Raw genomic sequence first — 55015 nt, forward strand, 5'->3', positions numbered from 1 at the left:
GATCGAGGACGTCACCCCCGATCCCTTCATCGAGCTCATCATGAACTTCGGCGACCCCTACCACCTGGAGTCCGCGGGCGGCGCCGACCGCGAGATGCCCAAGGTGTTCGTGGTGGGGCTGCAGGAAAAGCCGCTGCGCTTTCGATGCGAAGGGACCGCCAGGATCATCGCAGCGCGATTCTTCGCGTGGGGGGCGCTCCCCTTCCTCGCCGAGCAGGCGCAGGGGCCGAGGCGTCTGCAGACGACGCTCGGCCGCGAGTGGACGGGGCTCGCGACGAAGGTGGCGTCCGCCGTTCGAAAGGATGACGACGAGGCCGCCGTCGCCCTCGTCGAGGACCATCTCATCGGGAAGCTCCTGACCCTGACGGTCGATCTGCCGACGATCCGGGCGGCGGCGAAGATGCTGCATCTCAGGAAGGGGCAGTTCCGCCTGGCGGAGCTGGCCGAGTGCTGCCATCTGTCCACCCGCCAGGTGCAGCGGCGGTTCAAGGAGGCGTTGGGGGTCTCGCCGAAGGCGCTCGCGCGCGCGATCCGCTTCGAGGAGATCCGGAAGCGGCTGATGTTCGATCCGGACCAGAGCCTGACCGACCTCGCCCACGAGTTCGGATTCACCGATCAGGCTCACTTCATCCGCGACTTCAAGGACTTCGCCGACCGGACGCCTGGTGCGTTCGCCTCCGAGATGCGGGCGATCCGGGACATCTTCCGCGACCACGACAACGTCGTTTTTCTACAAGTGCCAACCGCCGACGATCGGTAGATTATCCGCGTCGAACGTCACCCACAGGAGGGACGCGGTCATGAACACAATCAGGATTGTCACCGTGCTCGTGCTCGATCAGGACGCAGCCATCGAGTTCTACACGAAGAAGCTCGGCTTCCATCTTCTCGAGGACAAGGCCTTCGGCGACGGCCGCTGGGTCACGGTGGCGTGGCCGAATCAGAAGGACGTCACGCTGGCCCTCGAGCTGGCCGCGAATGCGTCGGACAGGGCCCTCGTGGGGAAGCAGGGGGGGCAGCCACGCCTTCCTGGCCTTCGACACGACCGACTGCCGGGCCGAGTACCAGCGGATGAAGCCGCTCGGCGTGAAGTTCCTCGGCGAGCCGCAGTCGGGGCCGTGGGGAACGGGCGTGCAGCTCGAGGACCTCTACGGCAACAAGCTCTTCCTGAGCCAGGAGGCGTGAGCTACGTCGACGAACATCTCCTGACCGCCGAGAAGGCGAACGCATTCAGTGAGTGCTTGACCGGCGCCGGGCGCGTACGTACACTGTAAGAATGGCTGGGCTTCGGTTCGTCTGGGACTCCGACAAGAACGTGGCCGATCGGCGCAAGCACGGAGTCTCGTTCGAGGAAGCGCAGACGGCGTTCCACGACGAGAACGCGGTGGTCTATTTCGATCCAGACCATTCAGAGGATGAGGAGCGCTTCATCCTGCTGGGGATGAGTCTTCAGCTTCATGTCCTGGTCGTCTGTCATTGCTACCGGCAGGGCGATTCCGTGGTCCGGATCATCTCAGCCCGAAAGGCGGACAAACGTGAGGAAGAAGGCTACTGGAGTTGATTCCATGAGAGCGCACTACGATTTCTCGAAGATGAAAGGGCGGCGGAACCCTTACGTCAAACTGCTCAAGCAGGCCGTGACGATCCGTCTGGACCGGGAGACGGTCGAGTACTTCCGGGCGCTCGCGGCCAAGACCGGGCTGCCGTATCAGAGCCTCATCAATCTCTACTTGCGTGACTGCGCGATGCGCCGGAAGGAACTGTCACTGAAGTGGGCGATCGCCGGCCGCCGAAACAGCGCCCAAACAAAGAGCCGGCCCTCGTCGTGACGGGCCGGCTCGTCCGGGGGGGGACCCGACTTACCTCTTGAGGCTCAAGGCCTCCTGGATGATCTGGTCCGTCGTCGTGATGACGCGGCTGTTCGCCTGGTAGCCGCGCTCCGCGACGATGAGATCGGTCAGCTCCTGCGTGATGTCGACGTTGCTGAGCTCGAGCGACCCCGAGACGATCGAGCCGCGGCCCCCCGAGTTCGCCGAGCCGATCGCCGCCGGCCCCGAGCTCAAGGTCTCGGCCAGGTTGTTGCGGCCGATGCTGATGAGCCCCGCGGTGCTGTTGAAGTTCGCGACGGCGAGCTGGGCGAGCTGGAGCGTCTTGCCGTTGGTGAAGGCGCCCGAGATCACGCCGTTCGAGTCCGCGGAGAGGAAACTGAGCTGGCCGACCGGGTACCCGTCCTGCTGAACGGCCGCGGTCGCCGACGGGCCGACGTAGCCGGTGAGGTTCGAGGCGCCCGTGGCGGGATCGAAGATGTTCCACGTCACCGCCTGCCCCGCGCCGCCGTTCGTCCACCCCGGGACGTTGATGCTCACGTTGCCGCCGGGGGCGGTGACCTGACCTTGCGCGTCGAAGACGATCGTGCCGGCCCCGAGGGAGAAGGGGGTTCCCGCGGTGCCGCCGTTCACCTGGCCGCCGTCCACGGTCACGTCGTAGTTCCACTGATCGAGGGCGCCGTTCGCGTTCGTGTCGGTCGGCGTGAAGGTGACGCTCACGTCGTGCCGGCCGCCCAGGGAGTCGAAGACGGGCACGGTGGTCGTGAAGGTCTGCGCCTCGTTGATGCCCACCGTCAGAGGATCGTCGACCTTCGCGAAGGCGTTGAGGTTCGTGACCGACGTGAAGGCGGTCGTCGGGTTCGGCGGCGCGGTGAGGCCGGTCGGGATCTGGATGTCGGTCGGCGTCCCGGTCGCGTTGATGGCGCCGGTGGGGGTCTTCTGCGTGAACCCCTGGACGATCTGCCCCGAGGGATTCACGAGGAAGCCGTCCTTGTCGAAGGAGAAGGTGCCCGCGCGCGAGTAGGCCGCCGCGGCGTTCGGGTCGCGGAGCACGAAGAAGCCGTTCCCCTGGAGCGCGAAGTCGGTGGCGACGCCCGTCGTCTGGAGGCTTCCCTGCGTGAAGCTCTTCTCGATGTTCGCGACCTGGACGCCCAGTCCCACCTGGAGCGAGCTCCCCAGAGTCTGCGCGTAGATGTCCTGGAAGGTCATGCGGGCGCTCTTGTAGCCGATCGTGTCGACGTTGGCGAGGTTGTTGCCGATGACGTCGAGCTTCTCGCCGTGCGCCTGCAGCCCGGAGAGACCGGAGTAGAATGAGCTGAATCCCATGGAAGAGTTCCTCCTCTTGTCAGGAAGCCGAAAGCTCGATGATGTCGTCGAGTGAGATGGCGCGCCCCATCGAGAGGGGCATCAAGGTCCCCCCGTCGGGACGCAGCGCGTCGATGCGGACCGAGACCATGCCGGCCGCCGCGACGTCTCCGCCCGAGGCGTCCTTCGCCGCGACGCGGAGCGTGTAGTCGCCGTCGGCGACGGTGTTCCCCTGGGCGTCCTTGCCGTCCCAGGCGAAGGAGAAGCGCCCCGCGGCGTGCGCGCCGAGGTCGAGCGTCCTCACGATCGCCCCCGATCCGTCGACGATGTCGACCTTCACCTTCGCCGCGTCGCCGCCGAGCTGCGCCGAGAGGGGCTCGCAGGCCCCGCCGGTGACGTGCGCGGGAACCCCGGTCACGAGCGCGCCGCGGCCGAGGAGATCGACGAGGCGCGCGCTCGACGCCGCCTGCTGCGACGCGACGAGCTGCGACAGGAGGTCCTTCGACTGGACCTGCTGCTCGAGGGTGCTGAACTGCGCGAGCTGCGCGACCAGCGCCTGGTCGTCGGCGGGCGAGAGGGGATCCTGGTTCTGCATCTTCGTGATGAAGAGCTGCAGGAAGTCGTTCTCGCCGAGGCCCGAGAAGCCGTGGGCCTTCGGCGTCGTCGTCTGGGAGTCTGAGGTCACGGGGGCTATCTGCATCGGGTCCTCCTCGCTCGCGCGCCCGGCCATTGGGAGCGCGATGCGATCTTCGTCATTGCGACGCGCGTGCCACCCGTGCCCGCCGCCGCGTTTCCACTTGAATGGCGCGTCCCGCTTGGACTTCTCAACTTCGCAACGGATCCATGCAGGCGCGCGACCCGGATCGGATCGGCCATGGGCGGCAATTCCTTCCGGTCAGGCGACGTAGTCGATCCGTGCGGGGTGCGCGCGGCGCGGCGCGCGAGATCCGGGCGAGGTCACCTCGGCGACGCGCGACTCGCCTGACTCGTCCGGCTCGCGGCTCTCGCGGCCGTCACGGCGCGCGGGGGTCCCGTCGGATCGCACCTCGAGGGAGGCGACCGCGACGCCCAGGGCGTCGAGGTGGCGGCGCATGCCGTCGAGATTCTGCGTGAGGGTCGCCTGCACGGTCGGATCCGCCGCGTGGATCTCCGCGCGGACGGAGCCGGCCTCGAGCCTCGCCCGGACGTCCACGTGCGCCCCTTCCGTGGAGGCGACGCGCATCTCGAGCGTGCGCCCCGTGGCGTGAGGCCAGTCGTGCGTCACGCTCTGCACGCGCTCGTTCCCCGCGGCCACGCGGGTCGGGAGCGGCGCCGTGTGCGGATCGGATTTCGGCGAGGGGTTCGTGTCGTGCTCGACGTGAAAGGGGGCGACCTTCGCCGGGAGCGGCTCGCCGGCGTCGTGGGGGACGACCTTGCGCTCCGAAGTCACCGGAGTCTCCGAGCGTACGGTGGTCTCGGGTCGGGGCTCGCGCGGATTCGATCCGGGCTTCCGATCACCCGATGGCGCCGGTGCGACGACGGGCTTCGAGATCTCGGGAGCCGGCTCCAGGCGCTCCGCTCTCGCGTGCGATCGAGCAACGATCCGGGGTGACACGGGCGGAGCAACGACGCGGAAGAGAGGATGCGCCGCGACCTCGGCGACACGAGCGGGCTCCGGATGCGCGGGGGCCACCGCGCGGTGGGCCGGTGCGGGAGCTGCGGGCGCCTGATCGGGAGTCCGGGCCGGAGCCGTGACGGGCGCCGCGACGACGACACTCGCCCGAGGTGCAAGCGATACGGCGGCCGCGCGCGGAGTTGGCTTCGACGCGACGGCGGCGGCGACGGCGGCGTGCACGACCGGCTCGCCCGGATGAGGTGACGCCTTCACCACGAGCGGCTGAGGCTGCGGCGCTGCGGGGATCACTCTGGCGGCAGGAAGCGCCGCCTCGGCGACGACGGCCTTCGCCTTCGCTCCCGGGCTCTTCAGCACCTGCACTCGAGGCGCCACGGCCTGCGGCACGACGTGCGCGGGCTTCGCGCTCGCGGTCGCGGCGGTGGTCGTCTTCGCGACGGGAAGCGGCGCGGCGACGGGCGAGGCCGGCACGACCGGATGGATCGGAAGCTGCGAGGCGGAAGAAGTGACGAGAGGCGCGGCCGTGCGCGTCCAGACGGCGATGATCGGGGCGGCGGGTTGCTTCGCGTCGCCGATGCTCGGGGCGATCGCCGTCACCGCCGGGGGCGCGGGGGCCTCGGCCTTGGGCGCCGCGGCGATCGGCGTCTTCCCCGTCGCGGTGCGCATCGCGGAGGCGAGGACGTGCCCGAAGAGGATGTCGGCGAGGGTGCCGCGCCCCTTCGGAGACGTCTTCGCCGCGTGCGCTCCCTGGATGATCTGGATCTTGTTCAGCATGGATCTCCCACGGCATTTGCGAGAGCACGCACCGTGCCACAGGTCCTCGTCGACGGCGTGAGGCATTTCCGGCGACGCGGGAGGGGCAGGCCCGGAAGGAATCGGTCGAGGCGGAAGATCTTGCCGGGGGGGCTCGCGAGATCCGGGTAGCGCGGGATCGGTTTCTAGCCGTACAATCGAAGCGGGGTGAACGGCTGAACTATCGTCGATTCTTGAGCGCTTCTGGACGTTGAACCGAGGGGACGCCATGCAATCCCTGGAGATGAGCCGGGACGAAATCGTGGCCATGTTGGAGGAAGGGGCGCGGAAACGTCTCGGAGTCTCCGCGCGTGAGTTCCTCAGGCTCTATCTGAGCAACGGCCTCGAGGACATCGGATCCGTCGCTGATCTGATCTCCCTCGCGAGCCTCCTGGAAGAGAACGATCCCATCCTTGCCCCTGAGTGAGAGCGCCGCCCTCCTCTACTTGCCGCCCTTCGGTGCGCCCGTCTTCCCGCGGAGCCACAGCTCGTGGCTGAGATCCGCGGTCATCGCCGGGTCGGTGGAGGCGAGGGCGTCGAGGACGCCGCCGGCCTTGCGCGCGGCCATCCCGCTCACCAGCTCGACCACCGCGTCGCGATCGATCGCGAAGAGGCGGCGCAGGGCCGACGCCGCGTTCTCGGGCTCCATGTTCTCGTAAGAGGCGAGGAGTCGCTTGAACATCTCGGATGCGGGGGGCAACGCGCTCCCGGCCGCACCGGTGGCGGCCGTCGGGCCGGGGGCTGCCGCCGCCTCGGCCTTCGCAGGCTCCGCGATGAAGTTCGGATCGACGCCGAGCCGCGCGGCGAGGCTCGTGAGGCGGCGCTCCTGATCGGCGGCCTTCTCCTCGCGCTCACCGAGCGCGGTCGCGCGCGACTTCAGATCGGTCGCCATCTGCTTGAGCGAGTCGGCGAGGAGATCGTCCGGGGACGAGGTCTCGGCCTTCGCGGCATCCTTCGCGGGCGGAGCCTCCCCCTCGGCGAACCCCGGGACGCCCAAGAGCCCCGCACCGAGCAGAAGCGCCCCGTTCACCGCGAAGGCGGAGATCGCCAGGTATCGAAGGGTCTTCATTCGCTCCTCCTCGTCGCCGCGGCCGCCGGCTTGCGGTCGTCGTTGTCGCGCTGCTCATGCCGCGCCGCCGTGCGCGCGTGCGCGCTCAGCCGGGATTCCTTCAGCCTCTCGAGCAGCCGCTCGTCGCGGCGCGCCTCGACGAGGGCCTCCCTCGCCTCGGCTTCGGCGCGGAGAGCCGCCGTCAGCGCGAGCGCGGCGTCCTGCCGGCGCGCCTGCAGGATCATCTCGACGGCGAAGGCGCGGCGCGACGAGACGAAGGCGTCGGCCCTCTCCATCCCGCGGAGCGCCTCGACCCTGACCCCCTCGATCTCGCGATCGATCGCGGCGACGGCCGCCGCGGCCTCGTGCCGCCGGGCCGCCGCGAGTCGGTAGATCCCCTCGCAGCCGAGGCGCCGGGCGGCGCGAACACGGAGCAATCCGGCGAGGCCGAACTTGAACTTCTTCATGAGCAGCTCCTCGAGATCGACATCAGCGATTCGACGCTGGACGGAAAGTCGGCGCGATCGCGCGCTCCCTGCTGGAGGAAGGCGCGCACGCCCCCCATCGCGCGGACGGCGACGTCGAGATCGCGATTGACCCCCTCCTTGTACGCGCCGATGTTGATCAGATCCTCGGAGTCGCGGTGGACGGCCATCGCGCGGCGCACGAGGAGGGCCGCGGCCAGGTGATCGGGGGAGGCGACGTGGGGCATGAGTCGGCTGACCGACTCGAGGACGTCGATCGAGGGGAAGTGGCCGCGCGACGTCAGCGCCCGCGACAGGACGATGTGGCCGTCGAGGAGCGCGCGGGCCGTATCGGCGACGGGGTCTGCGAGGTCGTCCCCTTCGACGAGGACGGTGTAGAAGCCGGTGACCGACCCTCCCGAGCGCCAGCGACCGGCGCGCTCGAAGAGCCCCGGCATGAAGGCGAAGACCGACGGCGGGTATCCCTTCGAGGCGGGAGGCTCCCCCGCCGACAGCGCGACCTCGCGAAGGGCCATGGCGACGCGCGTCACCGAGTCCATCATGAAGAGGACGTCCTTCCCCTGATCGCGGAAGTACTCCGCCGCGGCCGCCGCCGCGAGAGCCGCGCGGACGCGCATCATGGGGGGCTCGTCGGAGGTGGAGACGAAGACGACGCTGCGCGCCATCCCCTCCGGGCCGAGCGGGCCGTCGATGAAGTCGCCGACCTCGCGCCCGCGCTCGCCGACCAGCGCGATGACGTTGACGTCGGCGGCGGTGTGCCGGGCGATCATGCCGAGAAGGGTGCTCTTGCCGACGCCGCTCCCCGCGAAGATGCCGACCCTCTGCCCCTTGCCGCACGTCAGGAGCGCGTCGATCGTCCGGACGCCGGTCGGGAGGGGATCGGTGATCGCGCCGCGATCGAGGGCGCTCGAGGGGCGCGGGTGGAGCGGGTACGGCGTTCCCTCCGCGCGGCGGGGCGCGCCGCGGAGCGGGCGCCCCAGCCCGTCGAGAACCTGACCCACCATCGACGCGTCGACGCGAATCCCGGCGGGAAGAGGGCGCGAGACGACGTCGAAGCCGGGGGCGATCCCGCGCGTCTGCGTCAGGGGCATCGTGAAGATCCTGTTTCCTCGGAAGCCGACGATCTCGGCGAGGCCGACCACCTCCCCCTCGGGGGAGAGGATGTCGACCTCCTCGCCGATCGCGAGGCGGGGCCCCTTCGACTCCACGACGAGGCCGGTCACCCCCGTGACCACCCCTCGCCGGCCTCGCGTCTCGGCGCGATCGAGGAGCCTCCCGTAGGCCATGAGGTCGGTCACTCGCCGGGCTCCTGGTCGAAGAGGGCGGCGACGGATCGGAGTTGCTCGGGAACGCCGGCGCCGACGTCCCCCCATTCGGTCCGGAGGCGGCAGCCCCCCGCGGGGACGGCCGGGTCGAGGACGACCGTCACGCCGTCGAGCTTCGGCAGGGGGGCGCCGGCCGCTTCGGCGCGCGCGGCATCCCCCGGGTTGAGGCGTATCTCGACCGGCCCCGATCCCTTCACCGCGGCGAGCGCGGCGGAGACGATCGATGACAGGGCCGCCGGATCCATCTCGAGCTTCTGCGCGAGGATCTTCTCGGCGATCTTCACGGAGAGGCGGGCGAGATCCCCCGTCGACGCCGCCAGCATCGCGCGGCGCTCGCCGTGAAGGAGCGTGACCGCTTCGCCGAGGCCGTGGAGGAGCCCTTCGATCTCGCCGAGGGCTTCGAGCCTTCCGGCGCGGTGACCCTCCTCGAGCCCCTCCCCCTTCGCGGCGGCGAGGCGCTCGGCGAACGTGCGCCCCCCGGACCGGCGATCGGCGCGCGCGGGGTTGCGGCGCTCGGCGACGCTCGCCTCGAACACCCTAGGCGGCAGGGGCATGGTCGGTCTCCTCGAGGTTGAGCGTTCCCGCGGCTTCGAGCTGCAGCGCGACGTCGCGGACCTCCTTCTGGGCCTCCTCGATCTCCTCGACGCGCGCTCCGCCGAGGTATTCCATCTCCTCGCGGATCATCTGCGCGGCGCGCTCGCTGAGCGCGCCCAGGAACTTGTCGCGGATCGCCTCTTCGGTCCCCTTCAGCGCGAGCGCCAGCTTGCGCGCGTCGACGCCGCGCAGGACTTCTCCGAGGGAGCGCGCGGGCAGGTGCGAGAGGTCCTCGAAGAGGAAGAGGCGATCCTTGATGCGCGTCGCCGTCTCAGGGTCGTCCGCCTCGATGGTCGCGAGGATCTCGCGCCCCTTCGCGCGCCCCATGGCGCGCAGCATCTCGACGGCGTGGAGGAGTCCGGCGTCCTTGTCCTCCTCCTCGGCGGCGGCCGGGCCGCCCGCGTCGGGATCGGCGAGGTGCTTCCTGAGGACGAGCGAGATCCGGCGGACGAGGGCCGGCGGCGCGCACTCCGCCCCCGCGATCCCCTTGAGCGCGCCGGGGCGGCGATCCTCGGGGAGGGCGGCGAGCGTCTCCGCCGCGAGCTTCGCCGGGAGCTGCCGGAGCACGACGGCGATCGTGAGCGGGGCCTCCTTCGAGAGGAAGGCGGCGATCTTCGAGGCGGGGGCGCTCGCGAGCGACGCGCGCGCGGCCTCCTCCTGCTCGTCGCCGAGAAACCGATCGGCCTGATCCGCTCCGAGCGCGCGCGTGAGGATGCGGCGGGCGAGATCTCCGCCCCCGGCGTCGCGCCCCTTCGGGTCCCTCAGGATCCGGCGCGACTCGCCGAGAACGACTCGCTCCGACTCGGGATCGAGCTTCTCGATCTTCCGGAGCGCCGCGCCGAGCTTCGCGAGCTGCGCGACGGGGAGATTCTTCACAATGGACGCGGAGGCCTCCTCGCCCAGGGCCGCGAGGAAGAGCGCGGCCTTCTCCGCGCCGCGGAGGGACTCGGGGCCGGCCACCTAGGACTTCTCCTCGGCCATCCACTGGCTGATCATCTTCGCGGCGCGCGCGGGATCGCGCCCCGCGATCTCGCGCACCTCGTCGCGCAGGGCCGCGGGAAGCTCGCGACCGCCGGCGTTCACCGCGGCCAGCGTGGCGAGCGCTCCCTCGGACGGTCCGTCGGCCGCGAGGCTCGCGCCGAGGGCGCGGAGCGTGGCGCCGAACGACTTCATGAGCGGCCGCAGCAGGAGGAAGTAGGCCAGGAGGGCCGCGGCGAGCATCGCCGGGTAGCGCGCGGCGCGCAGGTAGAACTCGCGCTTGTCCGAGTCCTCGCGCGCCAGCTCGTCCGCGGGATTCGGCCCCGTGCCGAACGCCACGTTCTCGACCTTGACCGTGTCCCCGCGCGTCGCGTCGAAGCCGACCGCGGCCTTGACGAGATCGGCGAACTTCGCCATCTCCTCGGGGGTGCGCGGCACGCTCGGGGAGGGGGGGCCGCCCGCCTTCGCGGCCGGAGCCCCCGGCACGTTGTCGACGACGACCGCGACCGACAATCGCGTGATCGTGCCGACCGGCTCAACGAGGTGCTGCACGGTCTTGTTGATCTCGTAGTTGATCGTCGAGGACGACGTCTCGTCGGTCGGGCCCGGGGCGACCGCGGCCTGCTGTCCCTCCGGGAGGTTCGAGGCCGCGCCGGCCGTTCCCGCCGGGGCCGCGCTCCCCCGCTTCTCCTTCGACTTCTGCTCGCTCCTCACGACCGCGCCGGCCGGGTCGTACTGCTCGAGCGTCCTCTCGACCCGCGCCATGTTGAGCTGCGCGTCGGCTCGCGCGCGCACGCGCCCCTCGCCGACGAGGGGCTCGAGGATGTTGAGGAGCTTCGCGGTCAGGTACTTCTCGACCTGGTCCTTGATCTCGAGCTGCTTGAGCGTCATCGCCCCCGGCGAGCCGTCGTCCGAGGCGCCGTCCGACAGCATGCGGCCGTTGGTGTCGACGAGGCTGACGTTCTCGGGCTTCAGCCCCTTCACCGCGCTCGCGACGACGTGCGTGACGCTCGCGATCTCGCCCCCCTTCAGATCGCGGCCGGCCTTCATCCGGATGACGACGCTCGCCTTCGCGTCGTTCTTCTCGTTCGCGAAGATCGAGTCCTTCGGGAGGACGAGGTGGACGCGCGCCTTCGCGACCGAGTCGATCGACTCGATCGAGCGCTCCAGCTCGCGCTCCATCGCGCGCTGGTAGTTGACGTCCTGCATGAAGTCGGACATGCCGAAGGGGTTCTGATCGAAGACCTCGAAGCCGGCCCCTCCCCCGCGCGGCAGCCCCTGGGACGCGAGGTCCATGCGCACCTCGGCGACGCTCTCGACGGGGACGCTGATCGCGGTGCCGTCGCGCTCGAGCCGGTAGGGGACGCGCTTCTGCTTGAGCGCGGAGATCACCTGCGCGGCGTCGGCGGACTCGAGGTTGCCGTAGACGACCTCGTACTGCTCGCGGTTCACGAAGCCGACCACCGCCGCGATCGAGCCCGCCAGCGCGAGCGGGAGCGCGACGATCGAGATGCGCTGGAGGTAGTTGAGCCTCTCCCATGTCTGGAGGAGCTGGGAGAACACCTTCTTCGGATTCTGGGCCATGGGCGGCGGTCTCTCCTCGTCGGGGCTTTACGCCCGGTCAGACCTGCATGCGCGTCACTTCGTGGTAGGCCTCGATCAGCTTGTTCCTCACCTCGAGCATCAGCCGGAACGACAGCTCGGCCTTCTGCACGTCGAGCATGACGGTGTGGAGATCCACGTCCTCGCCCGCGGCGAACCGGCGGACGCTCTGGTCGGACTGGCTCTGGACCTTTTCGATCTCGGCGACGGCCTCCTTGAGGAGATCGCCGAACCCGCGACCGGCCGCGGCCGGCGCGGCGGCGCCGGCGACGGGCGTGGCGCCTCCGAGCCCTGGGACGTCGAGTCCTTCGATCTTCATCGCGTCACCTCAGGATGTTCAGCGCCGACGCGAGCATCGCGCGCACCGCGCGGACGACGGTCACGTTGGCCTCGTACGAGCGCGAGGCCTCCATGAGGTTCACCGTCTCGGCGACCTTGTTGATGTCCGGATACGAGACGTACCCGCGGGCGTCGGCGTCGGGGTGCCCCGGCTGGTACCTCAGGAGCGGCGGTCGATCCGGGATCTCGACGCGCACTTCGCGGACCCCTTCGATCGCGCGCCCGGCCTCGTCCCCGGGCTTCGCCTCGCCGACCGGCCCCGCGACGAAGAAGACCTCGCGCGGTCTGTAGGGGCCTCCCTCCGCGGTCCGCGTCGTCTCGCTGTTCGCGAGGTTCGCCGAGACCACCTCGAGCCGGGTCCTCTCCGCCGTCAGCGCCGAGGCGCTCACGTCCATCGCCCGCATCAATCCCACAGCGTCTCCTCTCTCCCGCGGCCGGCGCCGGCCCCTCGCCTCTACGACCGGCCGTCCGTGATCGCCGCGCGCATCATCGCGACGTACTTCTTGATCATCTCGACGCTCGCCGTATAGAAGCCCGCGGTGGCGCCGAGGTTCAGCATCTCGCGGTCGATGTCGACGGTGTTGCCGTCGCCGCGCAGGCGGCCCGTGGCCGCCTCGCGGAGCGTGGACCCCGCCCGCGCCGGCTCGATCGATGCGTCCGCCGCCCCGGCGGCGGCGCGGCGCAGCTCTCCCTTGAAGTCGATCTCCTTCGCGCGGTAGCCGGGGGTGTCGATGTTCGCGACGTTCGACGCGATGACCTGCTCGCGGTAGGCCGCGATGTCGAGCGCCTTCTGGAGCGCGGCCGGAGCCCCGGGCCCGAGGATGTCGCTCACGATCGCAGCTCGGAGCGATCGTGGGCCGACCCCGCGAGCGCCGGGACGGAGGGGGCGCGCGCCGCCTCCTCTCGGTAGGACCGCAACTTGTTCCGGAGCGTGCGCACGCTGATGCCGAGCAGCCTCGCGGCGCGCGTGCGATTGCCGCCCACGCTGTCGAGCGTGCGGCCGATCGCCTGGCGCTCGAGCTCCTCGAGGGGAATGCCGGGAGGGATCTCCGCGGGCGCGACGGCGGCCGGCCGGGCCAGCTCGAGGCCGAGATCGTCGGGGCCCAGCGTTCCGTCGTGGCCGAGCGCGACGGCCCGCTGGATCGTGTTCTCGAGCTCGCGCACGTTCCCGTACCACGGCAGGGCGGCGAGGAGGGCGCACGCGGCGTCGCTGAGGGTGATGGCACCACCGAACCCCCAGGCGCGCGCATACCGCGCGCAGAAGTGGCGCGCGAGCGCGGGGATCTCGTCCGCGCGCTCGCGCAGCGGGGGGATGCGGACCGGGATGACGTTGAGCCTGTAGTACAGATCCTCGCGGAAGCGGCCGGCGCGCACCTCGTCGGCGAGCCGCCGGTTCGTCGACGCGATGAAGCGGACGTCGACGCGCTCGGATCTCTCGGAGCCGACCTTGCGCACCTCGCGCTCCTGGAGGAGGCGGAGCAGCTTGGCCTGGAGGGGGATGCTCATCTCGGAGACCTCGTCGAGGAGGAAGGTGCCGCCGGCGGCGCTCGTCACCTGCCCCGCCCTCTCGCGGGCCGCGCCGGTGAAGGCCCCCTTCTCGTGGCCGAAGATCTCGGACTCGAGGAGCTCGGCCGGGATCGCGGCGCAGTTCAGCGCGACGAACGGCCCCTCGCGCCTCGGGCTGCGCTCGTGGATGTAGCGCGCGAGGAGCTCCTTCCCGGTTCCGCTCTCCGCCTCGATGAGGACGGTCGCGTCGCTGCGGGCGGCCTGCGCCGCGAACTCGAGGACGCGCTTCAGCGTCGGCCCCGCCGCGATGATCTCCGTCTCCCCCGGGGAACAGGGCCCCGAGATGGCGGCCTCGGCGCGGGCGACCGCGCTCTCGAGCACCTCGGGGGGGAAGGGCTTGAGGATGTAGTCGTAGGCGCCGCGCCTCAGGCACTCGACGGCGCTCTCCACCGTGCCGTACGCGGTCATGACGAGGAGCTGCGTGCGCGGCGACGATCGCCTCACCTCGCGGACGAGGTCCTTTCCGGAGAGGCCGGGCATGCGGAGATCGGTGATCACGAGATCGGCGGGGGAGGCCGCGAGGGCCCGGAGCGCGTCGTCGCCACTCGCGGCCGTGGCCGCGCTGTGGCCCGCGCGCACGAGGACGCGGCGGACCGCCTCGCGCATCGCCGCGTCGTCGTCAACGACCAGAATCGTCAGCGCCATCTCTCCTCCGTCTCCTGCCAGTCCGTCCCGTCGCGCGCCGCGCGAAGAGCTCGACGGTCACCGTCGTTCCGCGGCCGGGAGCGCTTCGCACGCCCACCCGCCATCCGTGCTCGTCGGCGGCCCGCTGGACCACCGCCAGGCCGAGCCCCGTCCCGTTCTTCTTCCGCGTGAAGAGGGGCTCGAAGATCCGCGGACGATCCTCGGGAGCAATTCCGATGCCGTCGTCGCGAATCGTCAGCACCGGCCCCGTCGCGCGCCGCGCGAGGCCGATCCTCACCGTCCCCCCCTGGCCTGCCGCCTCCAGCGCGTTCTGCACGAGATTGAGCGCGAGCTGGCGGAAGAGCTCTCGATCGGCGTCGATGAAGGCCGGGCCGTCGAGGGCCGACACGATGACGGCTTTCCGTGAGGCGGCGACGGGAAGCAGATAGGTCAGGACCTCGCGTGTGAGGGCGGCGGCGTCGAGCCTCTCCTTCGACGCGCGCACGGGGCGCGCGAGCGACAGGGAGCGGACGACGGCGGCGTTGAGCATCTGGACTCCGAGGAGGATGTGGTCGACCAGCTCGCGGTGGTCGGGCTGATCGGCGAGGGCGTCCCTGAGGAGCGAGGCGGTGAGATCGAGGCTTCCGAGCGGATTCCGGATCTCGTGGGCGATCTCGGCGGAGAGCCTTCCCATCGCCTCAAGCCGGCTCCTGCGCCGGGCCGACTCCTCGAGGCGCCGGATCGCCGTGACGTCGTAGACGAGCGCCACGTCGCCGAGAGGCCCGGCGTCCGAGGCGGCGAGGCGCGTCGCCGTCACCTCGATCCGCGTCCCGCGCACGTCCGCGTGGATGGGCGCGGCGGGAGAGCCCGCCTCGAGTGACGCGAGGGCGCCGGCGATCGGCTCGGGGAGCGTCGCCGGATCACGGCCCAGTAGCTCCCCGGCTGGAGCGCCGAGGAGCCGCACCGCCTCGCGGTTCACCTTCGAGATCCGCCGCGAGCCGTCGGCCGAGGGGCCCGCCACGATCACGCCGCACGCGAGCGCGTCGAGAACCCCCTCGAGATAGGCCGCGGCGCGGCGGCGCTCGGCGAGCTCGGATTCGAGCCGCGTGCGCGCGAGCGCCAGCTCCCCCTCGAGACGCTTCACGTTCGCAACGAGCACTCCGTGCGAGCGCTCGAGCGTGGCGGAGGCCGCCGCAAATTTCTCGAACGCGGAGGAGAGGGGGAGCGGCCCGGCCTCGCGCCTCATCGATCGTCCTTGTCAGACGGCGCGGGGATCGACGTGTCCGGCGCCCTCAGCTTCGCGACGAGAGCGCGGGCCTGCGCCGCGCGCTCTTCCTGCCACGATCCGCGCGAGAGCGATGTGGCGAGGGCGTACGCGCGATCGGCCCGGCCGATCTCCCCCGAGCCGTAGAAGCCGTCGCCCGCGAGAAGGGCGAGCCCGGCCAGGTTCTCGCGGGCCTCGGCGCCGATGAGCGGGATGCGCTTCACCTGCGCTTCGGCGAAGAGAATCGCGTTGGCGGCGGCCTCGAGCGGGCTTCCGAGATTCCACACCGCCTCGGCGCGCCACAGCTCGAGGCGGGCCTGCACCGCGACGTCGACCGATTCAGGTCCCGCGTCGACGCGCCTGCGGATCTCCTCCCACTTCCCCAGCGCGCGAAGGGCGCGGCACGTCTCGAGGACGACGGGGGCTCCGGCCCCATCGTCCAGGTAGCGGCCGCCGTCCGCGGCGGCCTCCTCGTATCTTGCGGCGGCGAGAAGCGCATGGATGTGCAGCCCGCGGATCTCGTCCGCCTCGGCGGGTGTCTCGGAATCCTCCGACACCCCGGAAAACCCGGCGGCCAGCTCGAACAGACCTTCGGCGAACGCCTGCTGCGCGGCCACCTTCGCAATCGCGTGAGGCAGCACCCCTTCCCCGAAGGCCGCGACGACGGCGCGCGCCGCGGCGAGCCAGCGAAGCCGCGCGGCGCTTCCGTCGCCGAAGCCTCTGGGGTCGATCGAGGAGAGGGCTCTCTGCACCGCGTCGCGCGAGAGGGGCATCGCCTGGCGGCTCCACTGGACGAGCGTCATGAGGGCGACCGGGAGCCCGTGCTTCGCCGACTCGATCCTGAGGTACTGCGCGACGGCGCGGCCGGCGAGGCGCGAGTCGAGCGCGCGTGTCGCGACGTCGTGCAGCGTCTCGATCACGACGAGGGGGTCGAGCGGCCCCTGGGACGGGAGATCGAGCAGCTCGAGCCTGGACTCGAGGGCGGCGTCGGTCTCCGGGGACTCGCGCAGGATCTCCTTGAAGAGGAAGCGCGCTCCGTCGGCCTGCCCGAGCCTCTTACGCGCCTTCGCGAGGTGCAAGAGCGCCTCGGGGCGCCGCGGATCGGCGGGGTAGACGTTGATCAGCCGCTCGAGCGGAACGGCCGCCTCCTCCCAGTGCTGCGTCTCCCCCGAGATCTCGCTGATCATCCAGAGATCGTCGGCGCCGGCGCGCTCCTTGAAGCTCCTGAGAGAGGGGTGGCCGAGGAGGGCGAAGGCGCGCTCGTCCTCTCCGAGCCGGTGGAGCGCGGCCACGATCTGCCGCCTCACTCCCGCGGCGTCGGGGGCGGGAACGAGGGCCGCGCCCGCCGCCGACTCGGCGCGCTCGACGTATCGGGTCAGGTAATTGATCGCGCGCTGATCCTCGTCGCGCGCGATCAGGATCTCGCCCGCGCGCTTCAGCGCGCCGAGCGCACCGGGGGGCGGGCAGATTGCGATCGCGTCGTCGAGCTCGTCGAGGGCGCCGTCACCGTCCTGAAGCCCCAGGCGCAGCTCGGCGACCATCCCGTGGAGGTCGCAAGTCGAGGCGCCGGCGCAGGATCTCGGAACGTCGAGCGGAAAGTCGCCCGCGCGGGCCTTCAGCTCGTCGAGCGTCCTCCCCGAGCGGAGGAGCTCGCCGAGCTCGCGCGAGGCGGCCCGCGCCGCGGAGTCCGACGGGCACGCCGCCTCGCGCGCCGCGGCCGGGGCCGTGACGAGGCAGAAGGTCGCGGCGGCGATCGTGAGAGGGTGAACGAACGATCGGGTCATCTTGTCTCTCCCGGACCGGAATCCGATCCGGACCCCTCAAAGGCAATCGCCGTGCCCGTGACGTCCCGAGGCGAGCCCCGGGCGCCGCGAGCGTCCGCCTCCCGCTCCCATCGCGCGGCCCGCAAGGCGTTTCGCGTGAACGTCGTTCTCCCGCGCCTCACGGCGCGACGGCCGGCGGGGGGGGGCGCGAGCGGGGACGGGCGTCGGAAAGGCGCGACCGCCCGCCGGCGATCCGACGGCGCGCCGCGGCGCGAGCCGGGCGGGGTCCCAAATCGCGCCACGGATGGACGGGGCGACCGCGGGAATTCGGGATTGTCCGGATCTTCCCGCCCGGCGCGGCTCGAGGATCGTCCCGATCCGGCGGCCGGACGGAATGTCCCACGATGGGACCAATGGAAGCTCCGCCGCGACCGTCTCGCGTCGCAATTCGCTGCACAAGTTCCCCCTCCCGAGCGCAAGACATGGCGCCCCACGGCCTCGCGACGGTTCGCGCGCGAGGCGATCGCCGCGCCGGGCGCGGGTTTACCTCGATTGGCATCGGGCGTGCTGGGAGACGGGCGCAATGACTTGAAGCCGCGCCCGCAGATCGGAGTTCAGTCACCGAGCGAACGCTGAGGAGACGCATCGATGCCGACGTCAACCGCCGAGACGTTGAAAGCCCCGACCGGACTTCATGGCGAGAGCGCCCCGATCGTCGAAGTGAAGGAGCGCTTGAATCGCGTCGCCTCCTCGGACGCGAGCGTCCTGCTGACCGGCGAGAGCGGGGTGGGGAAGGAAGTCGCCGCGCGCACGCTCCACCAGGGGCACCCCCGCCGGCGCACCGGCCCGTTCGTCGCCGTGCACTGCGGCGCCATCCCGCTGAACCTGATCGAGTCGGAGCTCTTCGGCCACGTGCGGGGCTCCTTCACCGGCGCGGAGAAGGACCGCGAGGGACGCTTCGAGCAGGCGCACGGCGGAACACTCTTCCTCGACGAGGTCAGCACGATGGGCCCCGACATGCAGGTGAAGCTGCTCCGGACCCTCCAGGAGCGCACCGTCTGCCGCGTCGGCGGCGCCTCGAGCGTCGAGGTGGACGTGCGCGTCATCGCGGCCTCGAACCAGGATCTGCGCGAGATGGTCCGGCGCGGCGCCTTCCGCGAAGATCTCTACTACCGGCTGAACGTCGTCCAGATCTCGATCCCCGCGCTGCGGGAGCGGCCCGACGACATCCCGGCCCTCGCGCGTCACTTCGTCGAGCGCGCCTGCCGGCGCGCCGGCGAGCCCGTGAAGTCGATCCCGACGGAGATGATGCGCGCGCTCGACGGGCACACGTGGCCGGGAAACGTCCGCGAGCTGGAGAACGCGATGGAGGCCGCCGTCGTCCTGGCCGGCGCGGCGCGGGAGCTCCGCACCGAGGACCTCCCCGAGACGATTCGCCTCGGCGACGAGGGGGAGTCCGCCAGGATGGTGCAGCTCACGTCGAGGGGAACGAGCCTCCGGGCGATCGTCTCGGGCCTCGAGAGGGACCTGGTGCTCCAGAGCCTCAGGCTCGCGCGGGGGAACAAGGCGGAGGCGGCGAGGCTTCTCGGCCTGAAGAGGACGACGTTCGTCGAGAAGATGCGCCGGCTGGACCTCGAGACGCTGGGCGACGGCGCGGCGCTCGCACCGGCCTGCTGACGCCGGCGCGCTATACCTTGGAGTTGGTGTTCCCCGGGCCGAACCCTCCCACCTTGAGCTTCGCCACCGCCCTGAGGTTCTCGAGCCGCTTCGCGGTGCTCGCGATCTGATCCTGGAGGCTCTGAGACGCCTGCCGGACCTCGGCCGCGATCTCCGCAACGCCGCCCCGCAGCTCGACGATCTGCTCTTCGGTCAGCGCCGGCTTCGCCTCTTCCACCTTCGCCGCGAAGAGGCGCGCCGCGCGCAGCTTCTCCTCCGGCGTCGTCGACGAGCGCACGCCGTCGAGGGCGCGCGCCAGGCACTCGAGATCCATCTCCGACCCCTTCCGCCGCGTCATCGGCGCACGTCCAGGGAGGCTCGCTCCTCCAGCGCCGCCACGGGCGTCGCCGAGCGGCGGGTGCGGGACGCCTCGTCCCATGCGGAGCCGAGGGAGCGGAGGTGGCCGGCCACCTCCTCGAAGATCTTCACGTCGTTCGACGCGTGGGCGGCGACGAGGCGAGTCAGGAGGACGGCGTAGGTTCTGTCCATCGACGCCGCCACCTCCCCTCCCCGCTCGTGATCCACGTCCGCCTTCAACAGCGTGAGCGCCGTCGAGATCTTGTTCACGAGCGCTCCCTTGAGGGCGATGTCCCCGCGATCGCAGGCGGCGCGGGCGTCGTCGCAGCTCTCGGCCGCGAGGAGAAACGTCTTCGCGACGATCTCCATGGGGTCTTCGCTCTGCAAGTCGAGCTGGCGGTAGGCGAGCTTCTCGTTCGGAGTCATCCGTGTCCCTCGTTCTCTAGCCCGTCAGGCCGGTGCCGCCGCCCAGGGAGGCGAGAGTTCCCTGGAGCGACTGGAGCGTCTGCTCCATGGCCGTGAACTTTCGAAGAAGTATCTCCTGCTCGACGCTGAGGCTTGCCTGGAGCTGGGTGACGCGGTCGCCGATCGAGTCCATCCCTTCCTGGATCGCCTTTTGCGCGTGCTCGATGGGGCCGTCGAACGGATCGACGATCGCCTTGAGCGCATGCGAGACCGCCGACGCGACGCCGCGTGTGAAGGTGACGTTGCCGAGCGCGCCGGTCCCCGCCGTCTCGACCGAGAGCCCCTCGACGTCCGTCCCCGCGGCGCCTGCGAGCGTCCTGCCGACGCCGGTCGCGGCGACGCCCGCGATCGTCCCGACGACGTCCACGCCCGAGTCGGTCAGCGGAGTCGTCCCGATCCCCGTCGAGAGCCCGTCCCCGGCGTCGGCGACGTCTGCGACGACCCGGATCGACACGGCGCTGCCGAACCCGAGGCTCCGCACGCGCAGCTTCCCGGCATTGTCGTCGGCCGCGGCCTGCACCCCCGCCGCGCGCAGCGCCGAGTTCACCGCCGTGACGACGCCGGCGAGCGTGGTCCCCGCCGTGAGGGCGACCTGCACCGTGGAGCCCCCCGCCGTGATCGTCAGGTTCTCCGCGGCGGAGAGGCCGGCCACGCCCACCGCGGTCCCCGCCGAGACGATCGCCTGCTCCGCGGCGGTGGTGACCGCCACGGCGTACGTCCCCTCCTTCGTCGCGGCCCCGGCGGAAGAGAACGTGACGAGCCCCGTGTCCGAAGAGCCCGCGTCGGCGAGGAGCGCCTTGAACTCGTCCGGCCGATCCTGGAACGCCTTGTCGAAGGCGGCCGTGTCGAGGCTGAGCTGCCCGGTCTTGCCGTCGAGCGACACGCCGATCTGCCCGAGCGAGCGGAGCACCGCCGTGGAGAGCCCGCCGACACCCGACACCGAGAACCCCTGGAGCTGCGATTCGAGGGATCTCACCGTCGAGTCGCCCGCGAGCGGGCCGGCCGTCCCGGCGCCCCCGCGTGCCGTCTGCGCGGCGAAGAAGTCGGCCGCCTTGTTGTACGCGGCGACGTAATCGGTCAGCGCCTTCTTCAGCGCGGCGCCGTCGCGCCCCACCGTCAGCGTGACGCTCGACGCGGGCGCCGCCTTCTGGAGGGAGATCGTCACCCCCTCGAGCGCCCCGGTCACGTCGTTCCCGGCGCTCGTGACCGCGATCCCGTCGACGGTCAGCGTGGCGTTGGCGGCCGCCTGCACGACGTTGCCGGCGGCCGTGAGATTGAGATTGGTGGAGTCGGTGATCGAGAGCGCGTTCGCGGTCCCGGTCTTGCCGGCCTCGACGACGAGGATCGCCGACGTCCCGTCGTTCACGACCGAGGCGCGGATCCCCTTTCCCGCGCCGTTGATCGCGTCGCGCACGGCGTTGAGGGTGTTGTTCCCCGACGCGGCGGCGACGTTCACCGTGACGGTATCGCCCGATCCGGAGCGCAGCGTGATCGTGCCGTCGGCGACGAGCCCCGACGAGGCGTCGGCGAGTCCGGCCGAACGGCGCCGATCGGCCGCCGCGAGCGTTGCGACGACGAGGGTGTGCGCGCCGGCGGCGGCGGTGGTGCCGGCGGTCGCCGTCGCGATGGAGGCGTCGGAGGTGGTGGCGGTGCGCGCGTCGAGTTTTCCGGCGTCGCCGAGCGAGTTCGCGGCGGCCCGGAGATCCGAGAGCGCGCTCTGGAGCCTGTCGAACGCCGCCTTCTGCGTCGCCAGCGTCGATTTCCGCGACGTCTGCAGATCGATGAGGTTCTGGCGGGGCTTCAGGATCGCGGTGATGAGGCCGTTGACGTCGAGTCCGGACGCCAGGCCGCTGAAGTTAATCGGGCCGATACCCATAGGGTTCCCCCCCCGGTCACAAAGTCGAAACCGGAGCGCCCTCGCGGGGCGCTCCGGTCCCGTTCAACTCACCCCTTCGCTTATCTGAAGAGGGCCAAGATCGACTGTCCCACCGTGTTCGCCTGCGCCAGCGCGGAGAGACCCGTCTGGTTGAGCACCTGGAACTTCGACAGGTTCACGACTTCCTGCGCGATGTCCGCGTCGCGGAGCTGGCTCTCGGCCCCCGTCAGGGCTTGCACCTGCCCCTGGACGACGGAAGCGGTCGCCTGCAGCCGGTTGAGGCTCGTGCCGAGGCTGCCGCGGCGGGCGGCGATGTCGGCGATGGCGGTCTTGATCAGGGCGAGCTCGCTCTGGGCGCCCGCCTTCGTGTCGAGGGCGGTCGTCGTGACGGTCGGGCCGGAACCCGAAGCGGTCAGGCCGAGGGAGCCGGTGCCGCTGCCGGACGCGGTCAGAGGGTTCGTCGAGATCGTGATGACGTCGTTCGCCGTCGTGCCGGAGGCGCCGACCTGGATCGAGAAGCTGTTGGCCGTGGCGCCGGCGCCGAAGAGCGTGGTGCCGTTGAAGTCGACCGTCAGAGAGATGCGGTTGACCTCGCGAATGATCCCTTCGTACTCGTCGCCCAGAGCGGTCTTCGCCGCGCTGTTGTCGGCGCCCGACGTGTCGGAAGCGGCCTGCTCGGCCAGGGACACGGCGCGCTGGAGCTGGTTGCTGACCTCGGAGAGAACCGAGTCGGCGACCTGCACGAAGCTGATGCCGTCGTTCGTGTTCCGGACCGCCTGATTCAGCGCCGCGGTGTCGGCCTTGAGGCGATCGGCGATGGCGAGGCCCGCCGCGTCGTCCGACGCGTCGTTGATGCGAAGGCCCGACGAGAGGCGCTGGAGCGTCTTCGAGAGGCCCTTGTTCACGTTCTCGAGCTTGTTCCGCGCCTGAATCGCGCCGATGTTGTTGATTACGCTGAATGCCATTTGTCCATCCTCCGGGGCGTCTGGTCTGATGATTCGGCCGGCTCACGCCGGCTCGCCAAAATTCCCGCCATTCGCAACCGGACACCCTGAGGGTCGGTGGAAGGTCTCGCCGTCCTTTACCGTCCCCTGGTGGCCGCCCGGAACCGCGGGCTGCACACCACCGGATTCGGAAGAATCGCCCCGGGCTTGAGAGGTCAATTCCGCCGTTTCATGGGGGACGAACCCAGAAACCCCGGACGACGCGACGTTTGCCGAATCTGCTCACGCTGCCGCTGGAAGAGGTAGTGGTAGAGCATCTCGCGATCCTCCTCGTGGATCGCGGTGAACTGGACGCCGGCGATCGCTTCGGCCGCCTCGTCCGCGCCGGCCCGCACGATCGTGCCGACGGCCCGGATCGTCATCGGAGGGAAGGTGGGCAGGTAGAGGACGAGGTCGAGGCGCGCCCCGGCCTCGAGGCCGGGCTCGCGGGCGATCGAGCACCCTCCCGCGCTCAGCGTCGCGGTGCGCGCGATGCGATCGGTCCCCTCGGCCGCCTTCCGGCTCTCGATGACTGCGAGGATGCGGGCGAGCTTGTCGTCCATCTCGATGATCTTGTGGAGCAGGAGGACCGAGATCCCCTGCTCCTCCTCGATGCGCTGGGAGGCCTCCTCGAGCGCCTTGATCAGCGCGAGGTTGTGAATGCTCGGCCGGGCCATCCTCTCCCCGGAAAGCTCCGCGGCCGCCGCCTCGTCGACGAGACGGTAGTGCACCTGGATCGAGTCCTTGATTCTGAGGTATTCGCGCCGATTGTCCTCTGCCATTGCGGACCTCCGGGCGAAGTCGTTAGCATCCTTCGTGCCAGGAGCCCGCCGCGCCGGAACCGCGGCGGATCGGCGCGGAACCCCGGGCGATCCCGCCGGAAACCCGGCAAGAATTGCCGGGTCGGGCCGGCCTTGCCGGCACGGATCGCCGACGGCGCGTCACGGAGATCCGGCGCCGCCCGGCGCGCGCCCGCCTCAGAGCGCTGGCACCGCCCGTGCAGTGGGCGACTCTGCAATGACCGCGAAGCTGAAAGTCCTCTTCATCGCCTCCGACACCGGGGGGTGCGGCTACGCGCGGTGCCGCCTTCCCGCGCTCGGCCTCTCGGAGCTCGGCGGCTTCGAGGCGAAGGCGACGGCGCGGCTCGCGTGGGACGACCTGATCCATCACGACGTGCTGGTCTGGTCGCGGCAGCACCGACGGGAGCTCGTCCGCTACCGGAAGTTCGCGAGAGGGATGGGGAAGATCCTCGTCTTCGACATCGACGACCACCTCCACGACCTCCCCTCGTGGAGCCCGGCCGCGCGCGCCTATCCGAAGGGGGGCCCCGAGCTGCGCGGCCTCGAGGAGTGGATGCGATCCTGCGACGCCCTGACGGTGTCGACCCCGCCTCTCGCGCGCGCGTATGGAGACTTCAATCGAAGCGTCGCCGTGCTTCCCAATTCGATCGATCTCGACGCGTGGCGACCGGCGCCCGCGGCGCATCGCGGAATCCGGGTGGGGTGGGTCGGGTCGACGACCCATCGGAAGGACCTCGAGATCGTGAAACCGGCGCTCCTCAAGCTCCTGCGCCGCTTCCCGGACGTGACGCTCGTCATGATGGGGTACGACGGCGACTTCCAAAAGGCCGGGATTCCCCTCGAGTACCATCCGTTCGTGCCGATCGACGAGTATCCGTCGAAGCTCGCGTCGCTCTCGATCGACATCGCGCTCGCCCCTCTCTCGCCGCACCGTTTCAACACGTACAAGTCCAACATCAAGTTCCTGGAATACTCTGCGCTGGCCGTCCCCTGCGTCGCGTCGCCGGTCGAGCCGTACCTCACGATACGCGACGGGGAGACGGGCTTCCTCGCGGGGAGCGAGGCCGAGTGGATCGAGAAGATCGGCGCGCTCGTCGAGGACGCCGCGCTGAGGCGGCGGATCGGCGAGGCGGCCCGCGAGTTCGTCGCCTCGAGCTTCGACGTGAGGCGGACGGCGCATCGGTGGGGGGATTTCTTCCGGGCGCTCGTCGCCGAGCGCCCACCGCGTGAGGCCCCCGTCGCCGGCGCTCCGCTCGTCGCGCAGTTGCAGCTTCTTCGCGCCCTCGAGGCGGGGCGCGACGGGCGGGGTCCGCAGGCGCTCGAGCACCTGCGCCGCGCCGCCGAGATCGATCCCCTCAACGCGACGATACGCCTGCTGCTCGCGGAGCTCCTCGCCGCCTCGGGGGACGCCGCAGGCGCCGCCGACGAGGCCCTCAACGCGAAGGATCTCGCGCGCGGCGACGCGACGATCACCGAGCGCGCCCGGCGCCTGCTCGATCGCGCGACCGAGGTCGAGGCCCCCGTCGCCGCGCGTTGACGCCCGCCTTCGGGCTCGGCTACTCTCACCCGACGCTTCCCAGGGGTCAGAGCGTAGGTCGGCAACGCTCCGGAGAGATGTCCGAGTGGCTTAAGGAGCACGCTTGGAAAGCGTGTGTGGGGGAAACCTCACCGTGGGTTCGAATCCCACTCTCTCCGCCACCCCTCCCCTGCCGTGAAAGGGGTTCCGTCACGCGTCGCCGCTGAAACCGAGGGTGCGCCGAGTCCATGGCTGAGGGAACCGCGCGCACCTGGACCGTGACCCGACTCGTCCTCGCGGCCCTCGTTCTCTCCCCGGCGCTCTTCCTCGGTGGGTTCGTCCTCTCGATCCGCTCGACGTTCGGCATTCGGAGCCCCGCCACGTGGAGCGCCTCGGCGCTCTTCCTGCTCGCGCCGGTGGTCACCGCCATCCTGTGCACGCGCGCCGACGCCGCGACGACGCGCTCCCGCCTGATGAACGCCCTCGCCGTGGCCGCCTCCTGCCTCTTCACGCTCGGAGCCGTCGAGATCGCGGTCCGGGCGACGGGATTCGATCCGGCGGGCCACGAGGCATGGCGCCGGCAGATCGGCGAGCCTCCGACGGTTCGCCCCGGCAGGGACGGCGCGACGTACTCCACCATTCCTCACGCGGAGTGGGGACACATGTACTCCTCGAACGAGCGCGGCTATTTCGACGGAGCCAACATGGTTCATTACCGGGCGAACTCGGCGGGATTTCGCGGCCCCGATCTCTCGGCGTCGAAACCTCCCCACACCCTTCGGATCGCCATCCTGGGCGACTCGTTCGCGTTCGGGGAGGGAGTGAAGGACGACGACGTGGCCGCAAGAAGGATCGAGCGGCGCCTCAACGAGCGCTCCGCCTGCGCGATCGAGGTCCTCAATTTCGGGACGCCCGGTTACGACACCGTGGATGAGGCGAAGCTCGTCGAGCACCCGGTGATGGATGCCCGCCCGGACATCGTCGTCGTCTGGTACTTCCTGAACGACGCCGAGGCGGTGGGGACCATGGGATACCTGACGGGGTACCAGAAGCCCCAGTTCCTCCCCTGGTACCGGGAGTTCTCCGCCCTTGCGCGGCTCATCGGCTCGCGGCTCGACATGAACGCCTCGGGCTCGCATCTCGTCGGGGACTACCTCCGGGCCTACCGGGACGACAGCCGGGGGTTCGCCGGCGTCAAGGAAGGGCTCGCGCGCATCTCGGAGGTCGCCCACCGGTCCGGAGCGCGCGTCGCGCTCTTCGTCCACCCCATCCTCTACCGGCTGGACGATCGGTACCCGTTCGCCGGCATCCACGCGAAGGTGCTCGCGGCCGCCCGCGGCGCCGGCATGGAGGCGTTCGATCTGTTCGACGCGTTTCGAGGCAGGGACGGGGTGTCTCTCTGGGTCCATCCGAGCGACCAGCATCCGAACGAGGAGGCCCACCGGATCGCCGCCGAGTTCGCGGCCGAACGGCTGCTGCCCCTGCTCCCGAGCTGCCCTTGAGAGGTGCGGTCAGCGGGGCTTCGCGGCCCCCGCCTTGACGGCGAGCGTGTTGACCTTCGTCGAGAGGACCGCGAAGAAGTTCGGCTTGTCCGAGTTGTAGACGCTGTCGATGACCCCGTCGGGGCGGACGATGATGAGGGTCGGCGTCGAGACCACCCGCAGCTTCGAGGTGAAGGCGCGCCCGGCGTCCTCGAGGACCGGGAACCCGATCCCCGCCTCGTCCTCGTATTTCCTCAGGTCCTCCGCCGTGGCCCCCTCCTTGAGGGTCGCGACCGACACGACGTTCAGGTACTTCGGGTGGTACGTCTTCTGCGCGAGGACGATCTGCGGCATGATGTGGCGCGAGTAATCGCAGTGCGGCCCCCAGTAGAAGATGGCGGTGACGTGGCCGGGGCCCACGAAGCTCGTGAGGCTCACGCTCTTCGCCGTGCCGAACTCCGGAAGCGAGATGTCCGGGAGCTTCGACCCGATGAAATCGGCGACGGGGTAGTACCTCTCCATGCCGAACACCGCCGGAGGATCCTCCCCGCGCGACGACATCAGGATCGCCTCCTTCACGGCGATCCCCTTGAACACCTCCTGCTTGAGCGACGAGGCGCCGGTGAAGCAGAAGACCCCCTTGGAATCGACGAGCGAGATCGCGGGGACGATCGCCACACCCAGCGTCCGCTGCACGCGGGCGTCCTGATCGAGGATGACGGGGACGTCGAGCCTCAGGGCTTTCAGCCTGCCCGTCATCTCGGCCACCGGCTGCCCGGCGGCGACCCGCGTCACCGCGTAGAGCGCGACCTTCTTCCCCGGACCCGACCTCACGAAGTCCCGGACATCGGCGAGAATCCCCTCAGAGACCTGGTACCCCGGGAGGAAGTAGGCGAAGACGATGGTCCGTTGCCCGAGATCGGCCGCGAGATCGAGCGTGGCGGGAGCGTCGGCCCCGGGGAGGAGCGCGCTGACCTTGATGGGGGGAAACGCGATCCCCTCCGACGCCCTCGTGTCCGCCGGGCTCGCCGGCGCCAGCGCGGCCTCGGGGACGGACGTCGCGCTGTCCCGCGAGGACTCGCGCCCCGTGGAAGGGGGGGCGTCGGGAGAGGCTACAGGAGTCGCGTGGCCGGAAAGGATGAGGAGCGCGGCGAGCAACCCGAAGACCCGAACCGTCACCGCCGTCGCCCGCATGAGGCCGGGATTATAGGTTGCCATGCCGCCGAAATCCGGAGTATTCTCGGTCCAACTTCCTCGCGGGGCCGGGGTTCGAGCCCCGTGCACGTCGAGCCCACAAACCCCGTCAGGCCCGGAAGGGAGCAGCGGTACGTGATCTCTCGGTGGTGCCACGGGTCCCCTTGGACCCTTCCCGCGGGGAAGCCTTCCCGGCACGAAGGTGACCGATGACGGCGAAGGCCTCCTATCTCGCCCTTGCGCGGCGCTACCGCCCCGCGTCGTTCGACGACGTCATCGGGCAGTCCGCCGCCGTCTCGACGCTGAAGAACGCCGTGGCGACGGGGCGCCTCCACCACGCCTACCTCTTCTCCGGCATCCGGGGCGTCGGCAAGACGACGGCCGCGCGCCTCTTCGCCCGCGCCCTCAACTGCGCGAAGGGGCCGACCCCCGATCCCTGCGGGGAGTGCGACCCGTGCCGGGAGATCGCCTCGGGCCTCTCCATGGACGTCATCGAGATCGACGCCGCGAGCAACCGGGGCGTCGACGACGTGGAGCCGCTGCGCGAGGCCGCGCGCTACGCGCCGTCGAGGGATCGGTACAAGGTCTTCATCCTCGACGAAGTCCACATGCTCTCGAACGCGGCGTTCAACTCGCTCCTCAAGATCCTCGAGGAGCCCCCGCCGCGCATCGTCTGGATCCTCGCGACGACGGAGCACCGGAAGGTACCCCCGACGGTCGTCTCCCGCTGCCAGCACTTCGAGTTCCACAGGGTCGAGCGGGCCGAGATCGTGGCCTGCCTCGAGCGGATTGCCGCGCGCGAGTCGGTCGACGTCGATCGCGCCGGGCTCGAGGTGATCGCCGCCGCCGCCGCGGGGAGCGTCCGGGACGCCGTGAGCCTCCTCGACCAGGCGATCGCGTACGCCGGGCCGAAGGCGACGGTCGACGACGTGCGCGCCGCGATCGGCGCGATCGATCGCCGCGCCGTCCTCGAGTTCCTGAGGCTGGTGGCCGCGCGCGACGGAGCCGGTCTGCTCGAGCGCATCGCCGCCCTCGCCGAGGGGGGGGCCGAGTTCTCGCAGTTCACCTCGGCGCTCGTCTCGACCGCCCGCGACACCGCGATGGCGCGGTTCACCCCGCCGGGGTCGAAGGCCCTGAGCGTCACCGCGGACGAGGAGAAGGAGCTCCGCGAGCTGGCGTCGTCCTTCAGCGACGACGGGCTGCTGCGCGTCTTCCACGCGCTCCTCGACCTGCCGTTCGCGATCCGGAACGCAGCCCAGCCGCGCTTCGTGCTCGAGGCGGCGGCGCTGAGGCTCGCCCGCCTCGCGGACCTCGCGCCGATCGAGGAGGTCATCGCGCGGCTTCAGGGGGGATCCGCCCCGGCGGCGGGGAGCGCCCCGCGAGCCGGCGGTCCGGCCGCTACGCCTTCCGCGCGCCCCGCGCAGGCGGCCCCGGGCGCTCTCGCGCCTCCCTCCCCCGCTCCCGGGGCGACCCCCGAGGCGGGCGGATTTCGCGAGCGACTCCTCGCCGCGGTCCAGTCGAAGAAGATGTCGCTCCGCACCTACCTCGAGATGGCGCGCCGCGTGGCGCTCGACGGCGACGTCGTCGAGATCGCCTTCGGCGAGAAGCAGAGCTTCTCCCGCGACGCGATCGAGACGGCGGACGCACGGGCCACGATCGAGGCGGCGGCGTCGGAGATCGCCGGCCGGCCGGTGCGCGTGCGGACGGCCCTCGAGGCGCCGGGCCAGGACGAGCCGGCGCCCGAGGCCGCTCCGGCCCGGCGCGACCGGCTCATCGAGGCGGCGATGAAACAGCCCGAAGTCCGCATGGTGATGGAGACGTTCCGCGGACAGATCGTGGACATCCAGGAGATCTCGTGATGGTGAACATCAACAAGCTCCTCAAGCAGGCTCAGAAGATGCAGGAGGACATCGCGAAGCAGATGGAGGGCCTCGAGGTCGAGGGGTCGGCCGGCGGCGGCGCGGTGAAGATCACGATGAACGGGAAGAAGGAGATCCTCTCGGTCGCGATCGGCAAGGACGCGATCGATCCCGACGACCTCCACCTCCTCGAGGATCTCGTGAAGGCGGCGGCCAACGACGCCGTCGCCAGGGTGGACGACGAGCTCTCGGGGACGCTCGGCGGCGCGATGCCTCCCGGGTTCCCGGTCGCTTGAGGCGCGCGCGCTGATGCCGACCTTCGCGGAGCCCCTCGCCCGGCTGATGGAGGCCCTGAAGTCGCTTCCGGGGGTCGGGGCGAAGAGCGCCCAGAGGATGGCCTTTCACGTCCTGAAGGCGCGCCGGAGCGAGGTCGAAGCGCTCGCCGCCGCCCTCCTCGAGGTGAAGGATCGCCTGGCGCTCTGCTCGACGTGCTTCAACATCGCCGAGAGCGAGACCTGCCCCATCTGCGCCGACCCCGGCCGCGAGCGCAGCCAGATCTGCGTGGTCGAGGAGCCGGGCAACGTCGGCGTGATCGAGCGGGCGGGCGGGTTCCGGGGGTTGTACCATGTCCTGCACGGATCGCTCTCCCCGCTGCACGGCGTGGGCCCGGAACAGCTGAAGGTCGTCGAGCTCATCGCCCGGATCCGGGGCGGGGGCGTCCGGGAGGTCATCATCGCGACCAACCCGACCGTGGACGGAGAGACCACGGCGACCCATCTCAACTCGCTGATCCAGCCTTTCGGCGTGGAGGTGAGCCGCATCGCCATGGGCCTTCCGGTGGGCTCGGACATCGACTACGTGGATGAGGTCACGGTCTCGAGGGCGCTCTCGGGGCGCCACAAGCTGTGAGGCCGCAGACTGTGAGGCGATGATGCGGGAGCGTGGCTCGCTCGGCGTCTTCCTCGACGAGTGCCGCAAGAACTTCTCGCAGACCGGGGCGCTCGCCCCGAGCTCGCGGGCGCTCGCCGCCGCGATGGCCGCCTACGTCTCGAGCATGGACGCCCCCCGGCGGCTCCTCGAGGTCGGCGCCGGCACGGGCGTCGTGACCGGCGAGATCATCCGCCGCATGGGACCGTACGATCATCTCGACATCTACGAGATCAACCCCGTCTTCGCCGACATGATCGAGGCGCGCCTCGCCGCAGATCCCGAGTTCGAGTCGGGACGCGGCCGGACGACCCTGTACCGGAAGGACGTGCTGGGCCTGCCGCGCGAGGCCGCCTACGACGTCATCGTGTCGAGCCTGCCGCTGAACAACTTCGACCCGGAGAAGGTCCGCGAGTTCCTCGACACCTTCATGACCCACCTCGTGCCGGGCGGCGTCCTCTCGTACTTCGAGTACGTCCTCGTCCGGACGGTGAAGCGGTGCCTGTCGACGGCCGCAGAGCGCGAGCGCCTGAGGCGGGTCGGCCTGGTGACCGACGAGTTCGTCCGCCGCTACCAGATCCGGAGCGAGCCGGTCCTCCTGAACCTCCCCCCGGCGGTCGCCCGCCACCTCGTCAGGCCGGCCACTCGCGCCGCCGCGGCCCCCCGGACCGCCTCGTCGCTCCGCCCCGCGGCCGCCATCCAGTAAAGGTTAGGCTGAACCGTGACCCGGCAGCCCCGGCGCATTGCCCGGTCCATAGGGCTGCTGTATATTGGCCGCCGCTCGCAACGGGAGCCCGTTCGAGACGCGCCCAGTAGAAACGACCCGCCGAGGTGCCCTGCATGCCCCTGGCCGACACGGTGATGTATGAAGAGGAGTTCAAGCAGATACAGGACATCCTCAGCCGCCTTCGCCAGGAGGCCAACGCCCGCGCCGCATTCCTGATCGATCGCAACGGACAGCAGATCGCCGCGACCGGGGAGAACCTCGAGACGATGGACTCCACGTCGCTCGCCAGCCTCACGGCCGGAAACGTCGCCTCCACCGACGCGCTCGCGAAGCTGATCGGCGAGAAGGAGTTCTCCATCCTCTTTCACGAGGGGGAGAAGGACAACCTCCACATCTCCCTGATCGGCGGGAAGATCATCATGGTCATCCTCTTCGACGAGCGGTCGTCCCTCGGGCTGGTCCGCCTGCGCACGCGCAAGGCGACGGGCGAGCTGACGGCGGTCTTCGAGGCCATCGACCGCAAGCAGGCCGACGACCGGGCGAAGGGGGGGAACGCCGAGTCACCGTTCGCCGAGATCACCGACGCCGACATCGATTCCCTCTTCTCGTCCTGACCCGCCGATGACCTTCATCAACTACGCGTCCCGCGAGATCAACTGCAAGCTGGTCTACTACGGCCCCGGCCTCGGCGGGAAGACCACGAACCTCCAGTACATCTACGAGAAGACGAACCCCGACGCGAAGGGAAAGCTGATCTCCCTCGCGACGGAGACCGATCGAACCCTCTTCTTCGACTTCCTCCCGCTCGAGCTGGGGACGATCCGCGGCTTCCGCACCCGGTTCCACCTGTACACGGTCCCCGGGCAGGTCTTCTACGACGCCTCGCGGAAGCTGATCCTCAAGGGATGCGACGGCGTGATCTTCGTCGCCGACTCCCAGGACGCGCGCATGGACGCGAACGTGGAATCGCTGAAGAACCTGGTCGACAACCTCAAGTCCGCCGGCTACGACCTGAAGGCGATGCCGTACGTCCTCCAGTTCAACAAGCGCGACCTCCCCACCGCCCTCCCCGTCGAGGAGATGACGAAGCTCCTCAGGTATAAAGATGAAGAGATCTTCGAGGGGGTGGCCGTCAAAGGGACGGGCGTCTTCGAGACGCTCAAGGCGCTGGCCAAGCTGGTGCTGGTGGAGCTGAAGAAGACCAAGTGAGGCCGCCGCCCCGGCGGTTGACGCGACGGCGGGCGTCTGATAGCCTGCCGGGCTTCCAGATCAGCCATCTCCCTATCCGTGCGGCGGAAGGCGCAGGGCGCTTGCGGGTGCCGCCAGGGGTCGGGAAGGCCACCGGAGTCACGAGATGAACTACGCAATCGTCGAGATCGGCGGGACGCAGCACCGGGTCGCCCCGGGCGACACCATCAAGGTGCAGCGCCTGGCGGCCGAAGCGGGCGGCAACATCACGCTCCAGAAAGTCCTGCTGGTGCAGTCAGGCGAGACGATGAAGGTCGGCGCGCCGTACGTCGCGGGAGCCGAGGTCACGGCCACGGTCCTCGGCGAGAAGAAGGCGCGCAAGATTCTTGTTTTCAAGAAGAAGCGCCGCAAGCAGTACCGGCGACTCAACGGCCACCGCCAGATCCTCACCTCGCTCCAAATCCAGGAAATCCGCTCGGGGAGTTGAACGATGGCTCACAAGAAAGCGGGGGGCAGCTCCCGCAACGGACGTGACAGCAATTCCCAGCGGCTCGGCGTGAAGAGGTTCTCGGGACAGTACGTCTCCGGCGGATCGATTCTCGTCCGCCAGCGCGGCACCCCGATCAAGGCGGGACGCCACGTGGGCCGCGGCAAGGATGACACTCTCTTCGCCAAGGTGAGCGGCGTCGTGAGCTTCGAGGACAAGGGCAGGATGGGCCGCTTCGTGAGCATCCTCCCGGAGTCCAGGTCGTAGGAGAGGCCCGCAATCGACGCTCCGGGTCCTCCACCCGGCCGGCAGTCCCCTCATAGAGGTCTTCCCCCATGTTTGTGGACCACGCGCGCGTCGTCGTGCTGGGCGGCCGCGGCGGGGACGGTTGTCTCTCGTTCCGCCGCGAGAAATTCGTCCCCAAGGGGGGCCCTGACGGCGGCGACGGCGGGGACGGCGGCCGCGTGATCTTCGTCACCGACGCCTCCCTGACGACCCTGCAGGCCTTTCGCTTCCGGCAGCATTTCCGTGCCGCGAAGGGAGGGCACGGGCGCGGCAAGAATCAGCACGGGCGCGGCGGCGCCGACCTCAGGGTCGCCGTCCCCGCGGGGACCGTCATCCACGACGAGACCGGCGCGGTGATCGTCGATCTCTCCGAGACCGGCCACGAGTGGGTCGCCGCGAAGGGGGGGCACGGGGGGCGCGGGAACGCGCGCTTCGCGTCGTCGACCAACCAGGCGCCCAGGCGGTTCGAGCCGGGCACCCCGGGAGAGGAGAGGACGCTCGTCCTTGAGCTGAAGCTCCTCGCGGACGTCGGCCTCGTGGGGATGCCGAACGCCGGGAAGAGCACCCTGCTGTCGCGGATCTCCTCGGCGCGGCCGAAGATCGCCGACTACCCGTTCACCACCCTGACGCCGCACCTCGGCGTCGTCGAGTCGGGTCCGTTCGAGTCGTTCGTCGTCGCCGACATCCCCGGCCTCATCGAGGGGGCGCACGAGGGGGCTGGCCTGGGCGCGCGCTTCCTCAGGCATGTCGAGCGCACGTCGGTCCTGGTCCATCTCGTCGACATCTCGGCCGCTCTCGAGCGCGATCCGGTCGAGGACCTCTCGGCCATCGAGCGCGAGCTCATGGAGGCCGGGGGGCTGAACCTGAAGCCGCGCCTGGTCGTCGCGACGAAGGTCGATCTCGTCCCCGGCATCCCCGAGGCGGAGGCCGCTCTGGCGCGCCTGAAGTCGCACTGCCGGAGGCACAAGCTGCCCTTCGCCTCGATCTCCGCCGCGACGGGGAGCGGCATCCGCGAGCTGGTGGCGAAGATCGACCGCATGCTCCGCAAATCGATCGCCGGCAAGACGGAGAGCGCCCCGCGCGCGATCCGGCTCCGCAGCGCGGCCCCCGGGCGCGACGCATCCCCGGGGCGCGAGGCCGCCTCGGAGCGCGAAGCATCCTCGAAGCGCGAAGCCGGCTCGGAGGACGAAGAGTGAGCGCGCCCGACACCGACATGATCGTCGCCGCGCGCGCCGCTCTGGACAAGAAGGCCGAGGGGCTCGCCCTTCTCGACCTGCGGGGGCTCTCCGACGTGACCGACTACTTCCTGATCTGCCACGGCCGATCGGGCCGGCAGGTCCAGTCGATCGCGGACCAGATCGAGAGGGCTCTCAGGCTGAAGCACCGGCGCCCGGGCCACATCGAGGGGCATGCCCGCGGCGAGTGGATCCTCATGGATTACTTCGATTTCGTGGTGCACATTTTCACGATGGACCGGCGGTCCTATTACGGCCTGGAGCGCCTGTGGGGGGACGCCCCCCGGCTGCGGCTCCCGCGGCCCGACGGGAAGGCCGTGAGGCGGCCGGCGCGCGCCCGGCCGGGGGACGCCGACCGCGAAGAGGAATGAGCTCGAGGCTTCCGTCTTTTGACAAGGGAAAAGGCGCCGTCTAGATTATGCCCTCCCCGCCGGCACCGTCAGGCGAACCGGTCATCGTCTATCGTTCCGCCGTGATGGAGCGGGCCGTCGGGCTCGCGGAGCGCGTCGCCCGGAGCGACGCCAGCGCCCTGATCGTGGGGGAGAGCGGCACCGGCAAGGGGCTGCTCGCCGAGCTGATTCACCGCCGCGGGACGCGGCGCGAGCGGCCCTTCGTGACCGTCTCGTGCGCGAACATCCCCGCGGATCTCTTTGAAAGCGAGCTCTTCGGGCACGAGAGGGGATCGCACACGGACGCGACGACGCGCAAGCCCGGGCGGCTCGAGGCCGCCGACGGCGGGACGGTCTTTCTCGACGGGGTCGAATCCCTCGCGCCGCCCCACCAGGCGAAGCTGCTGAGGGTCCTCCAGGAGAGGAGCTTCGAGCGGCTGGGCGGGCTCGAGACGGTCCGGGTGGACATCCGGATCCTCTCGTCGAGCCGCGAGGATCTCACCGCGCTCGTCGCGACCGGCGCGTTCCGGGAGGATCTGTACTACCGGCTGAACGTGGTCACGATCGCCGTCCCTCCGCTGAGGGAGAGACCGGAAGACGTCTTCCCTCTCGCCCGGCACTTCCTGAAGCGCCTCAGGGCGCGCGACAGGAGGGGGCCGAGGCGGTTCGGGGCCGACGCGAGGCGGGCGATGCGGGCCTATCATTGGCCTGGAAACGTGCGGGAGGTGATGAACGCCGTCGAGGCGGCGATGATCGTCGCCGAGGGGGATGTCGTCGGGGCCGAGGCCCTTCCGATAAGGCACGGCACACCGATGGCGCGGATGGTCGCCGCCGCCTCCGACGAGGGGCTGACGCTCGCGGCCCTCGAGGAGAGGTACATCCGGGAGGTGCTGAGGCTCACGCGCGGCAACAAAACGCGGGCCGCGGCGATTCTCGGGATCAGCCGCAAGACGCTCATCGCGAAGACGCAGCGATACGAGGGTGGCGGAGAGCCGGATTGAAGCTCTCGGTCGTCTGGGTCGGCCGGACGAAGGATCGGCGCATCGAGGCGCTGGCGCAGGAAGCGGTCGAGAAGATCGGCCGGTACTGCCGGATCGCGGTCGTCGAGATCAGGGACTCGAGGATCGCGGGCAAGGGCATCCCGAAGCGCCCGGGCGAGGAGGGGGAGAGGGTCCTGAAAACGGTGAAGCCGGGCGAGCAGGTGATCGCGCTCGACGAGGGGGGGCGCGAAATGCGCTCCGTCGAGTTCGCCGGGTTTCTCGGGAAGGCATTGGAATCGACCCCCGCGGGGGTCAGGTTTATCCTCGGCGGGCCGTTTGGCCTGTCGGAGGAGGTGCTGAAGGCAGCCTCACACCGCATCTCGCTCTCGAGGATGACCTTGACCCACGAGATGGCGCGGCTGGTGGCGCTGGAACAGATTTACAGGGCCTTCACGATTATGCGAGGGGAAGGCTACCATCACTGATCGAAGAGGACCGTGGAGACGGCTTGAATGGACAAGAAGTCCTTGGAACAGTTCAAGAAGAAGCTGGTCGACAAGCGGCGTGAGCTGACGCACGCCTACATCCGCGACAAGACGTACGGGAAGGAGAGCGACGAGGGCGGGACGCAGGATTCGGCGGACAAGGCGTCCACCTCGTACACGAAGGAGTTCCTCTACTCCCTCAGCAACACCGAGCGCGGCGTGCTGCAGCAGGTGGAGCAGGCCATCTCGCGCATCGGCGAGGGTGAGTTCGGCGTGTGCGACGAGTGCGGCGAGGCGATTCAGAAGAAGCGTCTCGACGCGGTGCCGTGGGCGCGCTACTGCCTGGCCTGCCAGGAGGCGGTGGACAGGGGCCGGCTCGCGGAGGCGGGAGAATAGAACCCGGTGAAGGTCCGGACCTTCCTGATCCTCCTGGCAATCCTCATCCTGACAGCCACGTCCGCCGTCCTGGTCATCCGGAACCAGCAGATCCTGTCGGCGCGATTCGCCGTCACCGACGCGGTCTCGGTGCCCGTCTACGCCGTGCTCGGCTCGGCGTTCCTCGCGGGCGCCGTCCTCGTCCTCACGGGATCCGTCTTCCGGGACTCGCGCGATCTCCTGCGCCGGCTCGAGGGGCTTCGCGGCGCGAAGGAGACGAAGCACCTCGGCGATCTGTACCGCCAGGGGATGGAGGCCTTCCTCGAGGGGCAGGAGGAGAAGGCCCTCTCGCACTTCCAGGCGATCCTCGCGGCGGACGCGTCGAACGTCGACGCGCTCGTCCGGGCCGGGCAGGTCCATCGCGCTCTGAAGAACCTGAAGGAGGCGGTCGAGTGCCACCGGAAGGCGCACCGGCTGAGGGAGCAGGAGCTGGAGCCGCTGTACGAGCTCGTCAAGGACTACGAGTCGCTGTCGCAGATCGGCAAAAGCAAGGTCGTCCTCAACAGGATCATCCAGCTCCGCCCGCGCAAGGCCCTCTCCGCGTACCGCAAGCTCCGCAAGTACGCGATGAAGGAGGGGGACTGGTCCCGCGCGTGGGAGATCCAGGGGCTCATCGAGGCCCAGACGGAGAAGACGCCGTACAAGATGCAGGCGGAGACGCGCTTCAACGTCGGGATCCGGTATCAGCTCGCCGCCGCCAAGGCCGCCGACAACCGCCGCGAGGGGGCGAACCTCCTGCGCAAGATCGTCCGCGCCCACTCCGATTTCGTTCCCGGGCACGTCCGGCTGGGTGACATCCTCATCGAGATGGGCCAGCCCGGAGCGGGGGTCGAGGCGTGGGCGCGCGGGTTCGAGTCCACCGGCTCGCCGATCTTCCTCAGCCGGATGGAGGACCACTTCCTCGAGATCTCCGAGCCCGAGAGCGCCATCGAGGCGCTCCGCACCGCCGTGACGCGCTCCCGGAACGATTTCCTGCCGAGGCTCTTCCTCGCGCGGCTGTACCTCCGCCTCGAGATGATCGACGAGGCGCACCGTGAGTTCCGCGCGTTGAAGGATCGCGTCAGCTCGTCCCCGACGATGCACGCCTTTCTCGCGAGCATCCACGAGCGGCGCGGCGACCCGCGCGAGGCGGTCGCGGAGTACCGGGAGGCGCTCAAGCTGCTGGATCTCCCCCGCCTCTTCTACCGATGCGGCGTCTGCGACACGCGCACGTCCGAATGGGGAGACCGCTGCGACGTCTGCATGGAGTGGAACCAGATCGTCCTCGATTTCGGCGAGGATCAGACGCTCGACGAGGTGGGGACGGCGCAAGGACCGCTGTACTCGGGCGTCCCCTGATGGGGCCGACCGTCCTCGTCGTCCTCGACGGCTGGGGACACGCAACCACACGCGAGGGAAACGCGGTTCGGAACTGCGGCCCCGCGAACATGGACGCGCTCGCCCGCGACTACCCCTCCTCGCTCCTCGACGCCTCGGGCGTCTCGGTGGGGCTCCCCGCCGGCCAGATCGGGAACTCCGAGGTGGGGCACACGTGCATGGGCGCGGGGCGCATCGTCTATCAGGATCTGAACCGCATCGGCCACGCCATCGCCACGCGCGAGTTCCAGTCGAACCCCGCGCTCCTCGCGGCGATGGACGGCGCGGCGCGCGGAGGCCGGGCGCTGCACCTCCTCGGCCTCGTGAGCGACGGAGGAGTCCACAGCCACATCGACCATCTCGAGGTCCTCGTGAAGATGGCCCGCGAGCGCGGCTGCCTCAGGATCTTCGTCCACGCCTTCATGGACGGGCGCGACACCGCCCCGGCCATCGGGGTGCGGTACCTCCGCGATCTGGAGGAGACGTTTGCGCGCGACGGCGGCGGCGCGGCGATCGGGACGGTGATGGGCCGGTACTGGGCGATGGATCGCGACAACCGGTGGGATCGCGTGCAGAGGGCCTACGAGGCGATGACCGAGGGGGTGGGTCTCGTCGCCCCGACCGGCGTCGCGGCGATGGAGGCGGCGTACGGGCGCGCGGAGACCGACGAGTTCGTCGCGCCGACGATTGTGTCACCCGCCGGAATCGCGCCCGGGGCGGCGCCGGGGCTGCTCCGCGACGGGGACGCCGTCATCTTCTTCAACTTCCGCGCGGATCGCGCGAGGGAGATCACGCGGGCGCTGACCGAAGGCGCCTTCGACGCGTTCCCCCGCCGCGTGCGGCCGGCCCTCTCGAGCTACACGTGCATGACGCGGTATCACGAGAGCTTCCCGCTTCCCGTCGCCTTCCCTCCCGAGTTCCCCGACCGCACCTTCGGGCAGCTTCTCGCCGAGCGGGGCCTGAGGCAGCTCCGCCTCGCCGAGACGGAGAAGTACGCCCACGTGACCTTCTTTTTCAACGGCGGCGTCGAGCGCGTCTTCCCGGGGGAGGAGCGCGTCCTCATCCCCTCGCCGAGGGTCGCGACGTACGACTTGCAGCCCGCGATGAGCGCCCCCGCCGTGACCGACGCCTTCGTCGAGAAGCTCCGCGCGTTCGACAGGATCCCCGGCGGAGCGAACGTCGCCGTGGTCATGAACTTCGCCAACGCGGACATGGTGGGCCACACCGGGATCTACGAGGCCGCGCTCTCCGCGTGCCGCACGATCGACGAGTGCGTCGGGCGCATCGCGGGCGAGACGCTGGCGCGCGAGGGGACGATTCTCATCACCGCCGACCACGGGAACGCCGAGCAGATGATCGATCCCGAGACCGGCGGACCCCACACGGCGCACACGCTCAACCCCGTCCCGGTGATCCTCGCGGGGCGGCGGTTCCGGGGGATGAGGCTCAGGGAAGGCGGGATACTCCCCGACATCGCGCCGACGCTTCTCGAGGCGATGGGGATCCCACAGCCCGCCGAGATGACGGGCAGAACCCTCCTCGATCACACCTGACTCCGACCGCATTGAAGAGCCCGCGCCGGGCCTCTAGGATGCCCGCGCTCCCTGCCGGCCGCCTGCGGGGGACGCGTGTTCGGACTCCAGAGCCTGGCCTTCGGCCTCTCGCGCGTCATCCGGCGCGCCCTCACGGTGGAAGGGGTTGCCGCCGCTCTTCGCGACGTCGGCGGGGCCCTCCTCGAGGCGGATTGTCCATGCTGCCGGCACCCGATGGGATGGGGCCGCTTCGGAGCCTGCGAGGCGTGCTGGGACGAAGTCGTCCCGCTCCCCGAGGGAGCGGGCGGCGCCCTGGAGCTCCCCTCGCCCATCGCGGGGGCGTCCGCGTACGGAGCCTACGCGGGGAGGCTTCGCGACCTGATTCACGCCCTGAAGTTCCGTGACCTCGGGCGCCTCGCCGTCCCGCTCGGCCGGCTCGCCACGGGGGCGCTCGAGGGGCGCGGGCTCCTCGGCCGGGCCGCCGATGCCGCCGTCGTGCCGGTGCCGATGTCCCGCCCAAGACTTCGGCGTCGAGGCTACAATCAGGCGGACCTGATCGCCCGGGAGGTCGGCCGGTCGATCCGCCGCGAGACGGGCGGGCGCGCCGCGATCGTCGGAGCGCTTCGCAGAACGGTGGACGGCCCGCCGCAGGCGGGGCGATCGAGGGTCGAGAGGTGGGCGGCGGTCGCGGGCGCGTACGCCGCGGTCGATCGCGAACGGGAGCGGATCGCGGGACGGACCGTCCTTCTCGTGGACGACGTCCTGACGACCGGGGCGACGGCGTGCGAGTGCGCGCGCGTCCTGAAGGATGCTGGAGCCGGCGAGGTCATCGTGGCCGTCGTCGCGCGAACCCCCGCCGGATCGGGCGGGAGCGACTGACGCGCCACCGGCACGCGGCGCGATCCTGGAGGTGAGGGTGAATCGTCTGAGGATGTCGAAGCCGGCACGTTCCCGTGGTCTCCTGATCGCGTGCGCTCTCTCCCTCGCCCTGGCCGCCGGGCCCGCCGCCGCGCGGGAGGGAAAGGCGGCTCCGGAGAGCCCCGTCCAGGTGACCGTGGAGCGCCTCGGCAACTTCTGCTACGCCGGCGAGCCGGTCCTGGTGCGCGTGGCGATCTTCAACACCGGGAAGACCGCGTACGACAACTCGAAGGGGATCGCTCTCCTCGGGAACGTCACCGTGCTCGACGCGGCGGGCTCGGGATTGAAGAAGAAGAGCGCCGCGGCCCCCGACGCGCGCCAGCAGCCGGCGTTCATCCCCGCCGGTGGGTTCTTCGGCGTCATCGCGGACCTGCGGGACGCCGTCGACGGGCTCGACAGGCCGGGCCAGTACGTCGCGCGATTCCAGTCGGCCGACCTCTCCTCCGACCCCGTCCCCCTCGTCGTCATCCCGAAGTTCGATCCCCACGTCCGGTACCGTGCCACGATCGAGACCGACTTCGGCTCGCTCGCGCTCGACCTCTTCGGGAAGGAGGCGCCGGAGCACGTCCACAACTTCTACGATCTCGCCAATCAGGGGTATTACGACGGCACGCTCTTCCACGTGATCGTGAAGGGGATTGAAGTGCGCGGCGGAGACCGCTCGGGCAGCGGCGACACGAGCCCCGGCTACTCCCTGAAGCCGGAGATCGACAAGGCGCTCAAGCACAAGCGCGGCTCGCTCTCGATGCTCCGCGGCGAGACGAGCGATCACGGATCGCAGTTCATGATCAGCCTGGCCGAGAGCCCCAAGCTCGACGGTCAGATGACGATCTTCGGGATGCTCGCGGGAGGCGACGACGCGCTCGGCGCCCTCGAGAGCCTGCCGACGAGCGGCCAGCGGAGCTTCCCCTTCTTCCGGCCGCTCAAGGACGCGAAGATTCACACCCTCCGCGTCGCGCCCGCCCCGGCGGGGGCGATGGCCACCGCCGAGGCGGACTCCGTCACAACGCCTTCAAAGCCGTGATGATCTCCGCGGGGTGACCCGCGGGGCTGACCTTGGGCCACACGTTCCGCACGACGCCGGCCCTGTCGATGAGGAACGTGCTGCGCCCCGCCGAGCCGCGCTCGCCGAGGACGCCGTACGACTTCGCGAGCGACTTGTCCGTGTCGCAGAGGAGCGGGTAGGCGATCTGGAACTTGTCGGCGAAGGCCTTCTGGTCTTTCACGGAGTCCACGCTGGCCCCGAAGATCTCGGCTCCCAGCGATCGAATCTCGGCGATGGCGTCGCGGAACCCGCACGCCTCCACCGTTCAGCCGGGGGTGTCCGCCTTCGGGTAGAAGAAGAGCACCACGTGCTTCTTCCCGGCGAACTGAGAGAGCGTGACGGTCGAGCCGTCATGCGCGGTCACCGAGAAGGAAGGAGCGCGCGCGCCCTCGGCAGGCATCGTGCTGGACATGGTCGACCCTCCGCAAGGATCTCGCGCGCGGCGCCGGGACGCGAGACGCCCCGGGACCGCGGCGGGTGGATTTCAGCCACTCTACCGCAATCCCGGGGCGAAGGGTTCACGCGCGCCGGAGGGCGCCGCGGATCACGCCGCCTTGATCTGATGCGTCGCCGGGGCCTCGATCTCGATTCGACGGGGCTGGACCTCGGCAGGCAGGGGCACGCTCACCTCGAGGACGCCCTTGTCGAACCGTGCCTTCAGCTCCTCGGTCCGGAGCCCTTCGGGCAGGGTGAAGCCGCGCTCGAAACGGCCACGGGAGACCTCGCGGATGTGCGCCGGTCAGGGAGACCGTCACGTCCGCGGCGTCGACGCCCGGAAGCTCGACCTGGATGATGATCCGCCCATCCTTCGTGAACGACTCGACGGCCGGAACGTACCCCCCGGCCCGGACCGGCAGCTGGCTGTCGAGGGCGTGGAAAACGTCGAAGAGCTCATGGAACGAAGATCTCCTGTACATGATTCCTCCTGGTTGTCCCCTTCTCGGGTGGTCTCTGTCTCTCTGAAACGATTCCGACGAACCGTGTGGGCGGCGCGTCCAGTAAGACACGCCTCCGGGCTGTCAAGGAACGCGGGCGCTTCTGTTAGACTCGCGCCTCGATGACCGACCCCAAGGCTGCCGAGCTCGAGGAGTCCCTGACGCTCGCCGCGATCCGCGACGCGGCGAGGATCATCGGCCCGCACATCCACCGGACGCCCCTGCTTCGCTGCCGGCATCTCCGCGAGCTGACGGGCTATGACATCCACCTCAAGGCCGAGAACTGGCAGAAGACGGGGTGCTTCAAGCCGCGCGGCGCGCTGAACCGCGTCGCCCATCTGACCGCGGAGGAACGGCGCGCCGGCGTGCTCACGGCCTCCGCCGGCAACCACGCCCAGGGGCTCGCCTACGCCGCCGCGGCGGAGCGCATCCCGGTGAAGGTCGTGATGCCGGCGAACACCCCGGTCGCGAAGATCGACGCGACGCGCTCGATGGGGGCGGAGGTGATCCTCCACGGCGACATCTTCGACGACGCCCTCGCGCACGCCCTCGAGATCCGCTCCCGGACGGGGATGATCTTCGTGCACCCGGCGGCCGACCCTCACGTCGTCTGCGGCGCGGGAACGGTGGGGCTCGAGATCTGCGAGGATCTCCCGGGGGTCGACGCGATCGTGTGCCCGGTCGGCGGCGGCGGCCTCATCTGCGGCATCGCGACCGCGGCCGCGGCCCTCGCGCCCGGGGCGCGCGTCTTCGGCGTGAACCCCGAGCGGGCCGACGCGATGGCCCGATCGTTTCGCGAGGGAAAGGTCGTGCGCCTCGAGAGGGCCTCCTCGATCGCCGAGGGGATGGCGGGGCGCGCCGGAACCCAGGAGACGCTCGGCCTCCTCCGGCGCCTCGTCCAAGACGTCGTCACCGTCGGCGAATCGTCGATCCTCGAGGCGATCCTTCTCCTCCTGACCCGGGCCAAGATCCTCGCCGAGGGGGCGGGGGCCGGCCCTCTCGCCGCGCTCCTCGAGAGGAAGATCGATCTCCCCACCGGATCGACCGTCGTCCTGGTCGTGTCGGGGGGGAATCTCGATCTCGATCGCCTCTCGAGCTGGATCCGGGAGGGGATCCCCTCGTGAACCCGCAGGCCCATGGCGCCTGAAGGAGGCGGGCGCCTGACGCGGCGGCTGGCCGCCGAGCTCGCCCGGAGCCGGCGCCGCCTCGTGATCCGGGCGCGCGCCTCGCTCCGCGGAGAGCGCGGCCTCTACTTCGTTCTCTTCGTCGCCGTCGGCGCGATCGCGGGATTCGCGGGCGCCGGCTTCCGCTGGCTCGCGAGAGGCTTCCAGACCCTCTACTTCGGCCAGTCGGGCTCCATGATCGACGCGGCCGCGCACCTCCCCTGGTACATGCGGATCGCGATGCCCGCGGGAGGCGCCCTTCTCGCCGGGCTCATCGTCCGCTATCTCCTCCACGGCGCGAAGGGAGAGGGGATCTCCGAGATCATGGAGACCGTCATCCTCAAGCAGCGGAACCTCACGCTGCGCTCGACGATTCTCAAGCCGCTCGGCTCCCTCTTCCTGATGGGCGGCGGCGGCTCGGTCGGCCGCGAGGGGCCCATCCTCTCTCTCGCCGGCGCCATCGCGACGGGCATCGCGCACCTGCTTCGGCTCACGCCGGCGCGCCGCAACATCCTGATCGGGTGCGGCGTGGCGGGGGGGATGGCCGCGGTCTACAACGCGCCGCTCGGCTCCTCGCTGTTCGTGATGGAGATCATCATCGGGAACTTCGCGATGGACGTCTTCGGGCCGCTCGTCGCCGCCTCGGTCATGGCGACCCTCGTCGCGCGCGCCCTCAGCGAGCCGGGGCCGCTCTACAGCATCCCCGCCTTCATGCCCGCGAGCGTGACGGAGTACTTCATCCTCGGCCTTCTCGGAATTCCGTGCGCTTTCGTCGGCAACCTCTTCACGCTCGGGATCGAGCGCATCGGCGATCTCCTGAAGCGGCTGCCGATGCACGGCGTCGCGAAGCTGACGCTCGGGGGCGCCCTCGTCGGCGCCATGGGGATCTGGCTTCCGCACGTCTGGGGGAACGGGTACGACGGCGTGCTCGGCGCGCTGAACGGGCACTACGCGCTCGCGCTCCTCGCCGCGATCTGCGTCGGCAAGCTCGTCGCCACGGCCGTGACGATCGGCTCGGGAGGGATGGGCGGCGTGATGACGCCGACCCTCCTCGTCGGGGCGGCTTTCGGGGGCGTCGTCGGAACGGTGCTGCACCAGGCGGCCCCGGCGCTCACGTCGGAGTCGGGGGCCTACGCGCTCGTGGCGATGGCGGGGGTCCTCGCGGCGACGACGCAGGCCCCGATCATGGCCACGTTCCTCATCTTCGAGATGAGCCAGGACTACGCGATGCTCCTGCCGATCGGCGTCTGCGCCGCGGTGTCGGCCCTCGTGGCGCGCCGCTTCAAGAAGGAGTCCGTCTACGCCGAGAAGCTCGCGCGGAAGGGAGTCGACCTCGACGCGGCGATCGAGGAATCGGCGCTGCAGGCGATCCGCGTGGAGGACGTCCTCTGGCCCGATCCGCCGACGATCCTTCCCGAGCTCCCCGCGCGCGCGGTGATGGAGACGTTCCTCAAGAGCCGACGGCACCTGATGCACGTCGTGGACGCGTCGGGCCACTACTACGGGCTGATCGCGATCCAGGACATGCTCGCGACGAGCGAGGACCCCGTGCTCGGCACGATCGTGCTCGCCGCGGATCTGGCCCGCGAGATGCCCTCCGTCAGCCCCGAGGATCCCGTGTCGAAGATCATGGAGCGCTTCTGGTTCCAGGAGTACGGCGAGCTGCCGGTGCTGAAGGGAGGGACGGCGCCGCGATTCGTCGGAGTTGTGACGCGGCGCGACATCCTCGGCGCCTTCGACCGCGAGGTGCTGCGCCGGCGGATTCTTTCGGCGCGGTACAGGATGGGGACGCGCCCCGCCGCGTCCGTGCTTCCGCTCGTCGGGGACTACGGCGTCGAGGAGGTCACCGTCCCTGCGAGCCTCCTCGGGCGCACGCTGGCCGAGCTCGATCTCCCGGCGGCCTACCAGCTCACCGCCATCGCGCTGAAGCGGGGAACGGCCTCAGACCCGGAGGAGATCATCCCTCCCCCGCCCGGCCACCCCTTCGAGACCGGCGACCGGCTCGTCGTGATGGGGAAAAAGCGCGACATCGCGCGCCTCGCGAGACAGTAGCGGGTCTCCCGTCGCCGGGCGCTGATCGCGTGATAGCATTCCCGTTCGATCACGCGAACGGAGGCGACACGACATGGATCTCCAGGGAAAGAAGGCGCTCGTCACGGGCGGCAGCAACGGGATCGGCAGGGCCACCGCCCTCGCGCTCGCGCGGCGGGGGGCGTCGATCGTCGTCGCGGCGAGGCGGAAGGACCGGCTGGCCGAAACCGCGGCGGAGGTCGAGAAGATTCGCCGCGCGGCGGGGGCGGGGGACGGCGGGGCTCACGTCGTCGCCGCGGATCTCGCGAAGCCCGCGGAGCGGGAGCGATGCGTCCGCGAGGCGGCGGCCCGGCTGGGAGGCCTCGACATCCTCGTCAACGCCTCGGGAATCCTCGAGGCGGGGACGGTCGAGACGACGAGCCTCGACGCGTGGGATCGGACGATGGAGATCAACGTGCGCTCCCTCTTCGACATGACGCGCCACGCGGTCCCCCACCTCGCGGCGACGCGCGGCACGGTGATCAACCTGTCGAGCGTCGCGGGGCTCAGGGCCTATCCCGGGATCCTCGCCTACTGCGTCAGCAAGGCCGCGGTCGATCAGCTCACGAAGTGCCTTTCGCTCGAGCTCGCCCCGAAGGGGATCAGGGTCAACGCGGTCAACCCCGGCGTCGTCGTCACCGATCTCCACCGGAGCGGCGGGATGTCCGAGGCGGACTACGCCGCGTTCCTCGAGAGGTGCAAGGGGACGCACCCCCTCGGGCGCGTCGGCACGGCCGAAGAGGTGGCCGAGTCGATCGCCTTCCTCGCCTCCCCCGCGTCGGGGTGGATCACCGGGATCACGCTGAGCGTCGACGGAGGGCGGGCGAACGCCTCGGCACGCTAGCCCCCGGAGCGCGATCGCCGATTCCGCGAGATCGGCCGCTCTCGCCGCGCTCGTCGCCCTCGGCGCGGCGCTCCCGGCCGGCGCGGGAGACGATCACCTCGCCGGCGTCGTCGAGCGCGTGGCCGAAGGGAGCGTGACGCTCGACTCGGCCACCGTGCTCCTCGCGGAGGGGGGGCGCGTCCGCGGCGACGCGGAGGGGCTCGCCGGGGTGAAGCCGGGGTGGTGGGCCGAGGCGGACGGCTCGTTCGACGAGAGAGGTCGCTTCCTCGCGCGCCGCGTGAAGGTTCGCGAGGAGGCCCCGGGGAGCTCGTTCGCGGACCGCGTGCAGCGGATGTCCCTCACCGAGTCGTCGAAGCTCGACGGGTCGGATCGGATCGTCACGAGCCCCGCGATCGTCGAGTACGTCCAGAAGGTCGGCGGAAGCGTCGTCCCCCCATGGGCGGCCGCGCAGGCGTTCTACTCGTTCGGGATCATCAGGGATCCCACGCTCAACGCCTTCGCCCTTCCGAACGGATCGATCTACGTCCACACCGGCCTCCTGGCGAGGCTCGACAACGAGGCGCAGCTCGCCATCGTCCTCGGGCACGAGGTCGCCCACGTCACGGAGAGGCACGGGCAGCGACAGTACAAGGCGGGGGTCTCCGCCTTCTTCCCGGCGCAGATCGGCGCCGTCATCCTCGGCGTGCAGTTCGGCCGCAGGACGAGCGGCGTGTATCCCCAGTTCATGGTCGGCCTCGGCCTCGAGCTCGGCCTCTCCGCCGCGGTGAACGGCTACGGGCGCGGCCTCGAGGATCAGGCCGACCGGGTCGGGCTGCGCTACGCGGTCGAGGCGGGGTACGACCCGGCCGAGGGGCCGAAGATCTGGGTGGCCTTCAACGACGTCGAGGGCGACGAGGGGAGCGTCGAGAACTTCTTCTACGGCAACCACTCGACGAACGAGGTCCGGAAGGAGAACCTCGAGGCCGAGATCGATCGCCACTACCCGGCGCCGCCCCCGGCCGCGCGCCGCGCGAACGACGACGTCTACGAGACGACGATGCTGGATCTGATCCGCGAGAACGCGGTGGCCGACTTCGACCTGAAGCGGTACCACCTCGCGGCGAAGGGGTTCGACCGCGTTCTCGCGCACCGCCCCGGCGACCCGGTCGCGCACCACTACACCGGGCTCATCATCGTGGCCACGGATGACTCGCCGGACGGCGCAGCGCGGGCGGCCGCGGAGTTCCTTCGCGCGCTGGCGGTCGCCCCCGACTACGCCCCGGCGCATCGCGATCTCGGGCGGCTCTACGCCCGCACGGGCCAGACGATCGACGCGGCGGCGCACCTCGGGAGATATCTCGAGCTCGCGCCCGAGGACGCAACGGATCGGGGCGACGTGGAGAAGGAGCTCGCGGCCCTCCCGCGATGACCTGCGCGGGCGATTACTTCAGGAAGCGGGCCGCGGCCGGTAGCCTCACGAAGAAGACGCAGCCACCCTTTGTCTCCGCGTCGTGGACGCCGCCGGGGGGGGTGTAGAGGTAGTCGCCTTCGGCCAGCGAATCGCCGCCGACCCGCATCGATCCCTCGACGACGAAGACCTCCTCCCCCTCCGGGTGCTCGTGCGCGGGATACCGCGTGCCGGGCTCCATCTTCACGAGATACGTGCCGGCGTTCCGCTCCGCGAACATGAGAAGCGGTCTGTAGCTGACGCCGGGGATCTTGCTCGGCTCCCACCGCGCGCCGGCGGACTTGACGATGGTCTTCGCGCTCACGCGTCACCTCCTGGCGGACGACGGGCGCCCCGGCGGGCAACCGGTGCGACGCCGCGATTGTACCGCCCCCGCCGCCCTTGACGAAGGGGGCGTCACGGGAAATGATGACGGGGCTCGCAGGAGATCCTTCGATGGACCACGTCCCCGCGGAATCGGAGCTCATCTACGACTGGAACCGGAAGGACGGCTTCGCCTTCCGGCACGCAGAGAACCTCGAGCTGAACGACGAATCGCTCCGCGACGGCTGCCAGTCCCCCTCGGTCACGGACCCGCCCATCGAGGACAAGCTGCGCCTCGTCCATCTCATGGAGAAGCTCGAGATCCGCGGCGTCGACATCGGGCTTCCGGGGGCCGGCCCCCGCGCCGTCGCCGACATCACCCGCATCGTCGAGGAGATCCGCGACCACCGGATGAAGATCCGCCCGAACTGCGCGGTCCGGACGGTCGTGTCGGACGTGCAGGCCCTCGTCGAGGTCTCGCAGGCCACGGGCGTGGCGGTCGAGGCGTGCGCGTTCATCGGCTCGTCGTCGATACGGCAGCTCGCGGAGAGCTGGTCGCTCGATCACGTCCTCAGGCTCTCGGTCACGGCCATCGAGCACGGCGTGAAGAACGGGCTCCCCGTCACGTACGTCACCGAGGACACGACGCGGGCCACCCCCGACGCCGTGCGAAGGCTCTACACGGCGGCGATCGAGGCCGGCGCCACGCGCATCTGCGTCTGCGACACCGTCGGCCACGCGACGCCAATCGGCGTGCGGCACCTCCTGAAGTTCGTGAAGAAGGTCGTCCTCGAGTCGGGGGAGCGCGTTTTCATCGACTGGCACGGCCACTCCGATCGCGGCCTCGCCATCCCCAACAGCATGATGGCGATCGCCAGCGGCGCCGACCGGATCCACGCCACGGCGCTCGGGGTCGGCGAGAGGTGCGGCAACACGCCGATGGATCAGCTCCTCGTCAATCTGAGGCTCGAGGGGATCATCGACACCGATCTCACGTGCCTCGACGACTACGTCCGCACCTTCTCGCGGGCCGCCGGCGTCCCCATCCCGATCAACTACCCGGTGATGGGAGACGACGCCTTCAGGACGGCGACGGGGGTGCACGCCGCCGCCATCATCAAGGCGCGCCGCATCGGCGAGGACTGGCTCGCCGACCGCGTCTACTCGGGGGTGCCGGCCTCGATGGTCGGGCGGACGCAGAAGATCGAGATCGGCTTCATGTCCGGCGCCTCGAACGTCTCGCACTGGCTCGCGGCCCACGACGTCGAGCCCGACAGGGATCTCGTCGACGCGATCCTGAAGGCGGCGAAGGAGCGGACGCACATCCTCTCGGACGACGAGATCCTCGCCATCGTCCGCGCGCGGCGGGCTTGATCCGCCTCGGCTTCCACGGCGCGGCCCGCACCGTCACCGGCTCGCGCTACCTCCTCAGCGCCGACAACGATCGCCTGCTCGTCGACTGCGGCGCCTTCCAGGGGCTCAAGGAGCTTCGGCTCCGGAACTGGAACCCTCCGCCCTTCGAGCCGTGGCGCGTCGACTGGGTGGTGCTCACGCACGCGCACATCGATCACGTGGGGTACCTCCCCCGGCTCGTCCGCGAGGGGTTCCGCGGCCCCGTCTACTGCACGCCGCCGACGCACGACCTCCTCTCGCTCATGCTGATGGACGCCGCCCACCTCCACGAGGAGGAGGCGGAGTACCGGAACTGGAAGGGAACGACGAAGCACCGTCCCGCGAAGCCCTTCTTCGAGACGGAGGACGTCGTCCGCACGATGCGGCTCGTGCAGTCGCATCCCTACGGGACGGTCAAGGAGCTCTCGCGCCATCTCTCCTTCCGGTTCGCGGACGTGGGGCACCTGCTCGGCTCCGCGATGATCGAGCTGCACGCGGAGGACGCCGGCCGCAAGCTCGACATCCTCTTCAGCGGCGACGTCGGCCGGTACGACGTGCCGCTCTATCCCGATCCCGGGCCGCCCCCCCAGTGCGACGTCCTTCTCGTGGAGTCGACGTACGGCGATCGGTCGCACTCTCCGGAGGATCTCTTCGATCAGATCGAGGCCCTGGCCCGCCGGGCCTTCGAGCGGGGGGGAGTCCTTCTCGTCCCGGCCTTCGCGGTCGGGCGCGCGCAGCAGGTCATCTACATCCTGCGCACTCTCATGGAGAGGAAGCGGCTTCCCGAGCTCAAGATCCACATCGACAGCCCGATGGCGGTCGACGCGACGAAGCTCTACAGCCAGTACCCCGCCGAGCACCGGCAGGACGACCCCACCCCCGGCGGCGAGCCGTCGAAGCTCACCGGCCCGTACGTCGTGTTGCACCGGACGCGCGAGGAGTCCAAGCAGCTCAACTCCTTCGAGGGGCCGGGGGTCGTCATCTCGGCGAGCGGCATGCTCACCGGCGGGCGCGTGCTGCACCACCTGCGGCACTACGCGCCCGATCCGCGCCACGTGATCATGCTCGCCGGATACCAGGCGGCGGGGACCCGCGGCCGCGCCCTCGCCGACGGCGCCGGCACTCTCAAGCTGCACGGGATCAGCGTCCCGGTTCGGGCCACGATCGGCACGGTCCACGGCCTCTCCGGCCACGCCGACGCGGGGGAGCTGATGAAGTGGCTCGAGCCCCTTCGCGGAAAGAGCCGCCGCGCCTTCGTCGTCCACGGCGAGCCGCACTCGGCCGACACCTTCGCGAAGCGGCTCCATGACGAGCTGGGGTGGGACGCGCGCGCCCCTCAGCTCGACGAGGTGGTGGAGCTGTGACCGACTCGTACCTCAAGGCCTTCGAGGACATCGAGTTCCTCAACCGCGAGGAGCTGCGCCCGGTACGGCTCCAGCTCGAGCTGCTCAAGCCCGAGATCGTGCAGAACGAGCAGCACGTCAACTCGACGATCGTCGTCTTCGGGTCGGCCCGCATCGTCGAGCCCGCCGTGGCCTCGGCCGCTCTCGCGCAGGCCTCCGCGGCGCCGGAAGGCGCCGCGGCGCAGGCGGCGGCCCGGAAGCGCGTGGAGCAGGGACGCTTCTACGACGAGGCGAGGGAGTTCGCGCGCATCGTCTCGTCCACCTGCCAGGTGCAGGGGCACCGGGAGTACGTCATCGTGACCGGCGGCGGCCCCGGCGTGATGGAGGCCGCGAACCGCGGCGCGCACGACGCCGGCGCCATCAGCGTCGGGCTGAACATCACCCTCCCGCACGAGCAGGCGCCCAACCCGTACGTCACCCCCGAGCTCAACTTCCAGTTCAGGTACTTCGCCGTGCGCAAGATGCATTTCCTGATGCGGGCGAAGGCGCTCGTCGCCTTCCCCGGAGGGTACGGGACCTTCGACGAGCTCTTCGAAACGCTGACCCTCGTCCAGACGGGAAAGGTCGCGCCCCTCCCCATCGTCCTCTTCGGCCGGGAGTTCTGGGAGCGGGCGATCGACTGGGCCTACCTCGCGGAGGAAGGGCTGATCTCCCCGGAGGACACGCGCCTCTTCAGGGTCGCCGACCGGGCCCAGGAGGCCTGGGACCTCATCACCCAGTTCCACCGCTCGGGAGGCTGGCCAAAGTGACCCTGAGCTTGTTGGATCTTTTCCGGTTCCGCCGCGCGGATCTGTAACCCAGCGTTACGCTTCTCCGTCCACAGGCGAACGTCACCATTGGACCTGCTCGTGTGGATGGTGTCTCTTACGGGCGGCACGGCAGTTGCCCTACCCGGCCTTCATGCGCTGGCCGAAGGTCCCTCTCGAGCGGGTGTTCCCCTCCCGATTCACTCCCCCTCACTGCCCCTGGCCCGAGTGCTCCGCCCACTCGCCCTCTTCCAGCGTTCCCTTCCACTTCCAGCGCCACGGCTCCTTCCTGCGTCTTTGTGACCGGCGACGTGTCCCCCGCTTTCTCTGTCTCATCTGCAAACGCACCTTTTCGCTCCAGACCTTCGCCTTCTCCTACTACCTCAAGCGCCCCACGCTCTCCCTCCCCATTGCCGCAGGGCTCAACGCCGGCTCCGCCTTCCGCCAACTCGCACGTTCCCTTCTCTGCTCCCCCACGACCATCGCCCGCCGCTCCGCACGGCTCGGGCGCCACTCGCTCCTCCTTCTCGCCCGCTCCCTCTCATCTCTCCCTGACCTCTCCGAGCCCATCGTTTACGACGACTTCGAGTCCTTCGTCCACTCCCAGGACCGCCCCGTCGGGTTCGGCACCGCTGTCGGCAAGTCCTCCTGGTTCGTCTACTCCCTCGACCAGGCCCCTCACCACCGCGCAAGCGCAACCCCCTGGCTCAGAGAGCGAGACCCTGACCGCCTCACCCGCTCCATCCCCAAGGATGCCTACTTCAACGCCGCCACTCGGCTGTTGACTCTCCTTGCCGGCAAAGCGAAGGGGACCATCTCCCTCCTCACCGACGGCCACACCGACTACCACAAGGCCGTCTCCACTCACCCCGACCGCCACCGCTTCGAGCACCAGGCCTTCCCCAACCCCGAGCGCGGACCCCGAGGCACCCCTCGAAGCGCCGAGGCGAAAGCCCGGGATGCAGCGCTCTTCTCGGTCGACCTCCTGCACCGCATCCTCCGACACACCATCGCCCACCACCGACGCGAAACGATCGCCTTCGGAAGGCGGCTGGAGGGGGTGCTCGAGCGGGGGTTCCTCACCGCCATCTGGAGGAACTTCGTGAAGCCCCGGTCGGAGAGAAAGCCCCGTGACGGCACGCCGGCGATGAGGCTCGAGCTGACAGACGCCCGCTGGAGCTGGCAGCGGGTGCTCTCGAGGAGGCTCTTCCCCTCGAAGACGGAGGTGCCCGAGGGGTGGAAGGACGTCTACTGGCGATCCCTCAAGTGGCCGGACCCCACCAGGATGAAGCCCCACGAGCTCAGGCACGCCTGCTGAGGGGGCGACTCGAGCTCAGGCGAGACCAGCCAGGTCATGGCGGCAAGATGTGGAGTCGGAACCGAGTTTACGATCCAACAAGCTCGCGCTCACCTTGAGGACGTCTATAATCGCGGGCATGGACGACATGGACCGGCGCGAGCGCGCCCGCATGCTCTTCGACGAGGCGTACCGCGCCCAGATGGACAAGAGCTACGACTCCGCAGTCGATCTCTACCAGAAGTCGATCGAGAGCTTCGCGACGCCGGAGGCCCACACGTTTCTTGGCTGGACCTACTCGCACCTGAACCGGCTCGACGACGCGATCACCGAGTGCCACCGCGCGATCGCCGTCGACCCCGAGTTCGGCAACCCCTACAACGACATCGGCTCCTACATGATGAAGCAGGGGAAACTCGAGGAGGCCATCACCTGGTTCGAGAAGGCGAAAGCGGCCAGGCGCTACGAGCCGCGCCACTACCCGTACCTCAACCTCGGGAGGATCTACCTGGCCACCGGACGCTTCGACGAGGCCCAGCGCGAGTTCGCCCAGGCCCGGTTCGTCTTCGAGAGCCTCGTGAAGTCCCCGCCCGGCTCGGGCGCCGGGGCGCCGAACTGACCCCGCCCGTGGCTTCCACGATCCTCGTCGTGGACGACGAGGACGGCATCCGCGAGCTGGTCTGCGAGATCCTCGCGAAAGACGGGTACTCCGTGATCCAGGCGGGAGACATCGAGGGAGCGCTCGCGGCCTCCGACCGGCACCTCGACCCGATCGACCTCGCCATCACCGACCTCACGCTCCCGGGGCGGAGCGGCGTGCAACTTGCGGCCGAGCTGAAGCGGCGCCGGCCGGGGATGAAGACGCTGATCATGTCGGGGAAGCCGGGCGACGAGATCCCCGAAGGGCTTCCCATCCTCCCGAAGCCCTTCACGCCGCGCGCGCTGAGATCGAAAGTGCGCGAAATCCTCGGCGACGTCAGATGACGATCAGCCGGTCCTTCATCGCCTCGAACGACATGAAGTCGGCGTGATGGACGATCCACCCCTCGGCCGTCCGCTTCCCTAACCCCCCCTCCTTCGCGTGCGTCGCGACCATGTGGGTCACCTCGTCGGGTAATCCCATCTCCTGGCACAGCCCCGCCCCCGAAAAAGGGTGCCTCAGGAGCTGCCCCTTCGCGCTCTGCCTCAGCTTCCCGCCGATCCTTTCGTACTCGAGGAGCTTGCCGACGTCGATCAGGATTGACCCCGACGTCAGGACGTCCATGTCGATCGGGAGATCGTCCGCGTAGAACTTCCGCATCGCCTTCGCCGACTCGACCGAGATGTGGACGACCGACCTCTTGTGGGCGATGAAGGAGACCTTGCAGTTCGGTATCAGGAGCGTGTACGGGATCTCGTGGAGGTCATTGGGCTCGAGGGGGCTCCGCTCGAAGGCGACGCACCACGTGCGAAGGGTCTTCTCCCTGAGCGCGGCGCTCTCGATCCACTGCAGCTCGGGCCACAGATCCTTGACGGCGGCTTCAAGATTCTTCTTGTCGGGCACGGCGCATTCTCCTGTCAGCGGGTGAGACGAAGCTTCATTCTGTCACACGCCGGTCAACAGCAGGATCGCAGGATTCTTGCTGCGGCTCCAGCCCTTTGCCGGCGGGCCCTTGCCCGATATGGGTGCGTGTAGTACGTTGTATGACATGAAAAACGCCATCACGATTCGACTGGACCCCGACCTGGAGAAGCTGCTCGGCCGACTTTCCCGACAGACGGGACGGACACGAAGCGACCTTGTACGCGACGCACTGCGGCGACAGTTGAACCTCCTGCGCTTCGAACGGTTGAGGCGCAAGGTGCTGCCGTTTGCGGAAGCCCGTGGGTACTTGACGGATGAGGAGATCGCTCGAGACGTCTCGTGAAGGTGTTCCTCGACACGAACGTGCTCGTCAGTGCCTTCGCGACTCGCGGACTCTGCGCCGATGTCCTTCGCCACGTTCTCGCTGAACACACCTTGGTGACCGGCGACGTCGTTCTCACCGAACTTCGGCGTGTTCTTCGCCTGCGCTTCAGAATGCCGGTCAAGAACGTGCAGGAGATCGAGCGATTCCTTCGCGAGAACGAGGTGGTG

At 70.0% G+C, this 55015-nt stretch carries 63 protein-coding genes, 1 tRNA gene, 1 other RNA gene and 1 pseudogene (1 of these 66 cut by a window edge); 40 read left to right on the forward strand and 26 right to left on the reverse strand.

Annotated elements, in window-relative coordinates; translation table 11 throughout:
* The 5 genes and pseudogenes from HY049_04750 to HY049_04770 form a co-directional block, all read left to right on the forward strand.
* On the forward strand, positions 1 to 760 hold a 760-nt coding region (locus HY049_04750), incomplete at its 5' end, for an AraC family transcriptional regulator (GenBank protein ID MBI3448213.1).
* Positions 761 to 800: 40 nt separating this feature from the next.
* Positions 801 to 995, forward strand: a pseudogene (locus HY049_04755) (VOC family protein).
* The gene (locus HY049_04760; GenBank protein ID MBI3448214.1) at positions 979 to 1185 is read left to right on the forward strand and encodes a VOC family protein; all 207 of its coding nucleotides are present in this window, start codon (positions 979 to 981) and stop codon (positions 1183 to 1185) included. The pseudogene HY049_04755 and the gene HY049_04760 overlap by 17 nt, the downstream one beginning before the upstream one ends.
* Positions 1186 to 1276: 91 nt before the next feature.
* The gene (locus tag HY049_04765) at positions 1277 to 1561 is read left to right on the forward strand and encodes a BrnT family toxin (protein ID MBI3448215.1); all 285 of its coding nucleotides are present in this window, start codon (positions 1277 to 1279) and stop codon (positions 1559 to 1561) included.
* 4 nt (positions 1562 to 1565) lie between these two features.
* Entirely contained in the window at positions 1566 to 1829 is a 264-nt protein-coding gene (locus tag HY049_04770) for a BrnA antitoxin family protein (GenBank protein ID MBI3448216.1), read from the forward strand.
* Between the two features lie 30 nt (positions 1830 to 1859).
* Here the strand turns inward: HY049_04770 and HY049_04775 are convergent, their stop codons facing one another.
* From HY049_04775 to HY049_04785, 3 genes are all read right to left on the reverse strand, one after another.
* Positions 1860 to 3152, reverse strand: coding sequence for a flagellar hook protein FlgE (locus tag HY049_04775; GenBank protein MBI3448217.1), 1293 nt, complete (start codon positions 3150 to 3152; stop codon positions 1860 to 1862).
* 19 nt (positions 3153 to 3171) lie between these two features.
* Entirely contained in the window at positions 3172 to 3831 is a 660-nt protein-coding gene (locus tag HY049_04780; protein MBI3448218.1) for a hypothetical protein, read from the reverse strand.
* A 195-nt stretch (positions 3832 to 4026) separates the two neighbouring features.
* Entirely contained in the window at positions 4027 to 5517 is a 1491-nt protein-coding gene (locus HY049_04785; protein MBI3448219.1) for a flagellar hook-length control protein FliK, read from the reverse strand.
* 247 nt (positions 5518 to 5764) lie between these two features.
* Between HY049_04785 and HY049_04790 the strand changes: the two genes are divergently transcribed.
* The gene (locus tag HY049_04790) at positions 5765 to 5962 is read left to right on the forward strand and encodes a hypothetical protein (GenBank protein MBI3448220.1); all 198 of its coding nucleotides are present in this window, start codon (positions 5765 to 5767) and stop codon (positions 5960 to 5962) included.
* 15 nt (positions 5963 to 5977) lie between these two features.
* Here the strand turns inward: HY049_04790 and HY049_04795 are convergent, their stop codons facing one another.
* The 12 genes from HY049_04795 to HY049_04850 are packed head-to-tail and all read right to left on the reverse strand — an operon-like array spanning position 5978 to position 17144.
* On the reverse strand, positions 5978 to 6604 hold the full coding sequence (locus HY049_04795; GenBank protein MBI3448221.1) for a hypothetical protein: 627 nt from the start codon (positions 6602 to 6604) through the stop codon (positions 5978 to 5980).
* A complete protein-coding gene (locus tag HY049_04800; protein ID MBI3448222.1) occupies positions 6601 to 7050 on the reverse strand; it encodes a hypothetical protein in 450 nt (149 codons plus the stop codon). Before HY049_04800 ends, HY049_04795 begins: the two co-directional genes overlap by 4 nt.
* Complete coding sequence (locus tag HY049_04805; protein MBI3448223.1) at positions 7047 to 8366, reverse strand: FliI/YscN family ATPase; 1320 nt, start codon at positions 8364 to 8366, stop codon at positions 7047 to 7049. Before HY049_04805 ends, HY049_04800 begins: the two co-directional genes overlap by 4 nt.
* Complete coding sequence (locus HY049_04810) at positions 8363 to 8947, reverse strand: hypothetical protein (GenBank protein ID MBI3448224.1); 585 nt, start codon at positions 8945 to 8947, stop codon at positions 8363 to 8365. Before HY049_04810 ends, HY049_04805 begins: the two co-directional genes overlap by 4 nt.
* On the reverse strand, positions 8931 to 9947 hold the full coding sequence (locus HY049_04815) for a hypothetical protein (GenBank protein MBI3448225.1): 1017 nt from the start codon (positions 9945 to 9947) through the stop codon (positions 8931 to 8933). Before HY049_04815 ends, HY049_04810 begins: the two co-directional genes overlap by 17 nt.
* Positions 9948 to 11549, reverse strand: coding sequence for a flagellar M-ring protein FliF (gene fliF / locus HY049_04820; protein ID MBI3448226.1), 1602 nt, complete (start codon positions 11547 to 11549; stop codon positions 9948 to 9950).
* Between the two features lie 37 nt (positions 11550 to 11586).
* A complete protein-coding gene (gene fliE / locus HY049_04825) occupies positions 11587 to 11886 on the reverse strand; it encodes a flagellar hook-basal body complex protein FliE (protein ID MBI3448227.1) in 300 nt (99 codons plus the stop codon).
* A 4-nt stretch (positions 11887 to 11890) separates the two neighbouring features.
* The gene (gene flgC, locus HY049_04830; protein MBI3448228.1) at positions 11891 to 12319 is read right to left on the reverse strand and encodes a flagellar basal body rod protein FlgC; all 429 of its coding nucleotides are present in this window, start codon (positions 12317 to 12319) and stop codon (positions 11891 to 11893) included.
* A gap of 41 nt (positions 12320 to 12360) precedes the next feature.
* Positions 12361 to 12738, reverse strand: a complete 378-nt coding sequence (flgB, locus tag HY049_04835) for a flagellar basal body rod protein FlgB (GenBank protein ID MBI3448229.1) — start codon at positions 12736 to 12738, stop codon at positions 12361 to 12363.
* Positions 12735 to 14117 carry a sigma-54-dependent Fis family transcriptional regulator gene (locus tag HY049_04840; protein ID MBI3448230.1) on the reverse strand — a complete coding sequence of 461 codons (1383 nt, stop codon included), beginning with the start codon at positions 14115 to 14117 and terminating at the stop codon, positions 12735 to 12737. Before HY049_04840 ends, flgB begins: the two co-directional genes overlap by 4 nt.
* Positions 14092 to 15342, reverse strand: coding sequence for a hypothetical protein (locus HY049_04845; GenBank protein ID MBI3448231.1), 1251 nt, complete (start codon positions 15340 to 15342; stop codon positions 14092 to 14094). Before HY049_04845 ends, HY049_04840 begins: the two co-directional genes overlap by 26 nt.
* A complete protein-coding gene (locus tag HY049_04850) occupies positions 15339 to 17144 on the reverse strand; it encodes a hypothetical protein (GenBank protein MBI3448232.1) in 1806 nt (601 codons plus the stop codon). The genes HY049_04845 and HY049_04850 overlap by 4 nt, the downstream gene beginning before the upstream one ends.
* Positions 17145 to 17771: 627 nt before the next feature.
* Between HY049_04850 and HY049_04855 the strand changes: the two genes are divergently transcribed.
* Positions 17772 to 18800 (forward strand): sigma-54-dependent Fis family transcriptional regulator, encoded by a 1029-nt coding sequence (locus HY049_04855; GenBank protein MBI3448233.1) that lies wholly within the window; start codon positions 17772 to 17774, stop codon positions 18798 to 18800.
* 10 nt (positions 18801 to 18810) lie between these two features.
* Here the strand turns inward: HY049_04855 and HY049_04860 are convergent, their stop codons facing one another.
* From HY049_04860 to HY049_04880, 5 genes are all read right to left on the reverse strand, one after another.
* Positions 18811 to 19137, reverse strand: a complete 327-nt coding sequence (locus HY049_04860) for a hypothetical protein (protein ID MBI3448234.1) — start codon at positions 19135 to 19137, stop codon at positions 18811 to 18813.
* Positions 19134 to 19562 carry a flagellar protein FliS gene (locus HY049_04865; protein MBI3448235.1) on the reverse strand — a complete coding sequence of 143 codons (429 nt, stop codon included), beginning with the start codon at positions 19560 to 19562 and terminating at the stop codon, positions 19134 to 19136. Before HY049_04865 ends, HY049_04860 begins: the two co-directional genes overlap by 4 nt.
* A gap of 16 nt (positions 19563 to 19578) precedes the next feature.
* Positions 19579 to 21477 carry a flagellar filament capping protein FliD gene (fliD, locus tag HY049_04870; GenBank protein ID MBI3448236.1) on the reverse strand — a complete coding sequence of 633 codons (1899 nt, stop codon included), beginning with the start codon at positions 21475 to 21477 and terminating at the stop codon, positions 19579 to 19581.
* A gap of 80 nt (positions 21478 to 21557) precedes the next feature.
* On the reverse strand, positions 21558 to 22442 hold the full coding sequence (locus HY049_04875; GenBank protein MBI3448237.1) for a flagellin: 885 nt from the start codon (positions 22440 to 22442) through the stop codon (positions 21558 to 21560).
* Between the two features lie 194 nt (positions 22443 to 22636).
* Positions 22637 to 23242: a PilZ domain-containing protein gene (locus tag HY049_04880; GenBank protein MBI3448238.1), complete on the reverse strand. Its 606-nt coding sequence runs from the start codon at positions 23240 to 23242 to the stop codon at positions 22637 to 22639.
* Positions 23243 to 23477: 235 nt separating this feature from the next.
* Here HY049_04880 and HY049_04885 point away from each other — a divergent pair, with 235 nt between their 5' ends.
* From HY049_04885 to HY049_04895, 3 genes are all read left to right on the forward strand, one after another.
* A complete protein-coding gene (locus tag HY049_04885; protein ID MBI3448239.1) occupies positions 23478 to 24797 on the forward strand; it encodes a glycosyltransferase family 4 protein in 1320 nt (439 codons plus the stop codon).
* A 71-nt stretch (positions 24798 to 24868) separates the two neighbouring features.
* Positions 24869 to 24958 (forward strand) — tRNA-Ser (locus tag HY049_04890).
* Positions 24959 to 25024: 66 nt separating this feature from the next.
* Positions 25025 to 26278 (forward strand): SGNH/GDSL hydrolase family protein, encoded by a 1254-nt coding sequence (locus HY049_04895; GenBank protein ID MBI3448240.1) that lies wholly within the window; start codon positions 25025 to 25027, stop codon positions 26276 to 26278.
* Between the two features lie 9 nt (positions 26279 to 26287).
* Here HY049_04895 and HY049_04900 read toward each other — a convergent pair whose 3' ends face one another.
* Complete coding sequence (locus HY049_04900) at positions 26288 to 27475, reverse strand: TlpA family protein disulfide reductase (GenBank protein ID MBI3448241.1); 1188 nt, start codon at positions 27473 to 27475, stop codon at positions 26288 to 26290.
* Positions 27476 to 27524: 49 nt separating this feature from the next.
* Between HY049_04900 and ffs the strand changes: the two genes are divergently transcribed.
* The 18 genes from ffs (at position 27525) to HY049_04990 (ending at position 41278) form a co-directional block, all read left to right on the forward strand.
* Positions 27525 to 27624, forward strand: an RNA gene (ffs, locus tag HY049_04905) — signal recognition particle sRNA small type.
* Positions 27625 to 27660: 36 nt separating this feature from the next.
* Positions 27661 to 29310 carry a DNA polymerase III subunit gamma/tau gene (dnaX, locus tag HY049_04910; GenBank protein MBI3448242.1) on the forward strand — a complete coding sequence of 550 codons (1650 nt, stop codon included), beginning with the start codon at positions 27661 to 27663 and terminating at the stop codon, positions 29308 to 29310.
* Positions 29310 to 29606, forward strand: coding sequence for a YbaB/EbfC family nucleoid-associated protein (locus tag HY049_04915; GenBank protein MBI3448243.1), 297 nt, complete (start codon positions 29310 to 29312; stop codon positions 29604 to 29606). Before dnaX ends, HY049_04915 begins: the two co-directional genes overlap by 1 nt.
* A gap of 13 nt (positions 29607 to 29619) precedes the next feature.
* Positions 29620 to 30219: a recombination protein RecR gene (gene recR / locus HY049_04920; protein ID MBI3448244.1), complete on the forward strand. Its 600-nt coding sequence runs from the start codon at positions 29620 to 29622 to the stop codon at positions 30217 to 30219.
* Positions 30220 to 30238: 19 nt separating this feature from the next.
* Complete coding sequence (locus tag HY049_04925) at positions 30239 to 30943, forward strand: methyltransferase domain-containing protein (protein MBI3448245.1); 705 nt, start codon at positions 30239 to 30241, stop codon at positions 30941 to 30943.
* 134 nt (positions 30944 to 31077) lie between these two features.
* Complete coding sequence (locus tag HY049_04930; GenBank protein ID MBI3448246.1) at positions 31078 to 31578, forward strand: roadblock/LC7 domain-containing protein; 501 nt, start codon at positions 31078 to 31080, stop codon at positions 31576 to 31578.
* A gap of 7 nt (positions 31579 to 31585) precedes the next feature.
* A complete protein-coding gene (locus tag HY049_04935) occupies positions 31586 to 32173 on the forward strand; it encodes a gliding-motility protein MglA (protein MBI3448247.1) in 588 nt (195 codons plus the stop codon).
* Between the two features lie 145 nt (positions 32174 to 32318).
* Positions 32319 to 32639: a 50S ribosomal protein L21 gene (gene rplU / locus HY049_04940; protein ID MBI3448248.1), complete on the forward strand. Its 321-nt coding sequence runs from the start codon at positions 32319 to 32321 to the stop codon at positions 32637 to 32639.
* Positions 32640 to 32642: 3 nt separating this feature from the next.
* A complete protein-coding gene (rpmA, locus tag HY049_04945; protein ID MBI3448249.1) occupies positions 32643 to 32906 on the forward strand; it encodes a 50S ribosomal protein L27 in 264 nt (87 codons plus the stop codon).
* Between the two features lie 68 nt (positions 32907 to 32974).
* Entirely contained in the window at positions 32975 to 34120 is a 1146-nt protein-coding gene (gene obgE, locus HY049_04950; GenBank protein MBI3448250.1) for a GTPase ObgE, read from the forward strand.
* 17 nt (positions 34121 to 34137) lie between these two features.
* Entirely contained in the window at positions 34138 to 34530 is a 393-nt protein-coding gene (gene rsfS, locus HY049_04955) for a ribosome silencing factor (protein ID MBI3448251.1), read from the forward strand.
* A 101-nt stretch (positions 34531 to 34631) separates the two neighbouring features.
* Complete coding sequence (locus HY049_04960) at positions 34632 to 35549, forward strand: sigma-54-dependent Fis family transcriptional regulator (protein MBI3448252.1); 918 nt, start codon at positions 34632 to 34634, stop codon at positions 35547 to 35549.
* A complete protein-coding gene (locus tag HY049_04965; protein ID MBI3448253.1) occupies positions 35546 to 36013 on the forward strand; it encodes a 23S rRNA (pseudouridine(1915)-N(3))-methyltransferase RlmH in 468 nt (155 codons plus the stop codon). Before HY049_04960 ends, HY049_04965 begins: the two co-directional genes overlap by 4 nt.
* Before the next feature lie 27 nt (positions 36014 to 36040).
* Complete coding sequence (locus HY049_04970; GenBank protein MBI3448254.1) at positions 36041 to 36409, forward strand: TraR/DksA family transcriptional regulator; 369 nt, start codon at positions 36041 to 36043, stop codon at positions 36407 to 36409.
* Between the two features lie 6 nt (positions 36410 to 36415).
* Complete coding sequence (locus HY049_04975; protein MBI3448255.1) at positions 36416 to 37786, forward strand: tetratricopeptide repeat protein; 1371 nt, start codon at positions 36416 to 36418, stop codon at positions 37784 to 37786.
* Positions 37786 to 39357 (forward strand): 2,3-bisphosphoglycerate-independent phosphoglycerate mutase, encoded by a 1572-nt coding sequence (locus tag HY049_04980; GenBank protein ID MBI3448256.1) that lies wholly within the window; start codon positions 37786 to 37788, stop codon positions 39355 to 39357. Before HY049_04975 ends, HY049_04980 begins: the two co-directional genes overlap by 1 nt.
* Positions 39358 to 39432: 75 nt before the next feature.
* Positions 39433 to 40215 (forward strand): ComF family protein, encoded by a 783-nt coding sequence (locus HY049_04985; protein ID MBI3448257.1) that lies wholly within the window; start codon positions 39433 to 39435, stop codon positions 40213 to 40215.
* A gap of 37 nt (positions 40216 to 40252) precedes the next feature.
* Entirely contained in the window at positions 40253 to 41278 is a 1026-nt protein-coding gene (locus HY049_04990; protein MBI3448258.1) for a peptidylprolyl isomerase, read from the forward strand.
* Here HY049_04990 and HY049_04995 read toward each other — a convergent pair.
* From HY049_04995 to HY049_05005, 3 genes are all read right to left on the reverse strand, one after another.
* Entirely contained in the window at positions 41256 to 41561 is a 306-nt protein-coding gene (locus tag HY049_04995; protein ID MBI3448259.1) for a peroxiredoxin, read from the reverse strand. The genes HY049_04990 and HY049_04995 overlap by 23 nt on opposite strands.
* A gap of 3 nt (positions 41562 to 41564) precedes the next feature.
* On the reverse strand, positions 41565 to 41711 hold the full coding sequence (locus HY049_05000) for a redoxin domain-containing protein (GenBank protein ID MBI3448260.1): 147 nt from the start codon (positions 41709 to 41711) through the stop codon (positions 41565 to 41567).
* Positions 41712 to 41843: 132 nt separating this feature from the next.
* Positions 41844 to 42029: an Hsp20 family protein gene (locus HY049_05005; GenBank protein ID MBI3448261.1), complete on the reverse strand. Its 186-nt coding sequence runs from the start codon at positions 42027 to 42029 to the stop codon at positions 41844 to 41846.
* Between the two features lie 327 nt (positions 42030 to 42356).
* On the opposite strand from HY049_05005, the gene HY049_05010 reads away from it, so the two are divergent.
* The 4 genes from HY049_05010 to HY049_05025 all read left to right on the forward strand — a co-directional run bounded on the left by HY049_05010 (position 42357) and on the right by HY049_05025 (position 47719).
* The gene (locus HY049_05010; GenBank protein MBI3448262.1) at positions 42357 to 43358 is read left to right on the forward strand and encodes a pyridoxal-phosphate dependent enzyme; all 1002 of its coding nucleotides are present in this window, start codon (positions 42357 to 42359) and stop codon (positions 43356 to 43358) included.
* A gap of 12 nt (positions 43359 to 43370) precedes the next feature.
* The gene (locus tag HY049_05015) at positions 43371 to 45449 is read left to right on the forward strand and encodes a chloride channel protein (GenBank protein MBI3448263.1); all 2079 of its coding nucleotides are present in this window, start codon (positions 43371 to 43373) and stop codon (positions 45447 to 45449) included.
* Positions 45450 to 45522: 73 nt separating this feature from the next.
* Positions 45523 to 46311, forward strand: coding sequence for a glucose 1-dehydrogenase (locus HY049_05020; GenBank protein MBI3448264.1), 789 nt, complete (start codon positions 45523 to 45525; stop codon positions 46309 to 46311).
* Positions 46312 to 46429: 118 nt separating this feature from the next.
* Complete coding sequence (locus HY049_05025) at positions 46430 to 47719, forward strand: M48 family metalloprotease (GenBank protein ID MBI3448265.1); 1290 nt, start codon at positions 46430 to 46432, stop codon at positions 47717 to 47719.
* Between the two features lie 13 nt (positions 47720 to 47732).
* Here the strand turns inward: HY049_05025 and HY049_05030 are convergent, their stop codons facing one another.
* Positions 47733 to 48062 (reverse strand): cupin domain-containing protein, encoded by a 330-nt coding sequence (locus HY049_05030; GenBank protein ID MBI3448266.1) that lies wholly within the window; start codon positions 48060 to 48062, stop codon positions 47733 to 47735.
* A 131-nt stretch (positions 48063 to 48193) separates the two neighbouring features.
* Here HY049_05030 and HY049_05035 point away from each other — a divergent pair, with 131 nt between their 5' ends.
* The 6 genes from HY049_05035 (at position 48194) to HY049_05060 (ending at position 53883) form a co-directional block, all read left to right on the forward strand.
* Complete coding sequence (locus HY049_05035) at positions 48194 to 49435, forward strand: 2-isopropylmalate synthase (GenBank protein ID MBI3448267.1); 1242 nt, start codon at positions 48194 to 48196, stop codon at positions 49433 to 49435.
* Entirely contained in the window at positions 49435 to 50817 is a 1383-nt protein-coding gene (locus HY049_05040; protein ID MBI3448268.1) for an MBL fold metallo-hydrolase, read from the forward strand. The genes HY049_05035 and HY049_05040 overlap by 1 nt, the downstream gene beginning before the upstream one ends.
* Entirely contained in the window at positions 50772 to 51605 is an 834-nt protein-coding gene (locus HY049_05045) for a TIGR00730 family Rossman fold protein (GenBank protein MBI3448269.1), read from the forward strand. Before HY049_05040 ends, HY049_05045 begins: the two co-directional genes overlap by 46 nt.
* A gap of 133 nt (positions 51606 to 51738) precedes the next feature.
* The gene (locus HY049_05050) at positions 51739 to 52920 is read left to right on the forward strand and encodes a helix-turn-helix domain-containing protein (GenBank protein MBI3448270.1); all 1182 of its coding nucleotides are present in this window, start codon (positions 51739 to 51741) and stop codon (positions 52918 to 52920) included.
* 118 nt (positions 52921 to 53038) lie between these two features.
* Positions 53039 to 53518, forward strand: coding sequence for a tetratricopeptide repeat protein (locus HY049_05055; GenBank protein ID MBI3448271.1), 480 nt, complete (start codon positions 53039 to 53041; stop codon positions 53516 to 53518).
* 8 nt (positions 53519 to 53526) lie between these two features.
* The gene (locus HY049_05060; GenBank protein MBI3448272.1) at positions 53527 to 53883 is read left to right on the forward strand and encodes a response regulator; all 357 of its coding nucleotides are present in this window, start codon (positions 53527 to 53529) and stop codon (positions 53881 to 53883) included.
* Here the strand turns inward: HY049_05060 and HY049_05065 are convergent.
* Entirely contained in the window at positions 53876 to 54442 is a 567-nt protein-coding gene (locus HY049_05065; GenBank protein MBI3448273.1) for a phosphohydrolase, read from the reverse strand. The genes HY049_05060 and HY049_05065 overlap by 8 nt on opposite strands.
* 145 nt (positions 54443 to 54587) lie before the next feature.
* On the opposite strand from HY049_05065, the gene HY049_05070 reads away from it, so the two are divergent.
* Entirely contained in the window at positions 54588 to 54806 is a 219-nt protein-coding gene (locus HY049_05070; protein ID MBI3448274.1) for a ribbon-helix-helix protein, CopG family, read from the forward strand.
* On the forward strand, positions 54803 to 55015 hold the 5' portion of the coding sequence (locus HY049_05075) for a putative toxin-antitoxin system toxin component, PIN family (GenBank protein MBI3448275.1). Its footprint extends 189 nt past the window's final position; 213 of the gene's 402 nt are visible here — the first part of the coding sequence; the start codon lies at positions 54803 to 54805; its stop codon lies off the right edge, out of view. The genes HY049_05070 and HY049_05075 overlap by 4 nt, the downstream gene beginning before the upstream one ends.

Source organism: Acidobacteriota bacterium (genome assembly GCA_016195325.1).
Classification (GTDB): Bacteria; Acidobacteriota; Polarisedimenticolia; order JACPZX01; family JACPZX01; genus JACPZX01.

Coding starts and splice junctions, on each gene's coding strand:
- HY049_04760 (MBI3448214.1), top strand. CDS start 979: ATGCGTCGGACAGGGCCCTCGTGGGGAAGCAGGGGGGGCAGCCACGCC.
- HY049_04765 (MBI3448215.1), top strand. CDS start 1,277: ATGGCTGGGCTTCGGTTCGTCTGGGACTCCGACAAGAACGTGGCCGAT.
- HY049_04770 (MBI3448216.1), top strand. CDS start 1,566: ATGAGAGCGCACTACGATTTCTCGAAGATGAAAGGGCGGCGGAACCCT.
- HY049_04775 (MBI3448217.1), bottom strand. CDS start 3,152: ATGGGATTCAGCTCATTCTACTCCGGTCTCTCCGGGCTGCAGGCGCAC.
- HY049_04780 (MBI3448218.1), bottom strand. CDS start 3,831: ATGCAGATAGCCCCCGTGACCTCAGACTCCCAGACGACGACGCCGAAG.
- HY049_04785 (MBI3448219.1), bottom strand. CDS start 5,517: ATGCTGAACAAGATCCAGATCATCCAGGGAGCGCACGCGGCGAAGACG.
- HY049_04790 (MBI3448220.1), top strand. CDS start 5,765: ATGCAATCCCTGGAGATGAGCCGGGACGAAATCGTGGCCATGTTGGAG.
- HY049_04795 (MBI3448221.1), bottom strand. CDS start 6,604: ATGAAGACCCTTCGATACCTGGCGATCTCCGCCTTCGCGGTGAACGGG.
- HY049_04800 (MBI3448222.1), bottom strand. CDS start 7,050: ATGAAGAAGTTCAAGTTCGGCCTCGCCGGATTGCTCCGTGTTCGCGCC.
- HY049_04810 (MBI3448224.1), bottom strand. CDS start 8,947: ATGCCCCTGCCGCCTAGGGTGTTCGAGGCGAGCGTCGCCGAGCGCCGC.
- fliF (MBI3448226.1), bottom strand. CDS start 11,549: ATGGCCCAGAATCCGAAGAAGGTGTTCTCCCAGCTCCTCCAGACATGG.
- fliE (MBI3448227.1), bottom strand. CDS start 11,886: ATGAAGATCGAAGGACTCGACGTCCCAGGGCTCGGAGGCGCCACGCCC.
- HY049_04840 (MBI3448230.1), bottom strand. CDS start 14,117: ATGGCGCTGACGATTCTGGTCGTTGACGACGACGCGGCGATGCGCGAG.
- HY049_04845 (MBI3448231.1), bottom strand. CDS start 15,342: ATGAGGCGCGAGGCCGGGCCGCTCCCCCTCTCCTCCGCGTTCGAGAAA.
- HY049_04850 (MBI3448232.1), bottom strand. CDS start 17,144: ATGACCCGATCGTTCGTTCACCCTCTCACGATCGCCGCCGCGACCTTC.
- HY049_04855 (MBI3448233.1), top strand. CDS start 17,772: ATGCCGACGTCAACCGCCGAGACGTTGAAAGCCCCGACCGGACTTCAT.
- HY049_04860 (MBI3448234.1), bottom strand. CDS start 19,137: ATGACGCGGCGGAAGGGGTCGGAGATGGATCTCGAGTGCCTGGCGCGC.
- HY049_04865 (MBI3448235.1), bottom strand. CDS start 19,562: ATGACTCCGAACGAGAAGCTCGCCTACCGCCAGCTCGACTTGCAGAGC.
- fliD (MBI3448236.1), bottom strand. CDS start 21,477: ATGGGTATCGGCCCGATTAACTTCAGCGGCCTGGCGTCCGGACTCGAC.
- HY049_04875 (MBI3448237.1), bottom strand. CDS start 22,442: ATGGCATTCAGCGTAATCAACAACATCGGCGCGATTCAGGCGCGGAAC.
- HY049_04880 (MBI3448238.1), bottom strand. CDS start 23,242: ATGGCAGAGGACAATCGGCGCGAATACCTCAGAATCAAGGACTCGATC.
- HY049_04885 (MBI3448239.1), top strand. CDS start 23,478: ATGACCGCGAAGCTGAAAGTCCTCTTCATCGCCTCCGACACCGGGGGG.
- HY049_04895 (MBI3448240.1), top strand. CDS start 25,025: ATGGCTGAGGGAACCGCGCGCACCTGGACCGTGACCCGACTCGTCCTC.
- HY049_04900 (MBI3448241.1), bottom strand. CDS start 27,475: ATGGCAACCTATAATCCCGGCCTCATGCGGGCGACGGCGGTGACGGTT.
- dnaX (MBI3448242.1), top strand. CDS start 27,661: ATGACGGCGAAGGCCTCCTATCTCGCCCTTGCGCGGCGCTACCGCCCC.
- HY049_04915 (MBI3448243.1), top strand. CDS start 29,310: ATGGTGAACATCAACAAGCTCCTCAAGCAGGCTCAGAAGATGCAGGAG.
- recR (MBI3448244.1), top strand. CDS start 29,620: ATGCCGACCTTCGCGGAGCCCCTCGCCCGGCTGATGGAGGCCCTGAAG.
- HY049_04925 (MBI3448245.1), top strand. CDS start 30,239: ATGATGCGGGAGCGTGGCTCGCTCGGCGTCTTCCTCGACGAGTGCCGC.
- HY049_04930 (MBI3448246.1), top strand. CDS start 31,078: ATGCCCCTGGCCGACACGGTGATGTATGAAGAGGAGTTCAAGCAGATA.
- HY049_04935 (MBI3448247.1), top strand. CDS start 31,586: ATGACCTTCATCAACTACGCGTCCCGCGAGATCAACTGCAAGCTGGTC.
- rplU (MBI3448248.1), top strand. CDS start 32,319: ATGAACTACGCAATCGTCGAGATCGGCGGGACGCAGCACCGGGTCGCC.
- rpmA (MBI3448249.1), top strand. CDS start 32,643: ATGGCTCACAAGAAAGCGGGGGGCAGCTCCCGCAACGGACGTGACAGC.
- obgE (MBI3448250.1), top strand. CDS start 32,975: ATGTTTGTGGACCACGCGCGCGTCGTCGTGCTGGGCGGCCGCGGCGGG.
- rsfS (MBI3448251.1), top strand. CDS start 34,138: ATGATCGTCGCCGCGCGCGCCGCTCTGGACAAGAAGGCCGAGGGGCTC.
- HY049_04970 (MBI3448254.1), top strand. CDS start 36,041: ATGGACAAGAAGTCCTTGGAACAGTTCAAGAAGAAGCTGGTCGACAAG.
- HY049_04980 (MBI3448256.1), top strand. CDS start 37,786: ATGGGGCCGACCGTCCTCGTCGTCCTCGACGGCTGGGGACACGCAACC.
- HY049_05000 (MBI3448260.1), bottom strand. CDS start 41,711: ATGTCCAGCACGATGCCTGCCGAGGGCGCGCGCGCTCCTTCCTTCTCG.
- HY049_05010 (MBI3448262.1), top strand. CDS start 42,357: ATGACCGACCCCAAGGCTGCCGAGCTCGAGGAGTCCCTGACGCTCGCC.
- HY049_05015 (MBI3448263.1), top strand. CDS start 43,371: ATGGCGCCTGAAGGAGGCGGGCGCCTGACGCGGCGGCTGGCCGCCGAG.
- HY049_05020 (MBI3448264.1), top strand. CDS start 45,523: ATGGATCTCCAGGGAAAGAAGGCGCTCGTCACGGGCGGCAGCAACGGG.
- HY049_05035 (MBI3448267.1), top strand. CDS start 48,194: ATGGACCACGTCCCCGCGGAATCGGAGCTCATCTACGACTGGAACCGG.
- HY049_05055 (MBI3448271.1), top strand. CDS start 53,039: ATGGACGACATGGACCGGCGCGAGCGCGCCCGCATGCTCTTCGACGAG.
- HY049_05070 (MBI3448274.1), top strand. CDS start 54,588: ATGAAAAACGCCATCACGATTCGACTGGACCCCGACCTGGAGAAGCTG.